This is a genomic window from Methylobacterium sp. A54F, assembly GCF_053346035.1.
In genome coordinates, this window is sequence record NZ_JBKFBF010000013.1 from 55336 (window position 1) to 111413 (window position 56078).

The following is a 56078-nucleotide window of genomic DNA, read 5'->3' on the forward strand; positions in this document are numbered from 1 at the left end:
TCGGTCCTCCGAGCCCCGGGAGGCTCGGCATCTTTCCGCCGCTGAGGCCCGGCGGCATGGGCGGCAGCTTGCCGCCGAACTGCTTCTCCAGCGCCGCGATCTGCTCGGGGCTGGGCTCGGGCATGCCCGGGGGCAGGCCCGGCATGCCGCCGCCCATACCCCCGCCCATGCCCCCGCCGCCGAGCCCGAACATCGAGCCCAGCGCCTGGCCGATGCCGCGCTTGCCGGAGCTCATCGCCTTCATCATGTCGGCCATGGTCCGGTGCATCTTGAGGAGCTTGTTGATCTCCGAGACGTCGACGCCGGAGCCCGCCGCGATGCGCTTCTTGCGGCTGTTCTTGAGGAGGTCGGGGTTTTTGCGCTCCTGCGGGGTCATCGAGGAGATGATCGCCCGCTGGCGCTTGAACATCCGCTCGTCGAGGTTGGCGCCCTCGACCTGCTTCTTGATCTGGCCCATGCCCGGCAGCATGCCCATGAGGCCGCCGATGCCGCCCATCTTCTCCATCTGGGCGAGCTGCATGGAGAGGTCCTCCAGGTCGAACTTGCCCTTGCGCATCTTCTCGGCGGCGCGCATCGCCTGCTCGGCGTCGATCGTCTCCGCCGCTTTCTCGACGAGGGAGACGATGTCGCCCATGCCGAGGATGCGGTTGGCCACGCGCGCCGGGTGGAACTCCTCCAGCGCGTCGACCTTCTCGCCGGTGCCCGCGAGCTTGATCGGCTTGCCGGTGACGGCGCGCATCGACAGCGCCGCGCCGCCGCGGGAATCGCCGTCCATGCGGGTCAGCACGATGCCGGTGACGCCGAGGCGCTGGTCGAAGGCGCGGGCGGTGTTGACCGCGTCCTGACCGGTCAGCGCGTCGGCGACGAGGAGCACCTCGTGAGGCCGCGTCGCCGCCTTCACCTCGGCGGCCTCGGCCATCAGGGCCTCGTCGAGGGTGGTGCGGCCGGCGGTGTCGAGCATCACCACGTCGAAGCCGCCGAGGCGGGCGGCGTCCATGGCGCGCCGGGCGATCTGCACCGCCGACTGGCCTGCGACGATCGGCAGGCTCTCGACCTCGACCTGGCGGGCGAGCACGGCGAGCTGCTCCATGGCGGCCGGGCGGCGCGTGTCGAGGGAGGCGAGGAGCACCCGGCGCCTGTCGCGCTGGCTGAGGCGGCGGGCGATCTTCGCGGTGGTGGTGGTCTTGCCCGAGCCCTGCAGGCCGACCATCAGGATGGCGATGGGGGCGGGGGCGTTGAGGTCGATCACCTCCGCCTCGGCGCCCAGCATCGCCACGAGCTCGTCGTTGACGATCTTAACGACCATCTGGCCGGGGGTGATCGACTTGAGGACGGTGGCGCCCACCGCCTTCTCGCGCACCCGGTCGACGAAGCCGCGCACCACCTCGAGGGCCACGTCGGCCTCGAGCAGCGCCCGGCGCACCTCCCGCATCGCGGCGGTGACGTCGGCCTCCGTCAGGGCGCCCCGGCGGGTCAGCCCCGAGAGGATGCCGGAGAGGCGGTCGGACAGTCCTTCGAACATGGTCAGGCGCTTCCGCTCGCGGGGCTCACTGGTGGAGGCCGGCGCGCTCGACCCGGCGGGCCTGCAGCGCGTTCTCGAAGGTCTGCACGGCGCGGGCGAACTTGTCCCGGCACTCGGGATTGCAGAAGCCCACCACCGCGCCGCCGTAGAGCGTCAGCGCGTCGGCCGAGATCGGCTTGCCCGACCACGGGCAGAGGTCGTTCACCGCATCCTCGATGCGCAGCGGCGGGCGGTCGTGCTGGCGGTCGGTGCTCATCGGCGTCGGGTCTCTTGGCTCAGTCCGGCGCTGCCCCCAACGCCAAGCACGCCCGAGGGCGCGAACGCGCTGTCGGGCGTTGGCCTCCGGCCCCTCGGACCGGTCGGCTTGCTGAGGCGGCGTCGGGGCGCCGGACTGGAGGGTCGCGCTTAAGGGGATGTCCCCGGATTGTCAAATTCCCGTCCCGGCACGAAGGGACCCGTTAAGATTTACCGTTCCTTAAGCATGTTCGGGCTGGATGCCGGGGATCGCAAGGACACCCGTCGATGTCGGACCCCGCCCGTCAGTACCTCTCCCAGGAGCCGGCCAGCCACGCGGCCGGACGTCCGGTGCCGGGGCCGCTCCGCGACTGGCTCGCGGCCATGAAGGCCCACCAGACCGTGCCGCCGTCCGCGCCCGCCCGCGCCGAGGCCCCGCGCCCGGAGCCCGCCCGGCCCGAGCCGGCCCGCGTCGAGCCCGCCCGCGCCGCGCCGCAGAACTGGGCGCCGCGGGTCGTCCCGACGCCCGAGCCGATCCTGCCCGAGGCGGAGGACATCTCGGAACTGATGGCCGAGAACCTGATGCTCAAGGCCAAGCTCCGCATCGAGACGGAGCGCTACGCCGAGTTGCAGGCGATCCTGGCCCAGGAGATCCGCGACCTGCGCCGGCACGTCCAGGACGAGATGGAAGCGCTGCACGAGGTCCGCGAGGAGCGCGACGCCCTGCGCGGCGAGCGCGCGGCCCTGCGCGAGGAGCGCGAGCTCTGGCAGGCGCGCGCCGAGGCGCTCGCCCAGCCGCTGTTCCAGAAGCGCTGAGGCGGCTCAGGCGCCCCGCAGGCCCGCGGCGATCCGGTCGAGGGCCGGAAGCTTGCGGATCGGGCCGATCGCCGCGAGCGTCGGCTCGCCCGCGAGCACTCCGGCGCCCGCGGCGCGCACATCCGCCACCGTCACCGCGTCGACCTTGGCGATCACCTCCTCGGCCGGGATCACCCGGCCCCAGGCGAGGATCTGGCGCGCGTTGCGCTCGATGCGCCCGCCCGGCGTCTCCAGCGCGGAGAGCAGCGACACCTTGAGCTGCGCCTTGGCGCGGGCGATCTCGGCGGCCTCGATGTCCCGGGTCGCCTTGGCGGTCGCGGCCAGCGTCACCTCGACGAGGTCGCCGAGGTCGGACCCCGAGGTGCCGGCGCCGATGCCGAACAGGCCGCAATCCGAGAACGGCCAGTGGAAGGCCTGGATCTCGTAGGCGAGGCCGCGGGTCTCGCGCACCTCCTGCCAGAGCCGGGAGGTCAGCCCGCCGCCGAGCACCTGCGCGAAGATGTGCAGCGCGTAGTAATTATCGTCCCGGAAGGAGAGGCCCGGCAGGCCGAGGACGAGGTTCGCCTGCTCGAGCTTGCGCGGCATGCGGCGCTCGCCGCCCCGGTAGACGCCCGGCACCGTCTCGGGCGCCTGCGCGGCGGCCAGTTCGCCGAACTGCCGCTCCGCTGCGGCGACGATCTCCTCGTGCGCGACGGCGCCGGCGGCGGCCAGGACCATCCGGTCCGGCGTGTACTCGCGGGCGAGGTAGGCGCGGATCGCGTCCCCGTCGAAGCTGCGGATCGTCTCCGGGCGCCCGAGGATCGGGCGGCCGATCGGCTGGTCCGGGAAGGCCGCCTCCGTGAACGCGTCGTAGACGACGTCGTCCGGGGTGTCCTCGACCGCCGCGTACTCCTGCAGGATCACGCCCTTCTCGCGGGCGAGCTCCGTGGGGTCGAACACCGAGGCCGTCAGGATGTCGCCGATCACGTCGAGGGCGATGCCGGCATCCTCGCCGAGCACGCGGGCGGTGTAGCTCGTGCCCTCGGCGCTCGTCGCGGCGTTGATCTCGCCGCCGACGTTCTCGATGTCCTCCGCGATGGCGCGGGCCGATCGGGTCCGCGTGCCCTTGAAGGCCATGTGCTCGATGAGGTGGCTGAGACCGTTCTCGTCGGCGCGCTCGTGGCGCGAGCCGGCCCCGACCCAGACGCCGAGCGTCGCGGTGGCCACGCCCGGCATCGCCTCGGTGGCGACCGTGACCCCGTTCGGCAGCCGGGTGATGCGCAGCGAGGGCGAGGCGCCGTGCGTCGTGAAGTGCTGGTTCATGGCTCTCATGCCTCGCGGGCGGCGCGGGCGCGGGCGCGGATGAAGCCCTCGACGGCGGCCTGGTCGTTGGCGAGCCGGGTGATGCGCTCGGGCCGGTCCATCAGGTCGGCTAGGTGCGACGGCAGGGCGGGCCGGATTCCGCCGCCGGTCGCCCGCTCCACGGCATCCGGGAACTTCGCCGCGTGGGCGGTGGCGAGCGCCACCACGGGCGTCGCCGGGTCCTTCTCGATGAGGCGCCGGCCGGCGCGCACGCCGATGGCACTGTGGGGGTCGAGCACGACGCCCGTGGCCGCGTGCGTGAAGGCGATCTCCTCCATCACGTCGTGCTCGGGTACGGCGGTCGCATCGAACTCCGAGCGGATCGCGGCGAGCACGGACGGGTCGAGGCTGAAACCGCCGGACTGCCGGAGGCCGGCCATCAGGCGGCTCACCGCCGAGGCGTCCCGCCCCAGCGCCTCGAACAGCAGGCGCTCGAAGTTCGAGGAGATCTGGATGTCCATCGAGGGCGAGGTGGTGGGCTCGACGCCGCGCAGCTCGTAGGCCCCGTGCTCCAGGGTGCGGGCCAGGATGTCGTTGGCGTTGGTGCCGATCATCAGCCGCTCGATCGGCAGGCCCATGCGCTTGGCGACCCAGCCGGCCAGGATGTCGCCGAAATTGCCCGTCGGCACCGCGAAGGAGACGGGCCGATGCGGGGCGCCGAGGGCGACCGCGCTCGTGAAGTAGTAGACCGCCTGCGCGGCGACCCGGGCCCAGTTGATGGAGTTGACGCCCGACAGCCGCACCGCGTCGGCGAAGTCGGCGTGCTGGAACAGGGCCTTCACGATGGTCTGGCAATCGTCGAAGGTGCCGTCGATCGCCAGCGCGTGGACGTTCTCGCCGCCGACCGTGGTCATCTGCCGGCGCTGCACCTCGGAGACCCGCCCGTGCGGGTAGAGGATGAAGACGTCCACCTGGTCGAGGCCCCGGAAGGCGTCGACGGCGGCGCTGCCGGTGTCGCCCGAGGTGGCGCCCACGATGGTGGCCCGGGTGCCCCGCGCCTGCAGCACGTGGTCCATCAGCCGCCCGAGGAGCTGCATCGCCACGTCCTTGAAGGCGAGCGTCGGGCCGTGGAAGAGCTCGAGGAGGAACAGGTTGTCGTCGAGCTGGGTCAGCGGGCAGACCGCCGGATGCCGGAAGGTCGCGTAGGCCGCCTCGATCATGCGGTCGAGATCGGCATCGGCGATCTCGCCGTCGACGAGGGGCCGCAGCACGCGCTTGGCCGCGTCCGCGTAGCGCTGGCCCGCGAGGCCCGCGATGGCCTCCGTTCCGATCCGGGGCCAGCTCTCGGGCACGTAGAGGCCGCCGTCGCGGGCGAGGCCCGCCAGGAGGGCGTCGGAAAACGAGAGCGGCGCGGCGGTGCCACGGGTCGAGACGTGCAGCAAGGGGGCCTCCGGGGAAGGCGCTCCCTCTACACGAAGCACGCGCGCCTGTCGAAGCGGGGCGGGATCAGAGGCTCGTCCCCGGTTGCTTGGCCAGGCGGCAGCCGTTGATCCGCCAGGCCCCGTCCGTCTGCCGCTCCAGGGTGTAGGTCGCCGTCCAGTCGACGCCGTACTCGTCCTGGATGCGAACCTCCTGGGAGAGGCCCGTCTCGCCCGAGTCCTGCGCCGCCCCGAAATCGAAGCGCCGGTGCCGGTAGACCGGGCGGTAGTTCGTCCGGACCATGCCGAGGAAGACGTCGGGCGTCGGGAACAGGCCCTGGATCGAGGGCGCCGCGAGGGCGTAGGCCGCCGCCGCATCGTCCCGGCCGAGGGCCTCCACCTGCCGGGTGATGGCGGCGCGGGCCTCCGCCCGCACGGCCTCGTCCGCCGCGCCGGCGGGCCAGGGCATCAGGGCGAGGACGAGGGCGGACAGGACGGGGAGGGTGCGCATCGGGGACGCTCCGTATCGGTCCCGATGAGTGTGGGGCGCCGGAGCGCCGCGGCAAGCCGGCTCAGCGAACCCCGGCCTCCCCGGAATCGGATCGCGGTGCCTCGGGCGCCGCCGGGGCCGGCTCGTGCAGGCGCCGCCAGGCGAAGACCGAGAAGACCCCGACGAGGCAGGCCGCGATGCCGAACCAGGTGAAGGCGTACTGCAGGTGGTTGTTCGGCAGATCGACCCTGAGCTGCCCACCGCGCGGCCAGGACTTCCGGCCGGGCTCCGCATCCGCCTCGATCAGGTAGGGGGCGACCGTGCCGAGGCCGCGGGCCGCCGCGATGCCGGCCACGTCGCGGTTGAACCACTCGCCCCGCACCGCGTCGGGCGCGGGCACGAACATCGCCCGTGCCTCGCTCGCCCGCAGCAGGCCCGTCACCGCGGTCGGTCCCTCGACCAGCCCGTCCGCCCGGTCCTGCGGCCGCTTCAGCTCGGTCGGCGTGAAGCCGCGGTTGACGAGGACGAGGCCGCCGTCGTCGCGCTGGAAGGGCGTGACGACGTAGTAGCCCTGCAGCGCCCGCCCCGGCGTCTCGCCGGCCGCGAGGCCGTGCACCAGGGTCTCGCGATCGTTGAGGAAGCGGCCCGACACCCGGACGTGCCGGAACTCGTCGCGGGCCGGATCCCAGGCCTCCGCCGCGGGCGGCGCCACGGGCTCCGCGCGCGAGCGCTCGACGATCCGGGCGATCAGCGCCTCCTTCTCGGTCTTGCGCGCCACCTGCCAGACGCCCAGGCCGAGCAGGATGCCGAGGGCGATCAGGGCGGCGAGCCCCGGGGCGAGGAGATCGCGCCAGGCGCCCCGGCGGGTCGTCGCGGCGCTCACGGCCGGAAGCGCCCTTCCTCGGCCTTGTTGGCGAACTGCAGCGCGACCAGCATCCCCTTGAGGGGGCGGACGAGGGCGAGGCTCAGGCCCACCGATACGCTGACCGCGACGAGGGCGTGGACCCAGATCGGCGGCTCGTAGGTGATCTCGAGCCAGAGCGCGAGGCCGACCACCACGATGCCGACGATCGACATCACGAAGAAGGCCGGGCCGTCGGCCGAGTCGAAGCTCGAATAGTCGAGGCCGCAGGCCTCGCAGGAGGGACGCAGGGTGAGGTAGCCCCGGAACAGGTGGCCCTCGCCGCAGCGGGGGCAGCGGCCGCGCAGGCCGGTGGGGATGGGGGCGGGCAGGTCGCGGGTGCGGGCCAAATGTCGACTCCTCGGGGAAGCACCCCCCGGTGCCGCTGATATGGGGCGGGGCAGGCCCCCGCGCACGAAAAAGGGCGGCTCGCGCCGCCCTCCTTCAGCATGGCTCGCCTGCGTGGCGCGCCGGTCCGCGGCTCAGTGCGCGCCGTGCCCGGCGCCCGAGCCCCAGACGTAGATCGCGGCGAACAGGAACAGCCAGACCACGTCCACGAAGTGCCAGTACCAGGCGGCGAACTCGAAGCCGAGGTGCTGCTTCGGGGTGAACTGCCCGAGGTAGGCCCGGTAGAGGCAGACCGCGAGGAAGATCGTGCCGATGATGACGTGCGCGCCGTGGAAGCCCGTCGCCATGAAGAAGGTCGACGAGTAGATGCTGCCCGAGAAGCCGAAATGGGCGTGGCCGTACTCGTAGGCCTGGCAGGCCGTGAACAGCACGCCGAGGATGATGGTCAGCCACAGGCCGTACTTCAGGCCCTTCCGGTCGCCGTGCAGGAGGGCGTGGTGGGCCCAGGTGACGGTGGTGCCCGAGGTGAGCAGGATCAGGGTGTTGAGGAGCGGCAGGTGCCAGGGGTCGAAGGCCTCGATGCCCTTGGGCGGCCAGACGCCCCCGGTGAACTCCACGCGGCTCGCCTGGATCGGATCGGCCGTGTAGAGGGCGGCCTCGAAGTAGGCCCAGAACCACGCGACGAAGAACATCACCTCGGAGGCGATGAACATCATCATGCCGTAGCGGTGGTGGAGCTGCACCACGCGGGTGTGGTCGCCGGTGTTGGCCTCGTGGACGACGTCCTTCCACCAGGAGAACATCGTGTAGAGCACGCCGAGGGTGCCGGCGCCGAACACGTAAGGGCCGACCGCCAGCGTGCCGATCTGGAGGCTCTTCATCCAGAACACGGCGCCGAAGGCCATCAGGAAGCCCGAGGTCGCGCCGATCAGCGGCCAGGGGCTCGGGCTGAGGATGTGATAGTCGTGATTCTTGGCGTGTGCCTCGGCCATCTGAACGTCTCTCCTCGACCCCCGGCCGGTGCCGGCACCGGCCCGGGCCCTGACCCCTTGTTGCGAGGGCAGGCGCGCCCGCCCTCAAGCTTGTCCGATCCCTTAATGTGCGCGAGCCCCCGTTGTCACGCGCACGCGATCAGAAATTCGACTTCTTACCCGCTTCGCCCGTCGTCGCCAGCGCGGCGGTGGCGGGCTGGCCGTTCTTCGAGGCGAAGTAGGTGTAGGACAGCGTCATCTCGCTGAGATGGCTGGTGTTGGAATCGGTCCGCACGGCGGGGTCGATGTAGAACACCACCGGGAAGTCCAGGGTTTCCCCGGGCTGCAGGGTCTGCTCCTTGAAGCAGAAGCACTCGACCTTCACGAAGTACCCGCCCATCAGCCCGGGCTGCACGTTGAAGGTGGCGATGCCCGTCGAGGGTACGGTGCCGGTGTTCTTCACACGGAAGAACACGGTCTGCGTCTCGCCGAGGCGGGCCTCCACCTGGCCGGACTCGGCGCGGAACTTCCAGGGCAGGCTCGACGACACGTTGGTGTCGAAGTGGACCACCATGCTGTCGCCGTTGGCCGCCACCGCGGCCCCCGGGGCCGGGCCCTGCCGAGGCGTGCCGTCGTAGCCCGTCGCCTTGCAGAAGGCGTCGTAGAGGGGCACCGACGCGAAGGCGAGGCCGGTCATGCCGGCGACGAGGGCCGCGCAGGCAAGCGCGGTGCGGTTCGCGCGGGAGGTGGGACCCGGCATGCTCACAGCGGCCTGTTGAGGACCTGGGGGCCGAGCTTCGCGATGGTCAGCACGAAGAACAGCAGCACCATGGCCCCGAGGGCGAGGGCGATCGCGATGGATCGCTTGCGGCGGCGGCGCTCCTCCTCGGGAGTGAGCGCACGGTACTCGAGCTTGGGTTCGGTCATCGGCGTCAGGCGATCACCGGCCGGAACAGGCCGAAGCTCTGCTCGGCGAGGAGCGCGGCGAAGAGCAGCAGGAGGTAGAGGATCGAGAAGCCGAACATGCCCATGGCGGCGCGCTTCTCGGCATCCCCGGCGCGGTTGCGGAAGACCTGGACGCTGAAGGCCAGCATGCCGAGGCCGCCGAGCACGCCGACCACCGCGTAGAGCAGGCCGCCGAAGCCGAGCGCCACGGGCACGAGGCCGAGCGGCGCGAGGAGCAGGGTGTAGTAGACGATCTGGCGGCGGGTCGAATCCGGCCCAGCGACGTTGGGCATCATCGGGATGCCGGCCTTGGCGTACTCGCCGGCCTTCACGAGGGCCAGCGCCCAGAAGTGGGGCGGCGTCCAGATGAAGATGATCGCGAACAGCACGAGGGACTCGACGCCGACCGAGCCCGAGACGACGGCCTGGCCGATCACCGGGGGCAGGGCGCCCGCCGCGCCGCCGATCACGATGTTCTGGGCGGTCGCCCGCTTCAGCCACATCGAGTAGATCACGGCGTAGAACACGATCGTGAAGGCGAGGAGACCGGCCGCGAGGCAGTTCGCCGCGAGCCCAAGGATCAGCACCGAGCCGACCGACAGGACGAGGCCGAAGGCCAGGGCCTCGCCGGGCTGGATGCGCCCGTCCGGGATCGGCCGCTTGGCGGTACGGGTCATCACCGCGTCGATGTCGGCGTCCCACCACATGTTGAGGCAGCCCGAGGCGCCGGCCCCGATGGCGATCATCAGGAGGGAGATGCAGCCGATCGCCGGGTTCACGTGCCCGTGCGAGACCACCATGCCGACGAGCGCCGTGAAGATCACGAGCACCATCACCCGCGGCTTGAGCAGCGCGAAGTAGTCCGGCACGTCGCCGCCGACGATCGCGGCGCCCTCACCGGGGGCAGGCAGGCTGTTCGACAGGCTCGTCATCGACACCACAACCGTTTCTGGGGACCGGCTGCCGCCGGCCGTCGCCGGGCGCACCGGCGAATCGGAATAGTTCCAGGTACCCGGGCGCGGAGAGGCTCGGGAGGGGGCTCGTCGCTCGTGCTCGCCCCTTGCAGGGCCCCCGCCGGCGGCGGGAGCCGTGGAAAGGGCGAGGACCGCCGGGGCGGTCCTCGCGAGGCGTCTTCAGTGGTGGCCCGGCTCGTCGACGATGCGGGGCAGCGTCTCGAACTGGTGGAAGGGCGGCGGGGAGGACAGGGTCCACTCGAGCGTGGTGGCACCCTCGCCCCAGGGGTTGTCCGCGGCCCGCTCCTTCGAGCGGAAGGCCAGCACGACGCCGATGATGAAGACGAACATGCCGAGGCCGAAGATGTGGCCGCCGTAGGTGGCCACCTTGTGCCAGCCCGCGAAGGCCTCCGGGTAGTCGGCGTAGCGGCGCGGCATGCCGGCGAGACCCAGGAAGTGCATCGGGAAGAACAGGACGTTCGCACCGATGAAGGCCAGCCAGAAGTGCAGCTTGCCGGCCCACTCGGGGATGACGTGGCCGGTCATCTTCGGGAACCAGTAGTAGACGCCCGCGAAGATGATGAACACGGCGCCGAGCGAGAGCACGTAGTGGAAGTGCGCCACGACGTAGTAGGTGTCGTGCAGGTACTTATCGACCGCCGAGTTCGCGAGCACGACGCCGGTGACGCCGCCGACCGTGAACAGGAAGATGAAGCCCACGGCCCAGTGCATCGCGGCGGTGAAGCGGATCGAGCCGCCCCACATGGTCGCGATCCAGGAGAAGATCTTCACGCCGGTGGGGACCGCGATCACCATCGTGGCGAAGACGAAGTAGGACTGCGTCTGCAGCGAGAGGCCGACCGTGTACATGTGGTGGGCCCACACCACGAAGCCGACGACGCCGATCGCGACCATCGCGTAGGCCATCGCGAGGTAGCCGAAGACCGGCTTCTTCGAGAAGGTGGCGATGATGTGCGAGACGATGCCGAAGGCCGGCAGGATCATGATGTACACTTCGGGGTGGCCGAAGAACCAGAACAGGTGCTGGTAGAGGATCGGGTCGCCGCCGCCGGCCGGGTCGAAGAAGGTGGTGCCGAAGTTGCGGTCGGTGAGCAGCATCGTGATCGCGCCGGCGAGCACCGGGAGCGACAGGAGCAGCAGGAAGGCGGTGACGAGCTCGGCCCAGGCGAAGAGCGGCATCTTGTGCAGCGTCATGCCCGGGGCGCGCATGTTGAGGATCGTGGTGATGAAGTTGATGGCGCCGAGGATCGAGCCCGCGCCCGAGAGGTGCAGCGCGAAGATCGCGAAGTCGACGGCGGGGCCCGGATGGCCGGCGGTCGAGAGCGGCGGGTAGACGGTCCAGCCCGTGCCCGCGCCCGAGGCGCCCGGCGCTCCCTCGACGAAGAGCGAGCAGAGCAGGCTGCAGAAGCCCGCCACGGTGAGCCAGAACGAGATGTTGTTCATGCGCGGGAACGCCATGTCGGGCGCGCCGATCATGAGGGGCACGAACCAGTTGCCGAAGCCGCCGATCAGCGCCGGCATCACCATGAAGAACACCATGATGAGGCCGTGGCCGGTGACGAACACGTTGTAGGTCGCCGGGTTCGAGAAGTACTGCAGGCCGGGCTCCTCCATCTCCATCCGGATGCCGAAGGAGAGGAACGCACCGATCATGCCCGCGCAGAAGGCGAACAGCAGGTAGAGGGTGCCGATGTCCTTGTGGTTCGTGGAGAGGAACCAGCGGGCGAAGAAGCTCGGCTTGTGATCGTCGTGGGCGTCATGCCCCGCATGCGCTGCGGCAGTGGCCATGGTCGAGAACCCTGATGATGTGTCTGTCTGATCTCGCGGTCGGTCCGAACCGGGGACGGCGGTGCCGGCCCCGGTCTCAGGGCCCTCAGCGGGCGGCGTTGTCGGCGAACTTGGCGCCGTCGTCGATGCGGGCGTACTTCGTCTTGGCCTCGGTCAGCCACTGCGCGTAGGCCTGCTCGCTGACGACGCGGACGGTGATGGGCATGTAGGCGTGGCGCTGGCCGCAGAGCTCGGAGCACTGGCCGTGATAGGTGCCCTCGCGGTCGGCCTTGAACCAGAACTGGTTGAGGCGGCCCGGAACGGCGTCGATCTTGAAGCCGAAGGCCGGCATCGCCCAGGAGTGCAGCACGTCGGCGGCGGTCACCTGGATCTTCACGATCTTGTTCACCGGCACGACCATGTCGTTGTCGGTGCCGAGAAGCTTCGGCTGCTTGTCCTCGTCGAGGTTCGCGTCGAACGCGAAGCCGCCGCCGGCCTCCGTCTGCGGGTACTCGTAGGACCAGTACCAGGCGTGGCCGATGACCTTGACGATCATGTCGGCCTTGGGGTCCGAGAGCTGCGTGCGCAGGAGGCGGAAGGACGGGATCGCGACGGCGACGAGGATCAGGACGGGGATGATCGTCCAGGCCACCTCGATGGCGGTGTTGTGCGTGGTGCGCGACGGCGTCGGGTTCGCCTTCTCGCTGAAGCGGAAGATGCAGTAGAGGATCAGGCCGAGCACGAACAGCGAGATGCCGAGCGAGAGCCAGTGCAGGCCGTGCTCGAACAGGTGGATGTCGCGGCCGTTCTCGGTGACCTGGACCTGCCGGTCCATCTGCCACGGCGCCGGCTGACCGATGCCCGCGGCGAGGGCCGAGGAGGACGAGACCAGGAAGGCGCCGAGCGCGGCAAGCCCCCATGTCGAGCGATGTTGCGTCTGCGCCGTCGGCATGTGCCTCTCTTGGCTCCCCTTGAAGACTGTCGCCGGTCGGCCCACGCTCTTGTTCTTCGGAAACGGCTGCGGGCGGTCGGCGCGGGACGTGACAAATTGTTCGGGCAGGCCCGGGGTGAGCGCGCGCCCACCCTGGTCCGATCGCGGTGTCAGACCACAAGGACGTGCAAGGTGCAACCGCACAAGCGTCGCATCGGGCGGATTCTCCACGCCGCGCGGGAACATTCCCGGGCCTGCGCGTCACCCCGCCGCGGCAGCACGGCGCCTGGCTTTTCGACCCGCCGGGGTGCAACCCCGGGCCGTCCCGGCCGCGGGCGAAACTTGGCAAGGATGACAGGATGAGCGCCACGATCGATGACGAGGGCAGGGACGTCCCGCGGGTCGCCGCCGCCCTGCGGGTCGAGACCCAGGTCATCGCCTACGCGGATCCCGACCCGCGCGCCGGGGACCGGGCACTCGCCGTCGAGACGCCCGTGAACGTCGTCTACGGCAGCGTGCCCTACGCGGTGATGATGACGACACCCGCCGACCTCGAGGATTTCGCCTACGGGTTCAGCCTCACGGAAGGCATCGTGGAATCCGCTGCGGAGATCCGCTCCGCCCGGGTCGAGGCGGGGGAGGGCGGCCTGCGCCTCGTCGTGGACCTCGCGCCGGGGCGCCTGCGGGAGCACCTCGCCCGCAAGCGCGCGATCAGCGGACGCACGGGCTGCGGCGTCTGCGGCATCGACGACCTCTCCGCCCTGCCGACGGCCGAGATGCGCGCGGCCCCGGCCACCCGCGTCACGATGGCCGCGATCTCCCGGGCGCTCGGCGCCCTCGGCGAGGCCCAGCGGCTCAACCACGAGACCCGAGCCGTCCACGCGGCCGCCTGGGCGCGCCTCGACGGCAGCCTCGTCGCGGTGCGCGAGGATGTCGGCCGCCACAACGCCCTCGACAAGCTGATCGGCGCGTCGATGCGGGCCGGGATCGACCCGGCCGCCGGCTTCGTGGTGATCACGAGCCGCTGCTCGTTCGAGATGATCGAGAAGGCGGCCCGCCTCGGCGCGGCCGTGGTCGTCGCGATCTCAGCGCCGACCTCCCTGGCCCTGGAGCGGGCGCGGCTCCACGACATGACGCTCTGCGCCATTGCCCGCTCGGACACGCTCACGGTGTTCAGCGCACCCGAGCGGCTGATCCTGGAAGGAATCTAGGCGCGGGGCGGACGGGCTCCCGGGCCGCGCCGAGGTCCGTGCTACTGGCCGCCGTCCTTGTCGCTGCCGCCCGGGACGATCGTGGCGCCGCCGATGACGCGCACCGGCCGCTTGCCCTCGGCGGGCGGATCCTTCCATTCGGCGGCCGGCTTGCCCTCGGGCTTGGCCTCCGCTGCCTTGGTCTCGGCCGGCTTGGTCTCGGCCGGCTTGTCGGCGGGCATCGCCGCCTTGGGCTTGTCGGCGTTCGGCACCGCCGGCTCAGCCTTGGGAGGGGCTACCGCCGCGACCGCGGCCGCCGGCTTCGCCTCGGCGCCAGCCGGGTCCGGCTTGTTCGCTTCGGATTTGGGGGCCTCGACCTTGGGGGCCTCGATCTTGGCTGCCTCGACGGGCTTCGGCCGGGGCGCCTCCGGGGCGAGGCGGGGCGCGGCCTTCGCGTCGGCCGGGCGTCCGGCCGGGGCGCGGGTGGCGCGCCGGGGCTCCGCGCCCTCGGGCTGGCCCTTCGCGTCGGGGTTCAGTCCCTGCGGGTTCAAACCGTCCGGACGCGCGGCGGGGAGGTCGCCGCGAGTGGCGACCTGGGGCCGGGGTGCCCTCGGCGGGCCGCCCGCGTATGGGTCCGCGCCCGAGCGCTCCGCCCGCGGCAGGGCGCGGCCTTCCGGGTAGGGGATGTCGGCCGGCGGAAGCAGGCGCTCGGCCTCCCGCGGGTAGCGGCGCGGGCCGGCCTCGTCCTCGGTCCAGCCGAAGCCCGGGGCGGGGCGGGCGAGGCGCACCGGCGGCGGGCCGTCGAGCCGCTGGCGGCCGAGGATGGCGCCGTCCTCCGCATCGACGAACAGGCGCACCCGGTTGCCGCCCGGGCCCACCGCCTCGACCACGTAGGCCCGGCCGTCGAAGCGCGGCCGTCCGATCTCGCTGAAGCCGCGCTCGCTCAGGCGCCAGGCGACAGCCCGGGGCGAGAGGATCTCCGCGTCGTAGAATTCCTGGGCGTGCGCCGGTCCGACGAGGACCGCGAGCAGGGCGCCGGCCGCGCAGGCGGCGCGCCGGGCGGAGCGCATCGTGCGTATCGCGAAGAGCGGGCGGGTCATCGGGGAACGCAGGGCTGCGCCGCGGCTCGCATCCATCTGGCCAGGTCTCTCTCGGCGCGTGGGCCCGGTGGCGGAACCGGTTCCGGGTCCTGCAGCGCGTTGGGGTGCACGGGCCCGAGGAAGTCCTCGGGAACGTGCCGAAGGCCCCGCCGGCGGGCGGGTCCTTCGGCGATCCGGCGAGGTCGTTGCCCGCATGCCGCTTGTGCTCGGCAACGCCCTGTTAACCGTTCGATTTGGGCGAGAATGCGGGCCGATCGCGGCGGGAAGCGGCCCGCACGGCGGGCTTGGCCGGGGGCCTGCGACGCTATGAACGCGCGGCGCGGCAGCGCCCCGCGCGGGAAACGCGCGGATGCCTGCGCACGGCCCCTTGCTGGAATCCTTGAAATCTGGCAGCTTTCGTGGGTAGGACAGTAAGACTGTCCCATTTCGGCGGGCGCCAGGGCGCCCAGGGTTCGGGCCAGAGGATTTCGACACGTGACGATCGTGACGTCGAAACGAGATCCGAAGCCGGTCGCCATCGCGGCGATCCGGGCCCACGCCGGCTGACGCAAGCGGCCGGTGTCGAGCCCGCGGGTTGCGGGCGCGTCCTCGGGAAGAGGATCCGGCCGAGACCCGACGCAGGAAGTTCGAGGGCGGCCCGGCATCTGTTGATGTCCGGGCACGAAACATGCTCGCATGCGGGCTGGTCGGATTGACGAAGGGGTGTTTGAGCGTGGCCGCATCTGAGAATCCGAAGACCGTCTCGGCCCAGATCCCGGCGACCCGCGACGCGGGTGGCCCGCTCGTCGTGCGCGATCCCGCGCTGCCCGCGGCGCAGGGCGCCTACGACCCGGCCCACGAGCGCGACGCCTGCGGCGTCGGCTTCATCGCCGACATGCACGACCGGCGCACCCACGCGATCGTCGAGCAGGGCCTCCTGATCCTCAAGAACCTCGACCACCGGGGCGCGGTCGGCGCCGACCCGAAGATGGGCGACGGCTGCGGCATCCTCACGCAGATCCCCCATGCCTTCTTCGCGGAGGAGTGCTCGCGCCTGGGCTTCGAGCTGCCGCCGGCCGGCCAGTACGCCATCGGCCAGCTCTTCCTGCCGAGGGACCCGGAGGCGCGCGCGACGATCGAGGAGATCGTCGAGAAGGCGCTGGCCGAGGAAGGCCTGCCGCTGCTCGGCTGGCGCGACGTGCCGGTCGATCCCGAGGATCTCGGCAAGGCGGTGCGCGAGAGCGAGCCCCACCACCGTCAGGTCTTCATCGGCCGCCCCGGCAATGTGTCCGACGAGGACGCCTTCGAGCGGCGCGTCTACGTCGCCCGCAAGGTGATCTCCGGCAAGGTCTACGGTGCCGGCGACAAGCGCCTGATGGAGTTCTACCCGGTCTCGGTGTCGAGCCGCACCATCGTCTACAAGGGCATGGTGCTGGTGACCCAGCTCGGCGACTACTTCCTCGACCTGAAGGACGAGCGCTTCGTCTCGGCCATCGCGCTCGTGCACCAGCGCTTCGCCACCAACACCTTCCCGACCTGGCGCCTGTCCCATCCCTACCGGATGGTCGCCCACAACGGCGAGATCAACACCCTGCGCGGCAACGTCAACTGGATGGCGGCCCGCCAGGCGAGCGTCGATTCGGAATTGTTCGGCAACGACATCTCGAAGATCTGGCCGATCTCCTACGAGGGCCAGTCCGACACCGCCTGCTTCGACAACGCCCTCGAGTTCCTGGTGATGGGCGGCTACCCGCTCGCCCACGCCATGATGATGCTCATCCCCGAGGCCTGGGCCGGCAACCCGCTGATGAGCGAGGAGCGGCGCGCTTTCTACGAGTACCATGCCGCCCTGATGGAGCCGTGGGACGGCCCGGCCGCCGTGGCCTTCACGGACGGCCGCCAGATCGGCGCTACCCTCGACCGGAACGGCCTGCGGCCCGCCCGCTACATCGTCACCGAGGACGGGCTCGTGGTGCTCGCCTCCGAGATGGGCACCCTGCCCATCGCGGACGAGCGCATCGTCCAGTCCTGGCGCCTGCAGCCGGGCCGCATGCTGCTCATCGACCTGCAGAAGGGCCGCATCGTCTCGGACGAGGAGATCAAGGGCGAGCTCGCCGCCGCGCATCCCTACGCGGACTGGCTGAAGAACACCCAGATCGTGCTGGAGGACCTTAAGCCCGTCACCGCGCGCGAGACGCGCTCGGACGTGAGCCTGCTCGACCGGCAGCAGGCCTTCGGCTACAGCCAGGAGGACCTGAAGCTCCTGATGCAGCCCATGGCCGTGACCGGCCAGGAGGCGGTGGGCTCCATGGGCACCGACACGCCGCTCTCGGCGCTCTCGGACCGGCCGAAGTCGCTCTACACCTACTTCAAGCAGAACTTCGCGCAGGTCACGAACCCGCCGATCGACCCGATCCGCGAGGAGGCCGTGATGAGCCTCGTCTCGTTCATCGGGCCGCGGCCGAACCTCCTCGACATGGAGGGCGCCTCCCGCCGCAAGCGGCTCGAGGTGCGCCAGCCGATCCTGACGAACGGCGACCTCGAGAAGATCCGCTCGATCGGCCACTTCGAGGACCGCTTCGACACCAAGACCCTCGACATGACCTACCCGGCCGAGACCGGTGCGGCCGCCATGGAGGGGGCGCTCGACCGGCTCTGCGACCGGGCCGAGGTGGCGGTGCGCGGCGGCTACAACATCATCATCCTGTCCGACCGCGCGGTCGGGCCGGACCGGATCCCGATCCCGGCGCTCCTCGCCACCGCGGCCGTGCACAACTACCTGATCCGCAAGGGCCTGCGCACCTCGGTCGGCCTCGTCGTGGAGTCGGGCGAGCCGCGCGAGGTGCACCACTTCGCGTGCCTGGCGGGCTACGGCGCGGAGGCGATCAACCCCTACCTCGCCTTCGAGACGCTGATCGCCATGAAGGACGAGTTCCCGCCGGACCTCGTCGACGACGAGATCGTCTACCGCTACATCAAGTCGATCGATAAGGGCCTGCTGAAGGTGATGTCCAAGATGGGCATCTCGACCTACCAGTCCTATTGCGGCGCCCAGATCTTCGACGCGGTCGGCCTGAACTCCTCGTTCGTGGCGCGCGACTTCTTCGGCACGGCCACCACCATCGAGGGCATCGGCATGGCCGAGGTCGCCGAGGAGACCGTGCGCCGCCACGCCGACGCGTTCGGGGACGCCCCGATCTACCGCAACGCCCTCGACGTCGGCGGCGAGTACGCCTACCGGCTCCGCGGCGAGGTCCACACCTGGACGCCCGACACGGTGGCGACGCTCCAGCACGCGGTCCGCCTCGGCCTGCCCGAGCGCTACCGCGCCTATGCGCGCCTCGTGAACGAGCAGGAGAACCACCTCAAGACCCTGCGCGGCCTGTTCCGCATCAAGGGCGCGGCCGAGATCGGCCGCGCGCCCGTCGACATCGAGGCGGTGGAGCCGGCGGCCGCGATCGTGAAGCGGTTCGCCACCGGCGCCATGTCCTACGGCTCCATCTCCAAGGAGGCGCACGAGACGCTCGCCATCGCGCTGAACTCCTTCGGCGGCCGCTCGAACTCGGGCGAGGGCGGCGAGGAGGTCGAGCGCTTCAAGCCCCTGCCGGACGGGCGCTCGCGCCGCTCCTCCATCAAGCAGGTGGCCTCGGGCCGCTTCGGCGTTACGACGGAGTACCTCGTCAACGCCGACATGATGCAGATCAAGGTGGCGCAAGGGGCCAAGCCCGGCGAGGGCGGCCAGCTGCCCGGCCACAAGGTCGACGCCAAGATCGCCAAGGTCCGCTACGCCACGCCGGGCGTCGGCCTGATCTCGCCGCCGCCCCACCACGACATCTACTCGATCGAGGACCTGGCCCAGCTGATCTTCGACCTGAAGAACGTGAACCCCGAGGCCGACGTCTCGGTGAAGCTCGTCTCCGAGGTCGGCGTCGGCACGGTGGCGGCCGGTGTCGCCAAGGCGCGGGCGGACCACATCACCATCTCGGGCTTCGACGGGGGCACGGGCGCGGCGCCGCTCACCTCCCTCAAGCACGCCGGCGGTCCCTGGGAGACGGGGCTTGCCGAGACGCAGCAGACGCTCGTGCTCAACCACCTGCGCGGCCGCGTGGCGCTGCAGGCCGACGGCGGCATCCGCACCGGCCGCGACGTGATGATCGCCGCGCTGCTCGGCGCCGACCAGTTCGGCTTCTCCACCGCGCCGCTCATCGCGGCCGGCTGCATCATGATGCGCAAGTGCCACCTCAACACCTGCCCGGTGGGCGTCGCCACCCAGGATCCGGTGCTGCGCAAGCGCTTCAAGGGCACGCCCGAGCACGTGGTGAACTACTTCTTCTACGTGGCCGAGGAAGTGCGCGAGCTGATGGCCGCGATGGGCTTCACGACGCTCGACGACCTCGTCGGCCGCTCCGACCTCCTCGACAAGGTCGAGGCCATCAACCACTGGAAGGCCCGCGGCCTCGACTTCTCGAAGCTGTTCCACCGCCCGGACGTCGGCCCCGAGGTGGCGATCCGCCACGTCGAGAGCCAGCACCACCCGATCGAGCAGGTGCTCGACCGGCGCCTGATCGCGGGCGCGCAGGGCGCCCTCGAGACCGGCGAGGCGGTGACGCTGACGGACGTGATCCGAAACTCCGACCGCGCGGCCGGCGCGATGCTCTCCGGGGCGGTGGCCAAGGCGCACGGCCACGAGGGCCTGCCGGACGACACCATCCGGGTGCAGCTCTCCGGCACCGCCGGCCAGAGCTTCGGGGCCTGGGTGGCGGCCGGCGTCACGCTGGAGCTCACCGGCCACGCCAACGACTACGTCGGCAAGGGCCTGTCGGGCGGCAAGCTGATCATCCGGCCGAGCGAGGCGCTGAAGGCCCCGGGCGACCGCACGATCATGGCCGGCAACACCGTGCTGTACGGGGCGATCGCGGGCGAGTGCTACATCCGCGGCGCGGCGGGCGAGCGCTTCGCCGTGCGCAACTCCGGCGCCATCGCGGTGGTCGAGGGCATGGGCGACCACGGCTGCGAGTACATGACCGGCGGCGTCGTGGTGTCGATCGGCGAGACCGGGCGCAACTTCGCGGCCGGCATGTCGGGCGGCATCGCCTACGTGCTCGACGAGGACGGCTCGTTCTCGGCGCGCTGCAACCTCTCGATGGTCGACCTCGAGCCCGTCGAGGAGGAGGACGACCTGATGCGCCGCTTCCACCAGGACGGCGACCTGGAAACCAAGGGCCGCGTCGACATCCTAGCCGACATGTCGGGCCACGACGAGGAGCGGCTGAGCCAGCTCATCACCAACCACCTCAAGTACACGGGCAGCCCGCGCGCCAAGGCGATCCTCGACGACTGGGCCACCTACCGGACCAAGTTCGTCAAGGTGATGCCGGTGGAGTACCGCCGGGCGCTCCGGGAGATGGAGATGGCGCGGATGCCGGTGGCGGCGGAGTAGGGATGCGTGTCTTCGGAGACATCGCGTCGGGCAACTGCCTGAAGGTCAAGCTGGTCGCCGATCACCTCGGCATTCCCTACGTCTGGGAGCCGGTGGACATCCTGAAGGGCGAGAGCCGCACGCCCGCGTTCCTGGCCCGCTTCCCGGCGGGCCAGGTGCCCGGCGTGGTGCTGGACGACGGCCGCTGCCTCGCCCAGTCGAACGCGATCCTCCGCTACCTCGCGCGGAACTCGCACCTCCTCCGCACGGATGACTTCCTGCAGGCCAAGACCGACGAGTGGCTGTTCTGGGAGCAGTACAGCCACGAGCCGGCCATCGCGGTCTGCCGGTTCGAGATGCACTATCGCGGCAAGCCCGCCGCGGCGCGGGACCCCGACCGGGTCCGGCGGGGCGAGGCGGCCCTCGACCTGATGGAGCGGCACCTCGCGGGCACGGACTGGTTCGTGGACGACCGCATCAGCATCGCGGACATCGCGCTCCTGGCCTACACCCGCGTCGCGGACGAAGGCGGCTTCGACTTGGGGAGCCGGCCGCGGATCCGCGCCTGGATCGATCGCTGCGAGGCCGCCCTGGCCGAACGGCACAGGGCGGCGGACGACGGCGGGCGCCCGGCCGCGGCGCGGGCCGCCGGGTGACGGATGCCGACCGCTGCGGCAGAGGGTTGCGGATGACCGGGCCTCGCCCGGGACGCCGGGGGCCGAGGACGAACGGATGAGCGCGGCGGGCCGGATCGGTCCGCCGCCCGATTGAAGACAGACGCGCGAAAGACGATCCCATGGGCAAGATCACGGGCTTCCTCGAATTCGACCGGCAGGACCAGAAGTACCAGCTCGCGGCCGACCGCGTGCGGCACTTCCGCGAGTTCACGCTGCCGCTCGACGAGCACGACCTGACGAAGCAGGCGGCGCGCTGCATGGATTGCGGCATCCCGTTCTGCCACGGGCCCACCGGCTGCCCGGTCCACAACCAGATCCCGGACTGGAACGACCTCGTGTTCCAGTCGGACTGGGAGGAGGCGTCCCGCAACCTCCACTCCACGAACAACTTCCCGGAGTTTACCGGCCGCATCTGCCCGGCCCCCTGCGAGGAGGCCTGTACCCTCAACCTCGAGAACCAGCCCGTCGCCATCAAGACGATCGAGCAGGCCATCGCGGACCGCGCCTGGAACATGGGCTGGGTGAAGCCCGAGCCCTCGGCGACCCGCACCGGCAAGCGCGTCGCGGTGGTGGGTTCCGGCCCGGCCGGCATGGCGGCCGCCCAGCAGCTCGCCCGGGTGGGCCACGACGTCCACGTCTTCGAGCGCGAGCCGAAGGCCGGCGGCCTGCTCCGCTACGGCATCCCGGACTTCAAGATGGAGAAGCGCCACATCGACCGGCGCGTGAAGCAGATGGAGGCCGAGGGCGTCGTCTTCCACTACAACCAGAACATCGGCGTGACGAAGCCCGTCGACGAGCTGACCGCCGAGTTCGACGCCGTGCTGTTCGCCGGCGGCGCCGAGGACCCGCGCAACCCGCAGCTCCCGGGGCAGGACATGGAGGGCGTGCATTACGCCATGCCCTACCTCGTCCAGTCGAACCGCCGGGTCGGCAACGAGCCGATGCGCGGCAACGGCGAGATGCCGATCCTCGCCGCGGGCAAGAACGTCGTGGTGATCGGCGGCGGCGACACGGCCTCCGACTGCGTCGGCACCGCCTTCCGGCAGGGCGCCCTCTCGGTGACGCAGCTCGACATCCGCCCGCGGCCACCCGAGCGCGAGGACAAGCTGACGGTGTGGCCCTACTGGCCGACCAAGATGCGCACCTCGTCGAGCCAGGCCGAGGGCGCCGAGCGCGAGTTCCAGGCCGCGACGCTCCGCCTCGAAGGCAAGAAGGGCCGCCTCACCGGCGTGGTCTGCGCCCGCGTGGACGCCAAGCGCCAGCCGATCGAGGGCAGCGAGTTCGTGCTGCCGGCCGACCTCGTCTTCATGGCGATCGGCTTCGCGGGCTCGGTCCAGAAGGGTCTCGTGGAGCAGTCCGGCGTGACGGTGGACAAGCGCGGCAACGTCACGGCGAACGAGGACGACTACCGGACCTCGAACGAGAAGATCTACGCGGCCGGCGACATGCGTCGCGGGCAGTCGCTCGTGGTCTGGGCGATCCGCGAGGGCCGTCAGGCCGCCCGATCCATCGACCTCGCACTGACGGGGAGCACGGTCCTGCCGCTGTGACGGCAGGACGGCTACGCGGACCGGCCGGCCGGGCCGGCCGCGACCCTATCCGCGAGCCGCTGCCTCAGGACGGGGGCCAGCGGAAGTCGTCGGCCCGGCCGGGCTGGGGCATCGGGGCGGCGCCGCGCTGCAGAGCCCGCTCGACGTTGCCGGAGGGGTCGCCGTCCCGCGGGCGCCCGCTCGTGAGCACGCCCCCGGGCGAAATCTCGGCGCGCCCGAGCGGCACGACCGGACCGGCGGCGGGCTTCACGGGAAGCGCCGGGATGCCCGCCGGCTCGGGCAGGCTCGGCAGCATCGCGGTGATCTGACGGTCGATCGCCGCGTTGTCGTCGAGCTTCGGGGCGGATCCGTCGAGGGTGTTGCCCGACGCGCCGGGCGCCGCCGAGACCGCGGCCGCGGGCTGCTCGGCCGCGGGGGCGGCGCTGCCCATCAGGCGCTTCAGCTCGACATCGGCGAAGTGGGCGAGCTTGCGGGCGCCCGCATGGGTGAAGTGCACCCCGTCCGCGGCGCGCAGCTTCGCGGCCTGCCCCTCGAGGTCCGGCCCGGTCGCGGCGTAGCGGTTGCGGTCGTCGACGAAGCCCGGCCAGATGTCGACGTAGGTGCCGCCGGCCCGGGTCACGCGCTCCCGGACGATTTCGTTGATGGCCGCGAGGTCCGTGGTGAGCGCTTCGCTGCGCATCGGCGGCAGCCCGACCCAGATGAGCGGGATCTTGCGGTCGGCGAACACCTTGACGAGTGCATCGACGCGGTCGCGGTAGATCTCCCGCCAGCGGTCGCTCAGAGGGTCGAAGCTCTGGTCGCCCTCGCGGATCGGCTGGCGGTCGTTGGCGCCGAGCATCACCAGGGCATAGGTGACCTTCGGGTTCTGCTTCAGGTAATCCTCGGCCGCCTTCGGCCAGTCCACCACGTCCTTGCGCACGAGCCCGCTGTCGCCGCGGGCGCGGTCCTGCACGGCCACGTCGGCATTGTCCTCGAAGACGTCGTCGAGGCCCTTGCTGAGATGGTCGGCCAGCGAGTCGCCGAATACGGCGATCTGCGTGTTCGGCTCGGCCTTCGGCACCGCGGGCTTGGCCGGGGCCGCGACGGCGGGCGCCCGCGGGCGCGGCTTCGTGGGCCGGCGGCCGTCGGCCGTGCTGCGGGGCGGGCGCGGGGCGCGGTAGGTGGGGTCCGGCTGCGGCTGCGCCTGCTGCGGGCGGTCCTCCCAGGGCCAGTAGAACTGGCGTGGGGCCTCCTGGGGCGGCGGCGCGTAGCGGCGCGGTGCCCGCGCGCCGCTGTCGTCCCGGTAGTAGGAATCCCGCGCGCGGCGCCGGGGCGGGGCCGCGTAGGGGTCGTTGCGAGGCGGATCGTAGGTGTCGCCCCACTGCGCGCGGGCCGGCTCCGCGGCGAGGAGCGGCAGGGCAAGCCAGGCCCCCCCGAGGAGGAGGAGCGCCGCGCGCATCCGGGCAACCGTGGGCTTGAGCATCATCGACCGTCGCATGTCCCCTCCGAGCATATCGGAGCGGGGCGACGCCGAATAGCCGGAGCGCCGGGTCCGCGCCGCCGGCCGGACGCTCAGTGCAGGCGCTTGCGGCTGGCGCTCTGCTGCTGGCGCGCGAGCCGGCGCGCGAAGGCCACGAGGAGGGCCTTCGTCATGGCCTCGAACTCGGGGTCCTCCAGGCGCGTCACCGACCTGTGCAGGGCGATGCACTGGTCCGCGGCGAGCTCCAGCAGGGTCGCCGCGGCATCCGGCGTCGGGATCGCGAAGGCCTGGCCGCCGAGGTGGCTGTCGGTCACGTCGAGGGCGACGCCGCGGCCCTCGATGGGCTCCCCCGACGCGTCGCAGCGGAAGCACCCGCGGGACAGCACCCAGCGGATGCGCCGGTGGGGCGAGACGACCCGGTACTCCGCCACGTAGGAGCCGCCGGCGCGGGCGGCCTGCCAGATGATGTCCGAGATCAGCGCGCGATCCTCGGGATGGATCGCCGCGGCGATCTCGCTGAAGGGTACGCCGGCCCGGGAGCGGTCGGGGTCGATGTTGAACAGGAGCGCGACGACGGGGTCCGCTGACGCCCGATCACTGGCGATGTCCCAGGCCCAGGCCCCTACGCCCCGGGAGGCTGCGAGGGCGGCTTCGAGCGCCAGATCGGGGATGGAGTCCGGGGTCGGTTTCCGGCGGGTCATCGGCAAGGATCCGAAGCGGCCTGCAATCTATGTTAAGTAGGCATACCACAATCATAAGTAGCGCACGGCCACAATGCCCGACAGACGCAGCCCGGAACGGCGTTGGGATCATGGTGCGACCGGCTCGCGGTGAGGCGGGACGTCTCGCAGCCCCGGAGACGGGTGATGCCATCCGTCCAAGCGGCCTCGTCTCCACGCTCCCGATCGGCGATCCAGGCTTCCACCCCGCCTCCCCCGAGGCGGATGCAGCGGCTGCCGAGGCCGCGGCTCAGCGGCCGGCCTCGACGCGGGCGAGCAGCGCGGGCGTCGCGTAGCCGTCCGCCGCGAGGCCCGCGCGGAGCTGGAAGCGGCGCACCGCCTCCCGCAGCTTCGGGCCCGCCCGGCCGTCGGCCTCCCCGTCGTAGAGCCCCGCCGCGGCGAGGCCGCGCTGCAGGGCCTTCAGGCCGGCCGTGTCGAGGCGGGTCTCCGGCCCGGGCCAGGGCGCGGCGAGAGAGGGCCCCCCGGCCAGCCGGTCGGCGAGGTGGCCGACCGCCAGCGCGTAGGAATCCGACGTGTTGTAGGCGCGCACGACCTCGAAGTTGTCGGTGATCAGGAAGGGCGGGCCGCCGAGCCCGCCGGGCAGGAACAGGCTCGCGGCGCCCGCGGTGGGCAGGGGGCCGCCGTCGAGGCGCCGCACGCCACGCCGGGCGAACTCGGAAAGGTCGGCGCGGTACCCCGCGAGGTCGTAGCCCTCCGGCAGCGTCACGGCGTAGCCCCAGGACACGGCGGGGTTCCAGCCGAGATCCTTCAGGTAGCTGGCGATGGACGCAAGGGCGTCGGCGTCCGAACCCCAGATGTCCCGATGGCCGTCGCCGTCGAAGTCGACGGCGTGCCGGAGGAAGGTCGAGGGCAGGAACTGGACCTGCCCCATGGCGCCGGCCCAGGACCCCTTCATCCGCTCGGGCGCGACGTCGCCCCGCTCCAGGATGGTCAGGGCGGCGAGCAGTTCCTCGCGGAACAGGTCGCCCCGGTGCCGGGCCTGGGCCAGCGTCGCGAGGGAGCGGATCACCGGCAGGCTGCCGCCGCTCGCTCCGAAATCGGACTCGACGCCCCAGAAGGCCAGGATCACGGAACGCGGCACGCCGTAGCGGGCCTCGATGCGGCCGAGGGTGCCGGCGAGCGCCGCGGCCCGGGCCTGGCCCCGGGCGATGCGGCCGGGTGAGACGGCGCCGACGAGGTAGTCCCAGACGGGCCGGGCGAACTCGCCCTGGCGCCGGGTTCGGGCAAGGACCTCCGGATCCGGGCCGCCGATGCCCCGGAAGGCCGCCGCGAAGGTGGCGTCCGACACGCCCCGCGCCCGCGCATCGGGCCGGAGCGCCGCCACGAAGGCGGTGAAATCCTCGGCGCGCTGGGCGGGCTTCTCCGCGGCGGGTGTCCGGGACGGGCCCGGCGCCCCGGCCGCAGGGAGTGCCAGAACCATGGCAACGATCGTGGCCACGCTCAGGACGGCGACGGACGGGGCGCGCATCGGGGTCAGCGGTGGTTGCGCCTGGCGAGCGCGTCCTCCCAGTGGAGCGCCTGCCGCACGATCCCCTCGAGGTCGTCGTACTTCGGGGACCAGCCGAGCCGGTCTCGGATGCGGTCGGCCTGCGCGACGATCCGGGCCGGGTCGCCGGCGCGGCGCGGCGAGAGGCGCACCTCGAAGTCGCGGCCCGAGACGCGCTTCACCACGTCGACGACCTCCAGCACCGAATAGCCGCGCCCGTAGCCGCAATTCAGGGTGAGGCTCTCGCCGCCGGAGCGCAGGTGGTCCAGGGCGACGCGGTGCGCCTCGGCAAGGTCCGAGACCTGGATGTAGTCGCGCAGGCAGGACCCGTCCGGCGTCGGGTAGTCGGTGCCGTAGACGTCGAGGTGGCTGCGCTGCCCCAGCGCGGCCTGGGTCGCCACCTTGATCAGGTGGGTGGCGTTCGGGGTCGACTGGCCGGAGCGGCCGCGGGGATCGGCGCCCGCCACGTTGAAGTAGCGCAGGACCACGTAGGTGAAGCCGTGCGCCCTGGCGGCGTCCTCGATCATCCACTCGCTCATCAGCTTCGAGCGGCCGTAGGGGTTGATCGGCGCGAGCGCGAGGTCCTCGGGCACCGGCACCGTCTCGGGCTCGCCGTAGACGGCGGCCGTGGAGGAGAAGATGACGTGGCGCACGCCCGTGCGCGCCGCGGTCTCGATCAGCGCGCGCGTCTTCACCGTGTTGGCGAGGTAGTAGCCGAGGGGGTCGGCGACCGAGTCCGGCACCACGATCTTGGCGGCGAAGTGCGCCAGCGCGTCGATGCGGTGCTGCAGGATGGTCTCGGTGACGAGGCCCTGGTCCGCGACGTCGCCCACCACGAGCTTCACCTCGGGGGGCAGCGCCCAGTCGAACCCGGTCGAGAGGTCGTCGAGGACGACGATCTCCTCGTGCCCGGCATCCTGCAGGGCGAGGACCATGTGGCTTCCGATGTAGCCCGCACCGCCCGTGACCAGAACCGCCATCGTCGTTCGCCCTGCCTCGATCCCCGGAAAGACTTAGTACCCGCCTCCGACCTCACGATGATAGGGCAAAGCGCTCGCGCGGGCGCCGCGCGGGCCTTGCGGCGCGCGCAGCCGTGCTATCTTTCTGGCCCGGACCCCCCAGCGTCCACGCTCCTCCACTCCCCCTGCATTGGGATCCTCCGCGATGAAACCGATCCGCAAGGCCGTCCTCCCCGTCGCCGGCTTGGGTACCCGCTTCCTGCCCGCCACCAAGGCGGTCCCGAAGGAGATGCTGACGGTGGTCGACCGTCCGGTGGTCCAGCACGTGGTGGACGAGGCGAAGGCCGCCGGCATCGAGCACTTCATCTTCGTGACGGGCCGCGGCAAGGCGGTGATCGAGGACCACTTCGACATCGCGTTCGAGCTCGACCACACCCTGCAGGAGCGCGGCAAGACTGCCGCCTACGAGGAGCTGAAGCGCGACCTCCCGCAGGCGGGCCAGACGAGCTTCACCCGGCAGCAGGCCCCCCTCGGCCTCGGCCACGCGGTGTGGTGCGCCCGCGAGATCGTCGGCGACGAGCCGTTCGCGGTGCTGCTGCCCGACATGCTGAGCCGCGGCTGCATGGACCAGATGCTGGCCGCCTACGCGCGCCACGGCGGAAACGTGATCGCCGTCGAGGAGGTGAAGCCCGAGGAGACCCACCAGTACGGGATCGTCAGCGTCGGCGATACCTTCGGCCAGACCTTCGAGATCACCGGCATGGTCGAGAAGCCGAAGCAGGGCACCGCTCCCTCGAACTACATCATCTCGGGCCGCTACATCCTGCAGCCGGAGATCTTCGAGATCCTGGAGAAGGGCGAGAAGGGCGCCGGCGGCGAGATCCAGCTCACCGACGCGATGATCCGGCTCGCCGAGCAGCAGAGCTTCTTCGGCATGCGCTACGAGGGCCGCACCTACGACACCGGCTCGAAGCTCGGCTTCCTCACCGCCAACCTCGCCTACGCGCTGGAGCGCGAGGACCTTGCCGGGCCGCTCCGGGCCGAGATCGCCCGGCTGCTGGATAACCACTGAATGGCAAGCGCTCCGCTCAATCGCGCATAAGTTGCACACCCACGATCTGGTTGCGCACCACGCGCCTGAGCCATGCGCCGGAAGCGGGCGCGAAGCCGCGAAGGCCCTTGCGTTTTGTGCGACGCACTTTACTTTGTGCATTGCGGGAACGCGATGGCGTCGCGGTCCCGCAGCCCTTCTTGGGCGTTTCCTCCCTAGACTTCGGGCCGCTCCTTCGGGAGTGGCCTTTTTTCTTGGGCGCTCGCCCCGGAACTGCCGATGCGGCTACTCGGCCGCTATGCGCCGCGGCGAGAGGTCGGCCGCGGCCGCCACGGCGACGATCACCGCCCGCAGGGCGGCGGCAAGCTCCTCGAAGCCGTCCGTCATCGCGAGGCTCGCCTCGTTCATGTAGAGGGCGCGGTTGATCTCGATCTGCAGGGCGTGGCGCCCGAGGTTCGGCTCGCCGTAATGCTCGGTGATGAAGCCGCCCGCGTAGGGCTTGTTGCGCACAACCCGGAAGCCGCGGGCACGCAACGCGTCCTCGAACAGGTCGATCAGGGCCGGCGCGCAGGCGGTGCCGAAGCGGTCGCCCAGCACGAAGTCGGCCTTCGCATCGCTGTCCCGGCCGAGGCTCGAGGACGGCATCGAGTGGCAGTCGATCAGCATGGCGTGACCGAACTGCCGGGCGGTGCGCTGGATCAGCCCGCGCAGCGCCCGGTGATAGGGCTTGTAGAGGCCCTCGATGCGGCCCACCGCATCCTCCACGGCGAGGCGGCGCCCGTAGATCTCCTGCCCGTCCGCTACCACCCGCGGCACCGTGCCGAGGCCGCCCGCGACGCGCATCGAGCGGGTGTTGGCGAAGGGCGGCAGGCGTCCGTCGAACATGCGGGGGTCGAGCTCGTAGGGCTCGCGGTTCACGTCGAGGTAGGCGCGGGGGAAGTTCGCCCGCAGGAGCGGCGCGCCCAGGTCGACCACCGGGGCGAACAGCCGGTCCACGTGGGCGTCCTCGGAGCGGCGCAGCGAGAGCGCGTCGAGGCGGGAGGCGGCCAGGAAGACCGGCGGGTAGACGGCCCCGGAATGGCCTGCGTTGAACACGAAGGGGAGGGTGTGCGCCGCCGGCTCGTCGACCGCGAAGGCCGGCGCGAAGCCGAAGGCGTCGGCATGGTCCGGAGTCGGCGCTGTCATCGGGAGGCGTGCGCCCCTTAGGTCTCGCGAGCGGATACGGCGTGGCCCCACATTGGTGCGCGCGGACGCGCCTGTCCACTGTGCGGGGGCCACCGCGCGTGGGCCTGAGGGCGCAGCGTCGCATCCCCGCATCGGTGCCGCCCCGCACGGCGCGTGCCGGCCAAATCCTAACGCCTTGTTTACCAACCGCTCCCTTTATGGAATGAACACAGCGACTCGAAGGGCTCGGAAGCGTCCGATGAAGATCCTCCTCGCGGAAGACGACAACGACATGCGCCGGTTCCTGGCCAAGGCGCTCCAGAACGCGGGCTACGACGTCCTGTCCTTCGACAACGGGCTGTCCGCCTACAACCGGCTGCGCGAGGAGCCGTTCGAGCTTCTGCTGACCGACATCGTGATGCCCGAGATGGACGGCATCGAGCTGGCCCGCCGGGCGACCGAGCTCGACCCCGACATCAAGGTGATGTTCATCACGGGCTTCGCGGCGGTGGCCCTCAACCCGGACTCGAAGGCCCCGAAGGACGCGAAGGTCCTCTCGAAGCCCTTCCACCTGCGCGACCTCGTGAACGAGGTGGAGAAGCTGCTCGCGGCCTGAGGCGCCCGCGCGGGGCCGGCCCTGTGCAAGGGGGGGGCTGCCTGCCTATATGAGGACCGTCATTCACGGGACGCGTCCGCCATCCATGCAGCCGGTCACGATCTACACCACGGCCTGGTGCCCGTACTGCTCCGCGGCCAAGAGCCTGCTCAAGCAGAAGGGCGCGGCCTTCACCGAGATCGACGTCGAGCGCACGCAGGGCGCGCGGGCCGCGATGGTCCAGCGGGCCGGCGGCCGCACCAGCGTCCCCCAGATCTTCGTGGGCGATACCCACGTGGGCGGCTGCGACGACCTCTACGCCCTCGACCGATCGGGCGGGCTCGACCCGCTCCTCGCCACGGCCGCCAAGGCGGCGGTGGGCAAGGCGACGGCGGGCAATGCCGATGCCTGAGCCCGTCTTCGTCGCCGCCTGTGTCCAGATGCGATCGGGCCGCGAAGTCCTCGCCAACCGGGACGCGGCGGTCGCGGGCGTGCGCGAGGCGGCCGCCCGCGGCGCTCACTACGTGCAGACGCCGGAGATGACCTCCCTCGTCGAGCGCGAGCGCGCCGCCCTGTTCGACAAGGTCCGCACCGAGGCCGAGGACCCGACCCTCGCTGGGCTGCGCGAGGCCGCGCGGGACGCGGGCGTCTGGGTGCAGATCGGCTCCCTCGCAATCCTCAACGGCGAGAAGATCGCGAACCGCGCCTTCCTGATCGACGCCGAGGGCGAGATCGCCGCCTCCTACGACAAGGTGCACCTCTACGACGTCGACCTTCCGAACGGCGAGCGCTGGCGGGAATCGGCGACCTACGCGGGCGGCGCCTGCGCGGTCGTGGCCGACACCCCCTGGACCCCGATCGGCGTCGGCATCTGCTACGACGTCCGCTTTCCGGCGCTGTTCCGGGCGCTCGCCGAGGCCGGCGCCGGCATCCTCACGGCGCCCGCCTGCTTCACGAAGCAGACCGGGGAGGCGCACTGGCACATCCTGCACCGGGCCCGCGCCATCGAGACCGGCTCGTTCATGATCTCGGCCGCGCAGGGGGGCCGCCACGAGGACGGCCGCGACACCTACGGCCATTCGCTCATCGTCGATCCCTGGGGGAGGGTCCTCGCGGATGCGGGCGGGGCGGAGCCCGGCGTGATACTCGCCGAGATCGACACCGCGCGGATCGCCGAGGCGCGCGCTCGGATCCCCACCCTCGAGCACGCCCGGCCCTTCACCGTCGAGCGGGCGCGCCGCCCGAACTGACACGCACGCCGCGAGATCATGATCCGCTACACCCTCGCCTGCGAGGACGGCCACCGTTTCGAGAGCTGGTTTCCGTCGAGCGACTCCTACGACGCGCAGGCGGCCGGCGGGCTCGTGAGCTGCCCCGTCTGCGGGTCGTCCCGGGTCGCCAAGGAGATGATGGCGCCCCGCGTCAGCCGGAGCGAGCGCGCCGAGGCCGTCCCCGTCCCGGCCGAGGCCGCACCCGTGCCGGGGACGAGCGAGCCGGAGCGGCGCCTGCGCGCCCTCCTGCGGGCCGTGCGCGAGCAGGTGACGAGCACCGCCGAGCATGTCGGCCCGCGCTTCCCCGAGGAGGCGCGCAAGATCCACTACGGCGAGACCGAGGAGCGTGCGATCTACGGCGAGGCGAGCCCCGGCGAGGCCCGCGCCCTGATCGAGGAGGGCATCGCCGTGGCGCCGCTGCCGGTGATGCCGGACGACCGGAACTGAGGGACGGCCGGCTCAGCGCCGCAGGGCGGCGGTCCCGGCTACTGACGCGAGGGCGAAGGCGATCACGGCGTTCCAGCCCGCCAGCGAGATCCCGGCGAGGCGCCAGGCCGCCGTCGAGCAATCCACCACCCGCGTGGTCTTGAGCGTGTCCAGGAAGGCGCCGACGTCGCTGGGGTTGGCGCCGCTGCCGCCGCCGCAATCACTCGGCCCCGGCCAGAAGCCCCATTCGGCCCCCGCGTGGTAGGCGCCGAGGCCCGCGCCGTAGAGGAGGCCCGCCGCCGCGAGGCCGAGGAGGAGCCGCGCGAGGCGCTCCGGCGCGATCACGGCGAGCGCCGCCAGGGGGAGGGCCGCGTAGTAGGGGATGCGCTCGGTCAGGCAGAGCTTGCAGGGCACGTAGCCGAGGCCGTGCTCGAAGAACAGCGCGCCGCCGACCGTGAGGGCCGAGCCGGCGAGGACCAGGAGGGCGGCCTGCCTGCGGGTCATCTAGAGGATCACCTTGAACACCACGAAGCCGAGGATGATCACCGCCACCGAGATCGCCGCCACGGCGTTCAGGTGCCGGTCGAGCACGCCGCGGATCTGCACCCCGTAGCGGCCGAGCAGCGCCGCGAGCAGGAAGAAGCGCGCCCCGCGCGTCACCACCGAGAGCACCGTGAACCAGAACAGGCTGTAATGGGCGAAGCCGGAGGTGATGGTGACGAGCTTGTAGGGGATCGGGGTCAGCCCCTTCAACAGGATCACCCAGTGGCCGTAGGCCGCGTAGGAGGCCTGGAAGGTCTCGGCCGACCGCTCGAGGCCGTAGAGGCGGAACACCCACTGCCCGATGGAATCGAACAGCAGGGCGCCGATGGCGTAGCCGACGAGCCCTCCCGCCACCGAGCAGACCGTCGCCACGAGGGCGTAGAACCAGACCCGGTCCGGCCGGCTCACCGACATCGGCACCAGCATCGCGTCCGGCGGCACCGGGAAGAACGAGCTTTCCGCGAAGGCCACCGCCCCGAGGGCGTAGGGCGCCGAAGGCTTCCCGGCGAGCGCCAGGATCCACTCGTAGAGGCGGCGGATCATCGAGGACCATCAGAGGCGTTGAGCGAGGCGCCCTTTGAGCACGGCCGAACGGCCGTGGCCAGCCTGGAGGGTCGGGCCCGGGGCGGACGGAGAAAGTCCTTGGCCGGCCCGGCCCTCCCGTGCGAAGAGGCGCCGGTCGCGGGTATGGCGGAATTGGTAGACGCGGGCGACTCAAAATCGCCAGCCGCAAGGCGTGGGGGTTCGATTCCCTCTACCCGCACCACCCCGCCCGGCTGGCATTCCGTTCAGGCGGCCCGCACCTCGGCCAGGAACTGCGCGACCTCGCGCGAGAGCAGGTTGGACTGGCGAGACAGGTCCGCGGTTGAGGCGAGCACCGCCGTCGCCGCGGCGCCGGTCTCCTCGGCCGCCCCGGCCACGCCCGCGATGTTGCCCGTCACGTGCCCCGTCCCGGCCGCGGCCTCGGCGACGTTGCGCACGATCTCCTGGGTGGCGGCGGCCTGCTGATCGACCGCGGTTGCGATGGCGGTGGTCAGGCTGCTGATCTCGCCGATGCGGGTCCCGATGCCGCCGATGGCCGCGGCGGCCTGCGTGCTCGACGCCTGCACCTGCTCGATCTGCGCGGTGATGTCGCCGGTGGCCCGCGCCGTCTGGCTCGCCAGCGCCTTCACCTCCGCGGCGACAACCGCGAAGCCGCGCCCCGCCTCGCCGGCCCTGGCCGCCTCGATGGTGGCGTTCAGCGCCAGCAGGTTCGTCTGCTCGGCGATGCCGGTGATCATCGCGACCACGTTGCCGATGCGGGCGGCCGCCTCGGTGAGGTCGCGCACGAGGCCCGCGCTGCGGCCCGCCTCGTCGACCGCCAGGCGCGCGAGGGCGGCCGAGCCGTCGACCTGCCGCCCGATCTCGCGCACCGACGCGCCGAGCTCCTCGGCGGCGGCCGAGACGGTGCCGACGTTGACGGAGGCCTCCTCGGCCGCCGCCGCCACGGTGGCGGATTGCGCCGCCGTCTGGGAGGCGAGGCCGGCCATGCCCGCGGCAGTGCGCTGCAGGGCGCCCGCCGCCGTCCCGACCTCATCGACGACGCCCCCCACGGCCCGCTCGAAGGCGTCCGCCATGGTGCGCAGGGCGGCCTTGCGCTGGGCCTCGGCGCCGGCGCGGGCCAGCGCCGTCTCCTCCTCCAGGGCCCGCGCCCGGATGGCGCTGTCGCGGAACACCGCCACGGCGCCCGCCATGGCGCCGATCTCGTCGCGGCGCGCCGTGAACGGCACCGGCGCACCGGTGTCGCCCTCGGCGAGGCGGCCCATGGCCGCCGTCATGGCGGCGACCGGGCGGGCGACGCTGCGGGCGATCAGAACCGCGAAGGCGATGCCGACGAGGAGGGCCAGCGCCGCGGCGGCCAGGGTGACGCTGCGGGCAAGCCCCGCCTCGCCGGTCGCCCGCGCCTCGGTCTCGCGCATCAGCTCCACGGTGCCCTGCCGCAGGGTCCCGATGCGGGCGACGAGGTCCGCGTCACGCTCGGCCTGCAGCGCGCGGGTGCGCTCGCGGGCCGCGATCGCGGCGTTCATGCCGAGGGTCGCCTCCAGGTAGGCGGCGAGGCCGCGGCGCAGCTCGGCCACGCGCGGATCGGCCCCGGTGCTGCGCGCCTCCGCGAGGCGAGCGGCCTGCTGCGCGCCCTCGCCGAGCAGGCGCCGGGCCTCCTCGAACTCGGCCGACGCCCCGGTGTACTGGAAGCCGCGCATGGAGATGCGGGCGCGCAGGAACCGGTCCTGCAGGAGGATCAGCGGCGTCCCGGCCTCGGAGGAGCCGTAGGCCGCGATCAGGTCCGTGAGCGTCGCGGCAAGCGCCGTGCCCACCGGCGTGAGGACGCGCCGCGCCGCCGCCACCTCGTCCTGCCGGGCCTCGATGCTCTCGGGCCCCGAGACCATCGGGTCGTAGCGCTCGGTCAGCTCCGCGTGGATGCGCGCCCACGCCTCCTTCCTGGCCGGGATCGTCGAGGCCACGGACTGCTCACGGACGACGTCCTTCAGGTGCGCGTAGCTCCGCTTCAGGGCCGCTCGCGCCTCCGGCGTGTCGAGGGTCGAGAGGCTCCGGACGGCGGCCTGGACCTCGGCGTGCGACAGCTCGATGCCGGTCGCGCTCAGGGAGTTGCTCGCCTGCCGAGAGAAGCTCGCAAGATCTGTTTCCAGCGAGCTCAGCGTTCGTACGGTGGACCCGGCGATCATCACCAGCAGAAGCAGGACGAGGCCGAAGCCTAGGCTGAGCTTCGTCGCGACGCGCAGGTTCGAAAACGCTGACTGGACCTTCACGGCCTCGGCTCCTCTTGTCGCGAGCGGTTTGCTGCGATGCATCAAGTCGGGGCGGAAGATCGGACCGAATGGTAAAATATAAGTGATTTTGCATTCAGAAGATGAGGGGCGGAGCCGAATGCGCGCGGCCTCAGGCGGCGCGCAGGCGCTCGAGGGTGGCGCGCGGGCGGATGTCCATGGCGTTGCCGCGCCAGACCACCGCGCTGCGCAGCCAGGCCGCCGTCCACAGGGCCGGGATCATCACGTCCCGGGCGACGAGGGCGGCGAGGAACCGGGGGGAGGCGTGCCAGCCTGAGCGGATCGCCAGGGCGAACTCGGCGCCGTAGCCGGCCGCGAGCAGCGCCGCGAGGCCGGCGGCGGCCTCCGGCGTGCCGATGAGCGCCGCCGCGACGGCGAGGGGCAGGAGCGTCCCGGAGCCGATCTCGGGGGCGAAGAACAGCGGGAAGGTGACGCGGCGCAGCCGTGCCCAGCGCAGCTGGCGTCCCCAGACCTCGGCGAGGCGGCGCCGGCCGAGCGGCTGCTCGAAGGGCGCGGCGACGAGGTGGACCCGCCGCCCGGCGGCCCGCACCAGCTTCGTGGCCGCCGCATCCTCCGCGGTCTCCGCCGCGAGCGCCCGGATGCCGCCGTGCGCCTCCAGGAACGGCTTGTGCCAGAGCATGCTCTTGCCCTGCGCGAAGCCGAGGCCGAGCGCCTCGCCGGCATATTGCCAGCGGGCCTGGAGGGTGTTGAGGAACGCGCACTCGACCTCCGCCCAGAATCCGGAGGGACGGGCCCCGGCCGGCGTCGAGCAGACGAGGCCGGTGCGCGGGCCCCAGGCCGCCTGGAGGCGCTGCAGGTAGTCCGGGGGCATCAGCACGTTCGAGTCGGCGAGCACCACCCATTCGTGCCGGGCGGCCTCCCAGGGGCGCACGCAGTTGTTGAGCTTCGGGTTGTCGCTGACGGCCTCGTCGCCGATCAGGATGCGGGCGGGCACGGCCGGATGGGCGGCGACGAGCCGGCGCAGGAGCGGCAGGGCCGGATCGGCGGGGTCCGCCACGCCGAACAGGATCTCGTAGGACGGATAGGCGAGGCAAAAGCCCTGGGTCAGGGTCTCCTCGCTGAAGGTCTCGAGGCCGCAGACGGGACGGACGAGGGAGACGGGCGCGCCGTCCGGGAAGCTCGAGGCCCCGGGCCGGCGCCCGATGCGGAACGCCGCGACCGCGAGGCTCGCGAGGTTCGCGAGGACCACGAAGCCGGCGAGCGCGAGGCCGAGGAGGGTGGCGCTGTCGAGGGGGCCGGGCATCCGCGTTCCTCCGCCCGCGACGTCCTGGCGCGCCGGAGCGGCCCGGCCTAACAGCCGGGGCATTTCAGCCGTATGACAGCCTGGATGCTGCCCCCGATCGTCTTCCATCCGGCCTATCAGGCGACCCTGCCGGACGGCCACCGCTTCCCGATGCGCAAGTACGGGCTGCTGGCCGAGCGCCTGGCCGCCCTCGGGCTGGCACCCGGCGGCTTCGTGCGGCCCGAACCTGCGGATGCGGGCCTCCTCGAAGGCGCGCACGATCCGGCCTACGTGGCGATGGTGCTCGCCCACGCGGTGCCCCGGGCGATCGAGCGCGCGATCGGCCTGCCCGTGGAGGAGAGCGTGGTGCGCCGCTCCTGCGCGTCGGTGGGTGGCACCCTCGCGGCGGCGCGCCTCGCCCTCGACCTCGGGCTCGCCGGCAGCACCGCCGGCGGCAGCCACCACGCGAGGCGGGCGCAGGGGGCGGGCTTCTGCATCTTCAACGACGTGGCGGTGGCGGCCCTCGCGCTCAGGCGCTCCGGCGAGATCGCCCGCGCCCTCGTCGTCGACCTCGACGTCCACCAGGGCGACGGCACCGCCGACTGCCTCGCGGGCGAGCCGGACCTGTTCACCCTCTCGATCCACGCGGAGAGGAACTACCCGTCCGAGAAGATCCCGGGGGACCTCGACATCGGCCTGCCGGACGGGCTCGGGGACGCGGAGTACCTCGCGGTGATCGAGGGCCGGGTGCCGCCGCTCCTCGACGCGTTCGCGCCGGACCTCGTCTTCTACAATGCCGGCGTCGACCCCCACCGGGACGACCGCCTTGGGCGGCTCGCCCTCTCGGATGCCGGGCTGCTCGCCCGCGACCGCGCCGTGATCCGTCACGCGCGGGCGCGCCGCATCCCCCTCGTGGCGGTGATCGGCGGCGGCTACGCGAACGACGCCGAGGCGGTCGCGCACCGGCACGCCCTGGTCTTCCAGGCGATGGCGGCCGAGGCGGCGGGCGCGTGAGGGCCGGACGGCCCCGATCGACCTGAGCTCAGCCCTCCGGCAGGGCCCGCGCCCGCGCCTCCAGGGCGCCGAACAGCTCGTCGAGCTCCGCCCCTTCCAGGCTGTGGTAGCCGAGGCTGCGGCTCATCATCAGGCCGAGGATCGAGAACAGCAGGGCGGAGCCGGCGCCGGGCCGCCCCCCGCACCCTTCGAGGGCGGCGCGCTGCTCGGCCAGGAAATCCCGGAAGGCACTGAGCGCGGCCGGGTTCTCGGCGGTGGCGAGCAGGAGGGAATCGGGGAAGCCGCACTCCTCGGCATAGACCTCCCGCGCGTGCGCGACCGCCGCGACGGGCAGGTTGGCGGGCCCCGGCGGCAGCGCGGCGGCCCGGGCCGCGATGCCCTCGCGAAGGCGCCGCACCTTGCGGGCGGCGAGCGCCGTCACCAGGGCGTCCTTGGAGGCGTAGTGGTGCAGCACGCCGCCCTTGCTGAGGCCCGCCTCCGCCGCCACGGCGTCGATCGTCAGCGTCCGGCTGCCCGAGCGCCGGAGCAGGCTCTCGGCTGCGTCGAGGATGATCTCCGCGCGATCCTCGCGGCGGGTGCGCGGTAATGACATCGGGGCCTCGCCTGGAAACCGTCTGGACGGTCGGTAAGATAGCGGATAGGAGTGCGCCGCGATAGGGGCGAATCAGGAGCGGGCGGATGCAGGTCCACGCGAGTTCCTCCGTGCCATTCCGGGCGGGATCCTGGGCATGGGTGGCGGCTGGCGCGACCTGCGCCCTGCTGGTGACGGGCCTCGCGCCCGCGGCGGCCGACGAGTGGCCCCTCGCCGCGCAGACGCTGGTGCGCACGGTGACGGCCCGCGCCGAGCGCGTGGCGGTCGATGTCATCTTCACCGGGGACATCCAGGCGCAGGCGCAGACCAGCGTCTCCTTCCGCACGAACGGCAAGATCGCGGAGCGCCGCGTCGAGGTGGGCGACCATGTCGGGGCCGACCAGGTGCTGGCGCGCCTCGACCCGCAGGAGCAACGGGCGAACCTCGACAACGCGCGGGCCGCCCTGACCTCCGCCGAGGCCCTGCTGACCCAGGCCAAGCTCGGCTTCGAGCGCCAGAAGGCCCTGATGGCGAGCGGCTACACGACCCGGCCCTCCTATGACAACGCAGAGCAGCAACTGCGCACCACGCAGGCGGCGGTCGATTCCGCGAAGGCGGCGCTGGGCACCGCGCAGGAGCAGTTCTCCTACACCGAGCTGAGATCCGGGGTGGACGGGATCGTGCTGAGCCGCACGCTGGAGACCGGGCAGGTGGTGCAGGCCGGCCAGTCGGTCCTCGTCGTCGCCCAGGACGGGCCGCGCGACGCGGTGTTCAACGTCTACGAGGCCCTGCTCGCCACCCCGCCGGACTCGAAGCGGGTGCGCGTCGTCCTGCAATCCGACCCCTCCGTGGCGACCGAGGGGGGCGTGCGCGAGATCGCGCCGAGCGTCGATCCCGCCTCCGGCACCGTCCGGGTCAAGGTCGGGCTCGACGCGACGCCTACCGCCATGGGGCTCGGCGCGGTGGTGATCGGGCGGGGCGAATTCCGCCCGAACGAGGCCGTGGTGCTGCCCTGGTCCGCCCTCTACCGCTGGCGCAGCCAGCCGGCCGTCTGGATCCGCGATCCGCGGGCCGGCACGGTGGCGCCGCGCCCCGTCACCATCGCGCGCTACGGATCGGACACGATCGTGCTCGCCTCGGGCGTGGCGCCCGGCGAGGAGGTCGTGACCGCCGGCATCCAGTTCCTCCGGCCGGGCCAGCAGGTGACCCTCGCGGACGCCGCACCCCGGGCGGCCGCCATCGGGGATGCCGGGCGCCAGGAGGCGACGCCGTGACCGGCCCGATGCGCCTTCCCGGCGCCGCCCTCCTTCCCCTCTTTGCACTCCTGCCCCTCCTGTCCCTCGGGGCCTGCAAGCCCGCCGAGGAGGCGAAGGCGCCCGCGCCGGTGCGGCCGGTGCTCTACACCCTGGCGCGGCCCGTCGATGCGGTGACCTTCGGGCCCTTCGCGGGCACCGTCGAGCCCCGCTACCAGTCGCAGCTCGGCTTCCAGATCGGCGGCCGCATGGTCGCCCGCGACGTCACGGTGGGCGATCTCGTGCGCAAGGGCCAGCGCCTCGCCGCCCTCGACCCGATCGTGCCGCGCTTCGCGCAGGTCCGCGCGGAGGCCGACGTGGCGGACGCGCGGGCGCAGACCGAGAACGCGGTGGCGACCGAGGCGCGCACGCGTCGCCTGATGGAGGGCGGCAACGTCACGCAGGCCCAGCTCGACGGCGCGGTGGCGAACCGCGACACCGCGCAGGCCCGCCTCGCCCAGGCCCAGGCGAGCCTCCAGAAGGCCCGCGACCAGATGGGCTACACCGAGCTGAAGGCCGACTTCGACGGCGTCGTCACCGAGCGCCGCGCGGAGGTGGGGCAGGACCTCACCCCGGGCCAGGCGGTGGTGACGGTGGCTCGGCCCGAGGTCCGGGAGGCGGTCGTCGACATCCCCGAGGACCTCGCCGGCGCCATGCCGAAGGACGGCCGCTTCACGGTCTCCCTGCAGAGCGCCCCGGAGGTGACGGCGACCGGGACGGTGCGCGAGGTGGCGCCCTTCGCCGATGCCACGACCCGCACGCGCCGCATCCGCCTGACGCTCGCCGATCCGCCCTCCGCCTTCCGCCTCGGCGCTACCATCACGGTGGCGCTGGCGCGGGCCGTGCCGCCGCGCTTCGTCCTGCCCGCCACCGCGATCCTCGCGGGGGAGGGGGGCGACGCGGTCTGGATCGTCAACGCCGCGGGCGACGCCGTGGCGCGCCGCGCCGTCACCCTCGCCGAGCACGGGCAGGCCCGCGCCGTGGTGAGCGCGGGCCTCGCGGCCAGCGACCGGGTGGTGGTGGCGGGCGTCCACTCCCTCTCCGAGGGCCAGGCCGTGCGCCTCGCCGACGAGCCGCTCTGACACCCCTTTCGGGATCGCAGCCGTGTCGAACTTCAACCTCTCGGAATGGGCCCTCGGGCACCGCTCCTTCGTGTGGTTCCTGATGGCCGTCTGCCTGATCGCGGGCGCCATCGCCTACCGGGGCCTCGGCCGCGAGGAGGATCCGCCCTTCGCCATCAAGACCATGGTGGTGCAGGCGAGCTGGCCCGGCGCCACCATCAAGGACACCCTGGAGCAGGTCACGGACCGGATCGAGAAGGAGCTGCAGCAGGTCTCGACGCTGGACTACGTGCGCAGCTACACCACGCCCGGCCAGGCCACGGTGTTCGTGCAGCTGCGCGACACCACGAAGCCCGCCGAGATCCAGCCCTCGTTCTACCAGGTGCGCAAGCGCCTCTGGGACATCCAGAACACCTTCCCGCAGGGGATGCAGGGCCCGTTCTTCAACGACGAGTTCGGCGACGTCTACGGCAACGTCTACGGCTTCACGGCCGACGGGCTCACCCACCGCCAGCTGCGCGACTACGTGGAGGGCGTGCGCACCGAGATCCTCAAGGTGCCCAACATCGGCAAGACGCTGCTGCTCGGCACCCAGAAGGAGACGATCTACCTCGACTTCTCGACCCGGAAGCTCGCGGGCTACGGCATCGACCTGCAGGCGCTGATCCGGGCGCTCCAGGCCCAGAACGCCGTCTCGGCCTCCGGCGTGGTCCAGGCCGGGCCCGAGCGGGTCTCGGTGCGGGTGAGCGGCCAGTTCACCTCCGAGGAGAGCCTGCGCGACATCAACCTGCGCTTCAACGACCGCTTCTTCCGCCTCTCGGACGTGGCGGAGATCAGCCGCGGCTACGAGGACCCGCCCTCGGCCCTGTTCCGGGTGGACGGACAGCCGGCGATCGGCCTCGCCATCGCGATGCGGCCGAACGCCAACCTGCTGCGCTTCGGCGAGGACCTCAAGGCGCGCATGCGCATGATCGAGGCGAAGCTCCCGATCGGCGTCGGCATCCACCTCGTCTCCGACCAGCCGCGGATCGTCGAGGAGGCGGTGGGCGGCTTCACCCAGGCCCTCGTCGAGGCCGTGGTGATCGTGCTGGCGGTGAGCTTCATCAGCCTCGGGCTGCGCGCCGGCCTCGTGGTCTCGATCTCGATCCCCCTCGTCCTCGCCATCGTGTTCGTGATCATGCAGGTGATGGGGGTGACGCTGCAGCGCATCTCGCTCGGCGCGCTCATCATCGCGCTCGGCCTCCTCGTCGACGACGCGATGATCACCGTCGAGATGATGGTCGCGCGCCTCGAGCTCGGCGAGAACCTGAAGAAGGCGGCCACCTACGCCTACACCTCCACGGCCTTCCCGATGCTCACCGGCACCCTCGTCACGGTGGCGGGCTTCCTGCCGATCGGCTTCAACGGCTCGTCGGCCGGCGAGTACACCTACTCGCTCTTCGTGGTGATCGCCGCCTCGCTCCTCGTCTCCTGGGTGGTGGCGGTGCTGTTCGCGCCGCTCGTCGGCGTCGCGCTGCTGCCGAAGACGATGAAGCGGGAGGGCCACGAGCCGGGCCGCCTCGGGCGCGCGTTCCTCGCCGCCATCGTCGCCGCCATGCGCTACCGCTGGGTCACGATCCTCGCCTGCATCGGGCTGATGGCCGCCGCGATGGTCGGCATGACGCGGGTGCAGCAGCAGTTCTTCCCGGCGTCCGACCGCCACGAGATCCTCGTGGACATGACGCTGCCCCAGAACGCCACCATCGCCGAGACCCGGGCCCAGATGGACCGGTTCGAGGCCCGGCTGAAGGACGAGCCCGACATCGAGCGCTGGTCGTCCTACGTCGGCCAGGGCGCGGTGCGCTTCTACCTGCCCCTCGACCAGCAGCTCGCCAACGCCTTCTTCGGCCAGATCGTGATCGTGACGAAGTCCCTTGAGGCGCGCGACCGGCTGTTCCCCAAGCTCGAGGCCATCGGCAAGCGCGACTTCGTGGGCACCGACGTGTTCGTGAACCCGCTCTCGCTCGGCCCGCCGGTCGGCCGCCCGGTCCAGTACCGGCTGAGCGGGCCGGACCTCCAGACCGTGCGCGAGCACGCCCTGAAGCTCGCCGACATCGTGGCCTCCAACCCGCACGTCGCGGTGCCGACCTTCGACTGGAACGAGCCCGGCAAGGTGCTGCGCGTCGAGATCCAGCAGGACAAGGCGCGCCAGCTCGGCGTGACGAGCCAGGACATCGCCGGCATCCTCAACGGCGTCGTCGGCGGCACCTCGATCACGCAGGTGCGCGACGCGATCTACCTCGTGAACGTGGTGGGCCGCGCCCGGGAGGTGGAGCGGCGCTCCCTCGACACGCTGCAGAGCCTGCAGGTGACGCTTGCCAACGGCGCCGTCGTGCCGATCCTCGCCTTCGCGCGCATCGACTACGACCTGGAGCAGCCGATCGTCTGGCGCCGGGACCGGGTGGCGACGCTGACGATCCGCGCAGCCATCACCGACGCGACCCAGCCGCCCACCGTCGTGGCCGATCTGAAGCCGCGGATCGACGCCTTCGCGGCCGCCCTGCCGGAGGGCTACACCCTGGCCACCGGCGGCGCCGTCGAGGAGGCCGCCAAGGGCCAGGGGCCGATCGCCGCCGTGGTCCCGGTGATGCTCCTCACCATGGCAGTGTTCCTGATGATCCAGCTCCAGAGCGTGCAGAAGCTGATCCTGGTCTTCGCGGTGGCGCCCCTCGGCCTCATCGGCGTGGTGCCGGCGCTCCTCATCCCCGGCAAGCCGATGGGCTTCGTGGCGATCCTCGGCATTCTGGCGCTGATCGGCATCATCATCCGCAACGCGGTGATCCTGGTCAGCCAGATCGAGGAGAGCGAGGCCGAGGGCTACGGCCCGTGGGACGCAGTGGTAGAAGCGACGCGCCACCGCATGCGGCCGATCCTGCTCACGGCCGCCGCCGCGAGCCTCGGGATGATCCCGATCGCCCGCGAGGTGTTCTGGGGCCCGATGGCCTACGCGATGATCGGCGGCATCATCGCCGCCACCTTCCTGACCCTGTTCTTCCTGCCGGCCCTCTACGTGACCTGGTACCGGATCAAGGCGCCGCCGCGGCGCGCGCCCGGGCCGGCTTGACGGCCGCCGCGGGCAGCGCGACCCGCTCGGGCGGGATCGCGACGGGCTTCGAGAACCCGCGCAGGCCGCCCATCATCTTCGAGAGGAGGCGCACCACCGTCTCGACCTCGTCGCGGGACAGGGCCGCGAGGAAGTTCCGCTCCCGCTCCAGGGCGACCTGGGTGATCCGGTCGTGCAGGTCCTGCCCGGCGGGCGACAGGGCGATCAACCGGCGGCGTGCGTCGCGCTCGTCGCCGCGCACGATCACGAGGCCGCGCTTCTCCATCCAGGCGAGGCTCCGGCTGACGACGCCCTTGTCGAGGTGGGCGGCGCTGCAGATCGCGTGGGCGGTCACCCACGGCTCGGAGGCGAGGCGGTACATGATCCGCCAGTCGGTGATGCCGACCCCGAAGTTGCGACGGTAGAACGTCGACGCATTGCGCGTCAGACTGTTCGACAGGGTAGTAAGCAGAGCCGGGACGTAGAGATCGGGATCGATCACGTCGCTCGCCTCGCTGCCCGGATCCTCGCCGCGCATTGCCTTGATCGGACGACCCATCTGAGAAGCCCTCGAATCCCCGGCGCCATTGTGCAGAATTTACGCAAACGCGCCGTCAGGTTTGTCCAACAGGAAAACACCTTAGGACACATTTCGTTCAGGGTGGAGACGTTTGTGCGCGAAAACTGACGGAAATGTCACGGTGTGGTTGCGTTGCACAGGCTGGGGCCCAGCGCATTGAGCACTGGGCGATAGGCGGAGAGGTGGAGCCCGTCGCGCAGGGCCCCGGGCTTCGCGAAGCCGCCGGTGCCGTCGCGCAGGTCCGCGAAGGGGTCCGCGAAGGTGCAGCCCAGCCGGGCGCAGAGCGCCTTCAGCCGGTCCGAATACGCATCGACCGCCTCGGCATCGAGGCGGTCGCCGAGGGCCCGGCCGACCGGGGGCACCGCCGTGACGACGACCCGATCCGTCACGCCCTGCAGCCGGGTGACGATCCGGGACGCCGCCGCCTCGAACTCCGCGGCCACCGCCGGGTCCCGGGGCCGGCTCTTCCGCAGGAGGTTGTTGCTGCCGATGGTGAGCGTCGCGGCCCGCGGCCGGCGCGGGAAGCGCAGGGTGTCGAGGAGGTCCGCGTAGACGGCGGCGCTGGCGCCGCTCACCCCGCCGTTCACAAGTTCGAGCCCGCAGGCGCGCTGGGCGGGCGCCTGCAGCTCAGCCTGCGAATCGCCGGCCAGGAACACGTACGCCTCCGGCGCCTCGTCGAGGTGGACCTGCACGGCGACGAGGCGGTTCTGGGCGTAGGCGCGCGCGCTGAGCGACGGCGCCCCCCGCAGCGCCCAGCCGGCCGCGACGCCCGCGCCGAGAAGCAGGGCGGCGCCGAGAAGCAGGGCGGCGCCGAGGCCGAGGAGAAAGCGACGCGTCATGATGGGCTCATGGCATGATGGGCTCACGGACCGAGGACGAGGGTTCGACGCCTCTCGCGCGGCGCTGCTACGCTCGGCTTGGCCGGCCGGTTTCAGGGCAGCGAACTATTTGTCGAGGCCGCTGCGGTCGAGCGTGGCGCCCGGGCGGGCGTCGGTGCTGGCGTAGTAGGGCTTGATGTCGAGGAGCGGCGTGCCGTCGAGGCAGTCGAGGCCGCGTACGCTGAGCCGCGCCCCGTCCCGCCCCAGGAGCTCGACCACCGACAGGGCGACCGGGTTCGGGCGGGCGGGCGACCGGAGCGAGAAGGTCCCGCGGGGGCCGTCCGCGTGGCGCGGCCGCTGCACCACGAGGTCGCGTACCGCCCGGTCCATCCAGTAGAGCAGGATCAGGTGGCTCGCCCCCTCGACGTTGCGCAGGGCCGGCGCGAAGGCGGGATCGACCTCCACCGTGCAGACCGCGTCCGTGGCGAGGCCGTTCTTCGGGCAGTCCGCCCGGCGCGTCCAGGGCGTGCGCAGACGGCCGACGAAGTACAGGCCCGCATCGTAGCCCTCGGGGAGCACGACCGTCTCCTCGCCCGCCCTGCGGCCGAACTCCGCCTCGCTCCCGTCCATCGCGCGCTCCCTGCGACCCTGCCCGCGGGCTTTCGGCCATGCGCGGCCGGCGGGCAAGCCCCCGCCCGCGCTCGGCGATGGCGACACGCTCGCCCGCCGCCCGTATAGGGACGGAGAGGGTTCCGGGGGCGAGGAGGCTGGCTTGGTCGAGAACGAATTGCGGCCGATGGAGGCGGTGGGCGACCCCGAGACGGCGGTCGACCGGCTCACGGCGCTGCACGCCGAGGCGACCCGGGCGCTGCGCACCGCGCTCGCCCGCACCCTCGACGGGGGCCCGCCGCCGGACGCCGCCGAGCGGCTGAAGTTCCGCTACCCGGAGCTGCGCGTCACCTACCGGCCGACCGGCGCCGTGCCGCGGATCAGCCGGGCGACCGCGAAGCTGCAGGTCGCCGGCACCTACGCCACCACGGTGACCCAGCCCGACCACTTCCGCCACTACCTGCTCTCGCAGCTCCAGGCGCTCGCGGCCGACTACCCGATCAGCCTGGAGGTCGGCCTCAGCGCGCTGGAGATCCCCTACCCCTACGTTCTGGAGCCCGGCGCCGGGATGGGGGCCGGCAACCTCGATGCGGCCGACCTCGCCACCTGGTTCCCGGTGCCGCTCCTCTCGGTGGTCGGCGACGAGATCGCCGACGGCCTGTGGCAGCAGCGACCGGAGGAGCCGCGACCGCTCGCCCTGTTCGACGCGGTGCGCATCGACTACTCGCTGCGCCGCATCGTGCACTACACGGGCTGCGACTGGCGCGACGTGCAGCCCTGGATCCTGCTGACGAACTACCACCGCTACGTGGACCAGTTCGTGCGCCACGGGCTGGAGCGGCTGGCGAGCGGCGCGGAGGGGTTCGAGAGCCTGATCCTGCCCGGCGGCGTGACGGTGACGCGGGCCGAGGCTGCGACCGCCGACCCCGCCGCCCTCATCGCGGCCTCGCCCTGGCACCGCTTCCAGATGCCGGCCTACCACCTCGTCTCGCGCCGGCCGGACGGCGCGCCGCAGGGCACCACCCTCGTCAACATCGGCGTCGGCCCCTCGAACGCCAAGACGATCACCGACCACCTCGCAGTGCTGCGCCCGCATTGCTGGCTGATGGTCGGCCATTGCGGGGGGCTGCGGCAGTCGCAGAGCATGGGCGACTACGTGCTGGCCCACGGCTACCTGCGCCGCGACCGCATCCTCGACGAGCTGGTGCCGCCCGACGTGCCGGTGCCGGCGCTGGCCGAGGTCCAGCTCGCCCTGCAGGCGGCCGCCGCCCAGGTGACCGGCGAGGAGGCGGAGGCCCTCAAGCGGCGGCTGCGCACCGGTACCGTGGTGACCTACGACGACCGCAACTGGGAGCTGCGCTTCAGCCAGGAGCGCCGGCGAATCAACCTCAGCCGCGCCATCGGCGTCGACATGGAGAGCGGCACGATCGCGGCGCAGGGCTACCGCCTGCGGGTCCCCTACGGCACGCTGCTCTGCGTCTCCGACAAGCCGCTGCACGGCGAGATCAAGCTGCCGGGCGCCGCCAACGCCTTCTACGCGCGGGCCGTCTCCGAGCACCTGCTGATCGGCCTCGCGGCCCTCGACGCCCTGCGGGCCGACCGCTCGGGGCTGCACTCGCGCAAGCTCCGGAGCTTCGACGAGCCGCCGTTCCGGTAGGGCTTAGCGCTCGCGCCGCCACAGCCCCGCGCGCTCCGAGCGCGCCTGCTCCTCGGCGGCGAGGAGGTCCGCGGGCGCGCTGTCGCTGGCGCGGGCGCCGCCCGCGGCGAGGATCAGGCTCGCGAGGTCCTCGCCGTCGAGCTGGCAGCGCTGCCCGCCATCCTCGGCCGCCGCGCCGCAAGTCACCTCCCGGCGGCGCAGGTAGCGGGCGAGCTGGCGCGCCAGCGCGCCGCCCTCGCCCTCGACGCCGGCGAGGCGCACCACCTTGCCCCGGAAGGCGAGGGTGCCTGTGTCGATCACCTCGGGCACGCCGCGGCCGGCCGCCTCCGGCGCCGGGCTGACGGGGCGGGCGGGGGCGGGCTCCGCGCGGGCGGCGGAGGGCCTCTTGGCGCGGCCCTTGGCCATCTGGGCGCCCGCCCGCTGCACGAACTCGCGGAAGATCGCGGCCGGGATGTCGCCGCCGCTCACCCGGTTCATGGGGCTGTTGTCGTCGTTGCCGACCCAGATCCCGACGATCAGGTCGGTGGTCATGCCGACGAACCAGGCGTCGCGGTAATCCTGGCTGGTGCCGGTCTTGCCGCCCGCCGCCGTGCCGGGGATCCGCGCCGCCTTGCCGGTGCCGCCCTCGACCACCGCCTGCAGCGAGTCGAGCATCATGCCCCGCGCCTCGGGGGGCAGGCCCGCGGCCGGCTTCGGCTCGGGGTGGAGGTAGAGCGGCTGCGGGCCGCTGCCGCGGATCGCGTGGATGCCGTAGGTCTCAAGGGGCGTGCGGTCGGCGAGCACCCCCGCGTAGGCGCGGGTCATCTCGAGGAGCGTCACCTCCGCGGCGCCGAGCGCGAGGCTCGGCACGTTCGGCAGCTCCGACTGGACGCCGAGGCGGCGCGCCGTGTCGATCACCGCCGGGATGCCGACCTCGTCGGCGAGCTGGGCCGCCACCGTGTTGATCGACAGGGCGAAGGCCTGGCGCAGCGGCACCGCGCCGCGGAAGCGGTTGTTGGCGTTCTGCGGCTCCCAGTCGCCGATCTGCACCGGGCGGTCCACCAGCACCGAGTCCGGCGTGTAGCCGTTCTGGTAGGCGGTCAGGTAGACGAACAGCTTGAACAGCGAGCCGGCCTGGCGCTTGGCCTGGGTCGCCCGGTTGAACTGGCTGTCCTCGTAGTCGCGCCCGCCCACCATGGCCAGGATGGCGCCGTCCTTCGAGAGCGCCACGAGGGCCGCCTGGGACGCCTTCTTCTTCGCCCCCTCGGCGTCGAGGCGGCGGGCGACGATGCCCTCGGCGAGGCTCTGCAGGTCGAGGTTGAGGGTGGTGCGGAGCGTGAGGTCGCCCGTGCCCTCGCTGAGGCGGCGCGCGTCGCCCGCCACCATGTCGAGGAAGTAGTTGGCGCCCGGCGGCGTCTCGGGGGGCGTGCGCAGCGTGATGGTCTCGGCCCGCGCCTTGTCGGCCGCGGCGGCCGTGATCGCGCCCGTCTCCACCATGGTCTGGAGCACCACGTCGGCGCGCTCCTTGGCGCCGCCGAAGTTGCGGGTCGGCGCGAGTTGCGAGGGCGCGCGCACGAGGCCCGCAAGCATGGCGGCCTCGGGCAGCGTCACCGCCTTGGCGGGCTTGCCGAAGTAGCGCCGGGCGGCGGCGTCGACGCCGTAGGCGCCGGCCCCGAAATAGGCGGTGTTGAGGTAGCCGAGCAGGATCTCGTCCTTCGACATCTCGCTCTCGACGCGCAGGGCCAGGAACGCCTCCTGGATCTTGCGGCGCAGGGTCTTTTCCTGGGTCAGCGAGGTCAGGCGCACGTATTGCTGGGTGATGGTCGAGCCGCCCTCGCGGACGCCGCCGCCGGTGGCGTTGCGCCAGGCCGCCCGGAGGAGGCCCCGCAGGTCGACGCCCCAGTGCTCGCGGAAGCGCCGGTCCTCGATGGCGATGATGGCCTGCGCGAGCTGCGGGGGCAGGTCGCCGGCCTTGAGCGGCTCTCCCCGGAACGCCCCGCGGGTGGCGAAGACGCGCCCGTCATCGGCCTCCACCGTGACGGCCCGCTGGCCCGGATCGACCGCCGCGCCGCCGAGCGGCGGCAGCGTCAGGAAGGCCGAGAGCACGAGGATCGCGAGGCCGGCGAGCGGCAGGGCGACGAGCACAAGCGCCCCGGCGAGCCAGGGACGCCGGCGCCACCAGGCGCCGCCGGGGGCAGGCGTGGACGCGGCCGGCCGCGCCTCGGTCGCGGGCGGCGCCTCGCGCCGCCGCCGCAGGCGCTCGCCGAGGCCGCGCAGAAGCGGCGCCGCACGGCCCGCGCCGGCGCGCCCCCGGCGGCCGGCACCCCGGATCGCGCCGGCCGCCAGGATGCCGAGCTGGCGCCCGAGCGTCCGTGCCGCCGCGGCCGCCTCCCGGGCGGCCGCGCGGGTGTCGGGGGCACCGTCGTCGCCGCGCGGATGGTCGGGGTCCGTGGGGGCCATCGCGCTCCAGGGTCGGCAGAGATGAGCCGGCGGATTCGGGCGGCCCTTGTAGACCGGATGCGCGACGGGGCGCTACGCGCTCAGGCCCGCGGCGCCGGCAGCGGCCGGCCCGCCGCCTCGTGGCGTCCCCGGAGCTGGAAAGCGAGCACGATGAGCATCACGCCGAACACGAAGGCGTAGGTGCCGAGCCACCAGGTCAGCACCAGGGCGGACAGGCCCGGGTTGAGGAGCAGCAGGATGCCGAACAGCACCGAGGCGGCGCCGCCGAGGCCGAGCCACCAGCGGCCGTAATGCAGGTGCAGCCGGAAGGCCGACGCGATCATCAGGCCGCCGCTGACGAGCGCCCAGAAGGCGACGAGGTAGATGAAGGCCCAGACCGCGGCCGCCGGCACCAGGATCGCCGCGACGCCGACCAGGATGTCCACGAGGCCTTCGAGGAGCAGGAACCCCCAGCGCTCGTGCCGTTGCGCCGCGCGCACGGCCGCGACGATGCCGAACACGCCGTCGACCAGCATGTAGCCCGCGAAGAACAGCACCAGCGAGAGCACGAAGGCCCCCGGCGCCACGAAGGCGATCGCGCCGAACAGGATCGAGAGGACGCCGCGCAGGGCCACCAACCACCAGTTGCGAGCTAGCACCGTGCTCATCGCGTCGAGCCGGGCGGCGCCGACGAGGGGGATGCCCGAGAGGCTCGGCCCGGAGGAACCGGAAGCCGAAGGGGACGTAGGATTCGGTGTGCTCGCCATGGTTCACCTCCGGGTTGCTCCGCGGCCGAACGCGGGACGGGGCCCCCCGTTCCGTCCGGGCGCACAGGGCCGCCGCCCGCGACTGTGCACGTGAGGCGTGCACCCGCCCAGCCTCACCCTTCGGCGGAGCCTCCGCGCCGTCTTCCTCGCTGCGGCGTGATCGCACCGGGTCGGCCCCAGCGGAACTTCGTGACGGCTCGGACCTTGTGTGACCGAGGCGGGTGTTCGAGGCTGAGACCGCGGCGACGCGGCGGGCGCCTCCACGGACGTGTACTTCCCATGTTCGACGATCAGAGGCAGGCCGCGCCCTCGGACGCGCGCCGCGCCGCGGCTGGACAGGCCGAGGCCGCCCGCGAGGACGCGCCCGGGACGACCGCCCCGGCTCCGCAGGCCCACAGAGACGTCCTCGACCTCAAGGCGGACCCCGCGGAGGGCCGCCGGAAATCCGACGATGCGGAGGGGGCCGAGGCCGGCGAGAGCCCGGAGGACGGCGCGGCGGAGTCGGACGAGAGCGATTCCCCGGAGGAGAAGCGCCCGAACGTCCTGCGGCGCCACCCGGTCTGGTTCGTCCTCGGCGGCCTCGCCCTGGTGATCGCGGCGGCGGCGGGCGTCACCTACTGGTGGTTCTACCTGCACCCCTACGAGACCACCGACGACGCCTTCGTGGATGCGCGCCAGTTCACGGTGGCGCCGAAGGTCTCGGGCTACGTGGTCGCCGTCCCGGTGACCGACAACGAGCACGTCGAGACCGGCGCGACCCTGTTCCAGATCGACCGGCGCGACTACGACGTCGCCCTCGAGCAGGCCCGTGCGCAGATCGCCTCGGCGGAGGCCTCGATCCAGAACGTCGTGGCGCAGATCGAGGCCCAGAAGGCGCAGATCGACGTCGCCAAGGCGCAGGTGACGCAGACGCAGGCGGCCCTCGACTTCGCCAAGGCGGATGCCGCCCGCTACAAGGACCTCGCCACCCGCGGGGCCGGGACGGTGCAGCAATCGCAGCAATCGACCTCGAACCTCGAGCAGCAGCAGGCGAGCCTGCAGCGGGCGCAGGCGAGCGTCATCGCCGCCCAGAAGCAGATCGGCTCCCTGGAGGCCCAGAAGGCCAGCGCCGAGGCGAGCCTCGCCACGGCCCGCGCGCAGGCCGCGCAGGCCCTGCTGAACCTCGGCTACACCACCGTCACGGCAGCCCAGCCCGGCCGCATCGTGCAGCTCTCGGGGGCCGTGGGGCAGTTCGCCCAGGCGGGCCAGAGCCTGGCGATGTTCGTGCCCGACGAGAAGTGGGTGACGGCGAACTACAAGGAGACCCAGATCACCGACATGCGCCCGGGGCAGGGCGCCGACGTCGAGATCGACGCCTATCCGGGCCGGAAGATCCACGGCCGGGTGGCCTCGGTGCAGCCGGGCTCCGGCACGGCCTTCAGCCTGCTGCCCGCCCAGAACGCCACGGGCAACTACGTGAAGGTGGTGCAGCGCGTGCCGGTGAAGATCGTCGTCGACGACTGGCCGGGCGACGTCTCGATCGGCCCCGGCATGTCGATCGTGCCCTCGGTCCGGGTGCGGTGAGCGCCGGGGCAGGGGCCAAGGGCGGCAGCAGCGGGGCGAAGTCCGGGACCGCGCCCGGCGGCCACAGCCCCTGGGCCATCGCCCTCGTGGTGTCGCTCGCGACCTTCATGGAGGTCCTCGACACGACGATCGCCAACGTGGCGCTGCGCTACATCTCGGGCGGCCTGGCGGTGGGGCCCGACGAGGCCTCCTGGGTGGTCACGAGCTACCTCGTCGCCAACGCGATCGTCCTCACGGCGTCGAGCTTCCTCGCCAAGCGCTTCGGCCGCAAGGCGTTCTTCATGTGGAGCATCGCGCTGTTCACCGTCTCCTCGGTGGCCTGCGGCTTCGCCTGGGACCTCTACTCGCTCCTCGTCTTCCGCGTGCTGCAGGGGCTCGGCGGCGGGGGCATGGCGCCGCTCGCGCAATCGATCCTGGCCGATTCCTTCCCGCCCCAGAAGCGCGGCCAGGCCTTCGCGCTCTACGGCCTTGCGGTGGTGGTGGCGCCCGTCATCGGGCCGACGCTCGGCGGCTGGCTCTCCGACAACGTCTCCTGGCACTGGTGCTTCCTGATCAACGGGCCGATCGGGCTCGTCTCCCTCGGGCTGATGTCCCTGCTCCTGGAGGATCCGCCGAAGGCGGTCGCCGAGCGCAAGCGCCTGATCCGGGAGGGCGTGCCCTTCGACATCGTGGGCTTCCTCCTCGTGGCGACGTTCCTCGGGTCGCTGGAGGTCGTCCTCGACGAGGGTCAGCGGAAGGACTGGTTCGGCTCCAACCTGATCGTCGTCTTCGCGACGCTGAGCGTCGTCGCCTTCGTGCTGATGATCCCCTGGGAGCTGCGGCACCGGAACCCGGTCGTCGACCTGCGGCTCCTCGCCAAGCGCCAGTTCGGCTCCTGCTTCCTCGTGATGCTCGCCACCGGCGCGATCCTGATCTCGACGACGCAGTTCATCCCGCAGCTCGTACAGGACTATTACGGCTACAACGCCACGCTGGCCGGGCTCGTCCTCGCTCCGGGCGGCATCGTCACGGTGGTGATGATGCTCGTGATCGGGCAGGTCTCCGGCAAGGTGCAGCCGAAGTACCTCATCGCGTGCGGGGCAGCGATCGTCGCGCTCGCGATGTACGACCTCACCCGGCTCTACGGCGACACCACGTTCTGGTTCTTCGCCTGGTCGCGCATCTACATCGGCATCGGCCTGCCGATGATCTTCATCTCGATCACCGCCGCCTCCTACGAGGGCATCGAGCCCACGCAGACCGACCAGGCCTCGGCCCTCATCAACGTCGCCCGCAACGTCGGCGGCTCGATGGGCGTGTCGCTCGCCCAGAACGTGCTGGCCTACCGCCAGCAGTTCCACCAGAACCGCCTCGTCGAGCACGTCAACCCAGCCGATCCGGCCTACCAGGAGACGTTGCGGCGGGCGCAGGAGTACTTTTCCGTGCACGGGCTCGCGGGTGACGCGCAGGGACAGGCAACCGCCTGGATCGGCCAGCAGCTCGCCACGCAGGTGGCCTACTGGGCCTACATCGACGTGTTCTGGTGCCTCGCGCTGGTCTCGGCCTCGGCGGTGCCGCTCGCCATGATCCTGAAGTCGGTCAAGCGCGGCGGGGACGCCCCCGCCGGGCACTGAGGCTCACTCGCCGGCCGCCTCCGGCGCCTCGGTGAGGATCGCCTCGGTGACCTGCACCCGCTCGGTCTCGCCGCGGGCGAGTTCCGCCCGGACGGGCTCGCCCTCCCGCGGCATGCCCTCGGCACCCGCGAGGGCGGCAACGCCCTGGTACTGGCTCAGGCGGCGGTCGATCATGTCGTCCAGGCGCTCGTGCAGCTCGGCCACCGTCAGGCTCCGCCGGCCCTTGCCGCTCTTCTGCGTGAACAGGCTGCGGTTCGCGCGGGCGGCGCTGCGGAAGGCCTTCTGGGCGACCTCGGCGGGCTTCTCGCTGGAGAGTTCCAGGAAGCGTCCGGCGCTGCCCGTGCCGAGGAAGTGGGCGATGTAGAGCTCGGTGGTCTTCAGCGCCCGCCCGACCTTCGCCTCGATGCGCGCACGGTCGCGCTTGATCAGCTCGGCCGCCATCAGCGCGGCGACGTAAGGATCGCGGCGCAGGCTCAGGACGCGCCCGCGCATCCCCGCCTCCACCGAGATCGCGCCGCCGCGGCCGGTGACTGCCGCGGCCTCCTCCGCGAGCCCGTGGCGGGCGCCGTAGTCGCGGATCATCTCCAGCCAGGTGCCGGTGACGAACTGGAACAGGCCCTCGGCGGAGGAATGGGCCGACTTCACGGCGGTCTCGAAGCTCGATTCCTTGTCGGCGAGCGCCATCATGTAGGCCGGGTCGACCCCGGCCTCCGCGGAGGCCCGCAGGATGGGGTCGACGATCCGGCGCGGAACGCTGCGGGAGCCGAACCGGATCGCCTCGTCCTCGGCGTCGCGGGCGGGCTGCGGCAGGGCGGCGAGGTCGCTCGCGATCAGCTCGGTCGTGGCCGGCTGCTGCTCGATCAGCGGAACCCCGCGCCAATCCGCGGACTTGTCCACGGTGCTCGGGCCCGCGAGGTCCTGCGCGGCGGCCGCGCGCTCGTCGATACGGCCGTGGGCGAGCGCGGCCGGCGCGACGGCGCCCTGCGGCAGGGTGCCGAGGAGGCCGGCGGCGATCAGCGTCGCCGCAAGGGCATGTCGGGTGGCCGTCGTCCGGCGCGTCCTGCGCTCGGCCCGCGGCGGCCGGGCCGCGGTGTTGTCCTGGTCCAAGGTCTCGCTGGGCACGAGACAGCTCACGTCGTCGGCGCAACGCGCCGGCTCCGGGATAACCCCCATTCGTCTTCCTTTTTCGTGCCGCGTCCTTCTCGGGGGCGGCTTCGATCAAGTCGGCGGCTTTCTGGCCGGGTGCTTTGGCCAGAATGGGACGACCGGATGATCCAAGCGTGGCACGCTTAACGAAGCGTTAAGCCTCTGTTTTAACGGGATTTTAACAAATCGTTCGGCTGCCGTTCAGCGCCGCGCGGCCATGAATTCGTCACGAGCGGGGTTGGAACGGAACCGGGGTGAGCCAGTTACATTGGTCCACGCGGGCCCGGCACGGTTTCCCCCTTTTTCCCACTCGCCCGTGTATCCACTGCAAGGAAGTTCCCCGCTCATGAGCATGCAGACCGGTCGCCGTGTCGGCGTTGCGTTCGTCGGCATGGGTGGCGCCGTCGCCACCACAGCCATCGCCGGAATCGAGATGATCAAGTCCGGGTCGAACCGACTCGACGGTCTGCCCCTCGCGGGCGTCCCCGTGGCGGGGATGGCCGACTACAAGGACCTCGTGTTCGGGGGCTGGGACCTCAACGGCGACGACCTCGCCTCCGCGGCGACCGGCCACGGCGTGCTCACCCGGGAGGACATCGAGAACGGCGCCCAGGTGCTCAAGGGCATCACCCCCTGGCCGGCGGTCGGCAGCGCCAAGTTCTGCAAGAACATCGACGGGCAGAACCGCATCGTCGCCAAGGACCACCGCGAGGCGGTCTCGGTAATCGCCAACGACCTCCGCCGCTTCCAGCGCGAGAGCAACCTCGACGAGGTGGTGGTCGTGAACCTCGCCTCCACCGAGCGCTGGCCGGACCTCAGCGACCCGGTGCTCAACTCGGCCCAGGCCTTCGAGAAGGGACTGGATACGAGCGACGAGTCGATCTCGCCCGCGATGCTCTACGCCTACGCGGCGATCAAGAGCGGCGTGCCCTACGCGAACTTCACGCCCTCCGTCGCCGCCGACGTGCCGGCGCTCCTGGAGCTCGCCCGGGAGCTGAACGTGCCGGTGGCCGGCAAGGACGGCAAGACCGGGCAGACCATGATGAAGACGGTGCTGGCCCCGGCCTTCAAGGCCCGCGCGCTCCACGTCGACGGCTGGTTCTCCACGAACATCCTCGGCAACCGCGACGGCCTGGCGCTCAACGATCCGAACTCCCTGCAGTCGAAGCTCAACACCAAGGGCACGGTGCTCGATTCGATCCTCGGCTACCCGGTCGAGGACCACCTCGTGCACATCCACTATTACCGCCCGCGCGGCGACGACAAGGAAGCCTGGGACAACATCGACGTCACCGGCTTCATGGGCCAGCGCATGCAGATCAAGGTGAACTTCCTCTGCAAGGACTCGATCCTCGCCGCCCCCCTCGTCATCGAGATCGCCCGCGTCCTCGACCTCGCCAAGAAGCGCGGCGACGGCGGCGTGCAGGAGCAGCTCTCGACCTTCTTCAAGGCGCCGATGGTCAAGAACGGCCACGGCCCCGAGCACGCCTTCGGCAAGCAGGAGAAGATGCTCCTCGACTGGCTCGGCGCGCAGCACTGAGCGGTCTCCCGGAAGCCACGCACCCATCACCCCGTCCCACTCCCGCACGGGAGGGGACCGGGTGGGGAACCT

General features: G+C 72.1%; 48 protein-coding genes and 1 tRNA gene (1 of these 49 running past the window's edge). 19 read left to right on the forward strand and 30 right to left on the reverse strand.

The genetic code is table 11. The features are described 5' to 3' along the window. Positions 1 to 1522, reverse strand: the 5' portion of a protein-coding gene (ffh, locus tag ACLBXP_RS20040) for a signal recognition particle protein (protein WP_447669552.1). It extends 56 nt beyond the left edge of the window; the window shows 1522 of its 1578 coding nt (coding positions 1-1522); its start codon is at positions 1520 to 1522; its stop codon lies beyond the left edge, outside the window. Between the two features lie 25 nt (positions 1523 to 1547). Beyond that, positions 1548 to 1778, reverse strand: coding sequence for a glutathione S-transferase (locus ACLBXP_RS20045; RefSeq protein WP_447669553.1), 231 nt, complete (start codon positions 1776 to 1778; stop codon positions 1548 to 1550). Positions 1779 to 2044: 266 nt separating this feature from the next. On the opposite strand from ACLBXP_RS20045, the gene ACLBXP_RS20050 reads away from it, so the two are divergent. Then, positions 2045 to 2572, forward strand: coding sequence for a hypothetical protein (locus ACLBXP_RS20050; RefSeq protein ID WP_447669554.1), 528 nt, complete (start codon positions 2045 to 2047; stop codon positions 2570 to 2572). 6 nt (positions 2573 to 2578) lie between these two features. On the opposite strand, the gene ACLBXP_RS20055 is transcribed toward ACLBXP_RS20050, so the two are convergent. The 11 genes from ACLBXP_RS20055 to coxB form a co-directional block, all read right to left on the reverse strand. Then, positions 2579 to 3874 (reverse strand): M16 family metallopeptidase, encoded by a 1296-nt coding sequence (locus ACLBXP_RS20055; protein ID WP_447669555.1) that lies wholly within the window; start codon positions 3872 to 3874, stop codon positions 2579 to 2581. 5 nt (positions 3875 to 3879) lie between these two features. Next, on the reverse strand, positions 3880 to 5295 hold the full coding sequence (gene thrC, locus ACLBXP_RS20060) for a threonine synthase (RefSeq protein ID WP_447669556.1): 1416 nt from the start codon (positions 5293 to 5295) through the stop codon (positions 3880 to 3882). Positions 5296 to 5359: 64 nt separating this feature from the next. Then, positions 5360 to 5782, reverse strand: a complete 423-nt coding sequence (locus tag ACLBXP_RS20065; protein WP_447669557.1) for a DUF4864 domain-containing protein — start codon at positions 5780 to 5782, stop codon at positions 5360 to 5362. A gap of 61 nt (positions 5783 to 5843) precedes the next feature. After that, positions 5844 to 6644: an SURF1 family protein gene (locus ACLBXP_RS20070; protein ID WP_447669558.1), complete on the reverse strand. Its 801-nt coding sequence runs from the start codon at positions 6642 to 6644 to the stop codon at positions 5844 to 5846. Continuing rightward, complete coding sequence (locus ACLBXP_RS20075; protein ID WP_447669559.1) at positions 6641 to 7012, reverse strand: DUF983 domain-containing protein; 372 nt, start codon at positions 7010 to 7012, stop codon at positions 6641 to 6643. The genes ACLBXP_RS20070 and ACLBXP_RS20075 overlap by 4 nt, the downstream gene beginning before the upstream one ends. Before the next feature lie 132 nt (positions 7013 to 7144). Then, positions 7145 to 8002 (reverse strand): cytochrome c oxidase subunit 3, encoded by an 858-nt coding sequence (locus tag ACLBXP_RS20080; protein ID WP_447669560.1) that lies wholly within the window; start codon positions 8000 to 8002, stop codon positions 7145 to 7147. A gap of 139 nt (positions 8003 to 8141) precedes the next feature. Next, on the reverse strand, positions 8142 to 8741 hold the full coding sequence (locus ACLBXP_RS20085; RefSeq protein ID WP_447669561.1) for a cytochrome c oxidase assembly protein: 600 nt from the start codon (positions 8739 to 8741) through the stop codon (positions 8142 to 8144). Positions 8742 to 8743: 2 nt separating this feature from the next. Next, positions 8744 to 8908: a hypothetical protein gene (locus ACLBXP_RS20090; RefSeq protein ID WP_447669562.1), complete on the reverse strand. Its 165-nt coding sequence runs from the start codon at positions 8906 to 8908 to the stop codon at positions 8744 to 8746. A gap of 5 nt (positions 8909 to 8913) precedes the next feature. Continuing rightward, entirely contained in the window at positions 8914 to 9858 is a 945-nt protein-coding gene (locus ACLBXP_RS20095; RefSeq protein ID WP_447669563.1) for a heme o synthase, read from the reverse strand. A 201-nt stretch (positions 9859 to 10059) separates the two neighbouring features. Further along, positions 10060 to 11688 carry a cytochrome c oxidase subunit I gene (ctaD, locus tag ACLBXP_RS20100; RefSeq protein WP_447669564.1) on the reverse strand — a complete coding sequence of 543 codons (1629 nt, stop codon included), beginning with the start codon at positions 11686 to 11688 and terminating at the stop codon, positions 10060 to 10062. Positions 11689 to 11773: 85 nt separating this feature from the next. Continuing rightward, positions 11774 to 12619, reverse strand: coding sequence for a cytochrome c oxidase subunit II (gene coxB, locus ACLBXP_RS20105; RefSeq protein ID WP_447669565.1), 846 nt, complete (start codon positions 12617 to 12619; stop codon positions 11774 to 11776). Positions 12620 to 12957: 338 nt separating this feature from the next. Between coxB and fdhD the strand changes: the two genes are divergently transcribed. Then, positions 12958 to 13809 (forward strand): formate dehydrogenase accessory sulfurtransferase FdhD, encoded by an 852-nt coding sequence (fdhD, locus tag ACLBXP_RS20110; RefSeq protein ID WP_447669566.1) that lies wholly within the window; start codon positions 12958 to 12960, stop codon positions 13807 to 13809. Between the two features lie 41 nt (positions 13810 to 13850). Here fdhD and ACLBXP_RS20115 read toward each other — a convergent pair whose 3' ends face one another. After that, positions 13851 to 14858: a hypothetical protein gene (locus ACLBXP_RS20115; RefSeq protein WP_447669567.1), complete on the reverse strand. Its 1008-nt coding sequence runs from the start codon at positions 14856 to 14858 to the stop codon at positions 13851 to 13853. 697 nt (positions 14859 to 15555) lie between these two features. Here ACLBXP_RS20115 and gltB point away from each other — a divergent pair. The 3 genes from gltB to ACLBXP_RS20130 all read left to right on the forward strand — a co-directional run bounded on the left by gltB (position 15556) and on the right by ACLBXP_RS20130 (position 22513). Further along, positions 15556 to 20307 (forward strand): glutamate synthase large subunit, encoded by a 4752-nt coding sequence (gene gltB, locus ACLBXP_RS20120; RefSeq protein ID WP_447669568.1) that lies wholly within the window; start codon positions 15556 to 15558, stop codon positions 20305 to 20307. 2 nt (positions 20308 to 20309) lie between these two features. Then, positions 20310 to 20942: a glutathione S-transferase family protein gene (locus tag ACLBXP_RS20125; RefSeq protein WP_447669569.1), complete on the forward strand. Its 633-nt coding sequence runs from the start codon at positions 20310 to 20312 to the stop codon at positions 20940 to 20942. A 140-nt stretch (positions 20943 to 21082) separates the two neighbouring features. Beyond that, a complete protein-coding gene (locus ACLBXP_RS20130) occupies positions 21083 to 22513 on the forward strand; it encodes a glutamate synthase subunit beta (RefSeq protein WP_447669570.1) in 1431 nt (476 codons plus the stop codon). A 64-nt stretch (positions 22514 to 22577) separates the two neighbouring features. Here the strand turns inward: ACLBXP_RS20130 and ACLBXP_RS20135 are convergent, their stop codons facing one another. The 4 genes from ACLBXP_RS20135 to galE all read right to left on the reverse strand — a co-directional run bounded on the left by ACLBXP_RS20135 (position 22578) and on the right by galE (position 27178). Beyond that, a complete protein-coding gene (locus ACLBXP_RS20135) occupies positions 22578 to 23990 on the reverse strand; it encodes an SGNH/GDSL hydrolase family protein (RefSeq protein ID WP_447669571.1) in 1413 nt (470 codons plus the stop codon). Between the two features lie 74 nt (positions 23991 to 24064). Beyond that, positions 24065 to 24673 (reverse strand): PAS domain-containing protein, encoded by a 609-nt coding sequence (locus ACLBXP_RS20140; protein WP_447669572.1) that lies wholly within the window; start codon positions 24671 to 24673, stop codon positions 24065 to 24067. A gap of 268 nt (positions 24674 to 24941) precedes the next feature. After that, positions 24942 to 26180: a lytic murein transglycosylase gene (locus tag ACLBXP_RS20145; protein ID WP_447669573.1), complete on the reverse strand. Its 1239-nt coding sequence runs from the start codon at positions 26178 to 26180 to the stop codon at positions 24942 to 24944. 5 nt (positions 26181 to 26185) lie between these two features. Next, positions 26186 to 27178, reverse strand: a complete 993-nt coding sequence (gene galE, locus ACLBXP_RS20150; RefSeq protein WP_447669574.1) for a UDP-glucose 4-epimerase GalE — start codon at positions 27176 to 27178, stop codon at positions 26186 to 26188. Between the two features lie 184 nt (positions 27179 to 27362). On the opposite strand from galE, the gene ACLBXP_RS20155 reads away from it, so the two are divergent. Beyond that, a complete protein-coding gene (locus ACLBXP_RS20155) occupies positions 27363 to 28229 on the forward strand; it encodes a UTP--glucose-1-phosphate uridylyltransferase (RefSeq protein WP_447669575.1) in 867 nt (288 codons plus the stop codon). Between the two features lie 264 nt (positions 28230 to 28493). On the opposite strand, the gene ACLBXP_RS20160 is transcribed toward ACLBXP_RS20155, so the two are convergent. Then, positions 28494 to 29393, reverse strand: coding sequence for an N-formylglutamate amidohydrolase (locus ACLBXP_RS20160; RefSeq protein WP_447669577.1), 900 nt, complete (start codon positions 29391 to 29393; stop codon positions 28494 to 28496). 238 nt (positions 29394 to 29631) lie between these two features. Between ACLBXP_RS20160 and cpdR the strand changes: the two genes are divergently transcribed. The 4 genes from cpdR to ACLBXP_RS20180 all read left to right on the forward strand — a co-directional run bounded on the left by cpdR (position 29632) and on the right by ACLBXP_RS20180 (position 31685). Continuing rightward, positions 29632 to 29988, forward strand: coding sequence for a cell cycle two-component system response regulator CpdR (cpdR, locus tag ACLBXP_RS20165; protein WP_003603128.1), 357 nt, complete (start codon positions 29632 to 29634; stop codon positions 29986 to 29988). An 85-nt stretch (positions 29989 to 30073) separates the two neighbouring features. Continuing rightward, positions 30074 to 30379, forward strand: coding sequence for a glutaredoxin 3 (gene grxC, locus ACLBXP_RS20170; RefSeq protein WP_447669578.1), 306 nt, complete (start codon positions 30074 to 30076; stop codon positions 30377 to 30379). Continuing rightward, positions 30372 to 31217 (forward strand): carbon-nitrogen hydrolase family protein, encoded by an 846-nt coding sequence (locus tag ACLBXP_RS20175; protein ID WP_447669579.1) that lies wholly within the window; start codon positions 30372 to 30374, stop codon positions 31215 to 31217. Before grxC ends, ACLBXP_RS20175 begins: the two co-directional genes overlap by 8 nt. Positions 31218 to 31235: 18 nt before the next feature. Continuing rightward, positions 31236 to 31685, forward strand: a complete 450-nt coding sequence (locus ACLBXP_RS20180) for a DUF1178 family protein (RefSeq protein ID WP_447669580.1) — start codon at positions 31236 to 31238, stop codon at positions 31683 to 31685. A 12-nt stretch (positions 31686 to 31697) separates the two neighbouring features. On the opposite strand, the gene ACLBXP_RS20185 is transcribed toward ACLBXP_RS20180, so the two are convergent. Both ACLBXP_RS20185 and ACLBXP_RS20190 read right to left on the reverse strand, forming a co-directional pair. Further along, the gene (locus ACLBXP_RS20185; protein ID WP_447669581.1) at positions 31698 to 32168 is read right to left on the reverse strand and encodes a disulfide bond formation protein B; all 471 of its coding nucleotides are present in this window, start codon (positions 32166 to 32168) and stop codon (positions 31698 to 31700) included. Further along, on the reverse strand, positions 32169 to 32750 hold the full coding sequence (locus ACLBXP_RS20190) for a YqaA family protein (protein ID WP_447669582.1): 582 nt from the start codon (positions 32748 to 32750) through the stop codon (positions 32169 to 32171). Positions 32751 to 32888: 138 nt separating this feature from the next. Here ACLBXP_RS20190 and ACLBXP_RS20195 point away from each other — a divergent pair. Further along, positions 32889 to 32973 (forward strand) — tRNA-Leu (locus ACLBXP_RS20195). A 22-nt stretch (positions 32974 to 32995) separates the two neighbouring features. On the opposite strand, the gene ACLBXP_RS20200 is transcribed toward ACLBXP_RS20195, so the two are convergent. Next, complete coding sequence (locus tag ACLBXP_RS20200; RefSeq protein ID WP_447669583.1) at positions 32996 to 35014, reverse strand: methyl-accepting chemotaxis protein; 2019 nt, start codon at positions 35012 to 35014, stop codon at positions 32996 to 32998. A gap of 130 nt (positions 35015 to 35144) precedes the next feature. After that, positions 35145 to 36296: a ceramide glucosyltransferase gene (locus ACLBXP_RS20205; protein ID WP_447669584.1), complete on the reverse strand. Its 1152-nt coding sequence runs from the start codon at positions 36294 to 36296 to the stop codon at positions 35145 to 35147. Between the two features lie 84 nt (positions 36297 to 36380). Between ACLBXP_RS20205 and ACLBXP_RS20210 the strand changes: the two genes are divergently transcribed. Then, entirely contained in the window at positions 36381 to 37289 is a 909-nt protein-coding gene (locus ACLBXP_RS20210) for a histone deacetylase family protein (RefSeq protein WP_447669585.1), read from the forward strand. 28 nt (positions 37290 to 37317) lie between these two features. Here the strand turns inward: ACLBXP_RS20210 and ACLBXP_RS20215 are convergent, their stop codons facing one another. Continuing rightward, positions 37318 to 37881 carry a TetR/AcrR family transcriptional regulator gene (locus tag ACLBXP_RS20215; RefSeq protein ID WP_447669586.1) on the reverse strand — a complete coding sequence of 188 codons (564 nt, stop codon included), beginning with the start codon at positions 37879 to 37881 and terminating at the stop codon, positions 37318 to 37320. 86 nt (positions 37882 to 37967) lie between these two features. Between ACLBXP_RS20215 and ACLBXP_RS20220 the strand changes: the two genes are divergently transcribed. Genes ACLBXP_RS20220 through ACLBXP_RS20230 form a run of 3 tightly spaced genes read left to right on the forward strand, consistent with a single transcriptional unit; the run spans position 37968 to position 43316 of the window. Next, positions 37968 to 39134 (forward strand): efflux RND transporter periplasmic adaptor subunit, encoded by a 1167-nt coding sequence (locus ACLBXP_RS20220; RefSeq protein ID WP_447669587.1) that lies wholly within the window; start codon positions 37968 to 37970, stop codon positions 39132 to 39134. An 8-nt stretch (positions 39135 to 39142) separates the two neighbouring features. Then, complete coding sequence (locus ACLBXP_RS20225) at positions 39143 to 40234, forward strand: efflux RND transporter periplasmic adaptor subunit (protein WP_447669643.1); 1092 nt, start codon at positions 39143 to 39145, stop codon at positions 40232 to 40234. 22 nt (positions 40235 to 40256) lie between these two features. Further along, entirely contained in the window at positions 40257 to 43316 is a 3060-nt protein-coding gene (locus tag ACLBXP_RS20230) for an efflux RND transporter permease subunit (protein WP_447669588.1), read from the forward strand. Here the strand turns inward: ACLBXP_RS20230 and ACLBXP_RS20235 are convergent. The 3 genes from ACLBXP_RS20235 to tsaA all read right to left on the reverse strand — a co-directional run bounded on the left by ACLBXP_RS20235 (position 43279) and on the right by tsaA (position 45323). Beyond that, the gene (locus ACLBXP_RS20235; protein WP_447669589.1) at positions 43279 to 43854 is read right to left on the reverse strand and encodes a MarR family winged helix-turn-helix transcriptional regulator; all 576 of its coding nucleotides are present in this window, start codon (positions 43852 to 43854) and stop codon (positions 43279 to 43281) included. The two genes, ACLBXP_RS20230 and ACLBXP_RS20235, sit on opposite strands and share 38 nt — an antisense overlap. 137 nt (positions 43855 to 43991) lie before the next feature. Next, positions 43992 to 44714, reverse strand: a complete 723-nt coding sequence (locus ACLBXP_RS20240) for an SGNH/GDSL hydrolase family protein (protein WP_447669590.1) — start codon at positions 44712 to 44714, stop codon at positions 43992 to 43994. A gap of 105 nt (positions 44715 to 44819) precedes the next feature. After that, positions 44820 to 45323, reverse strand: a complete 504-nt coding sequence (gene tsaA, locus ACLBXP_RS20245; RefSeq protein WP_447669591.1) for a tRNA (N6-threonylcarbamoyladenosine(37)-N6)-methyltransferase TrmO — start codon at positions 45321 to 45323, stop codon at positions 44820 to 44822. 142 nt (positions 45324 to 45465) lie between these two features. Between tsaA and ACLBXP_RS20250 the strand changes: the two genes are divergently transcribed. Next, a complete protein-coding gene (locus ACLBXP_RS20250; protein WP_447669592.1) occupies positions 45466 to 46959 on the forward strand; it encodes an AMP nucleosidase in 1494 nt (497 codons plus the stop codon). A 3-nt stretch (positions 46960 to 46962) separates the two neighbouring features. Here the strand turns inward: ACLBXP_RS20250 and ACLBXP_RS20255 are convergent, their stop codons facing one another. After that, complete coding sequence (locus tag ACLBXP_RS20255; RefSeq protein WP_447669593.1) at positions 46963 to 49398, reverse strand: PBP1A family penicillin-binding protein; 2436 nt, start codon at positions 49396 to 49398, stop codon at positions 46963 to 46965. Positions 49399 to 49478: 80 nt separating this feature from the next. Beyond that, positions 49479 to 50144 carry an HdeD family acid-resistance protein gene (locus tag ACLBXP_RS20260; protein ID WP_447669594.1) on the reverse strand — a complete coding sequence of 222 codons (666 nt, stop codon included), beginning with the start codon at positions 50142 to 50144 and terminating at the stop codon, positions 49479 to 49481. 279 nt (positions 50145 to 50423) lie between these two features. Here ACLBXP_RS20260 and ACLBXP_RS20265 point away from each other — a divergent pair, with 279 nt between their 5' ends. Both ACLBXP_RS20265 and ACLBXP_RS20270 read left to right on the forward strand, forming a co-directional pair. Further along, complete coding sequence (locus ACLBXP_RS20265; protein ID WP_447669595.1) at positions 50424 to 51707, forward strand: HlyD family secretion protein; 1284 nt, start codon at positions 50424 to 50426, stop codon at positions 51705 to 51707. After that, the gene (locus tag ACLBXP_RS20270; RefSeq protein ID WP_447669596.1) at positions 51704 to 53320 is read left to right on the forward strand and encodes a DHA2 family efflux MFS transporter permease subunit; all 1617 of its coding nucleotides are present in this window, start codon (positions 51704 to 51706) and stop codon (positions 53318 to 53320) included. Before ACLBXP_RS20265 ends, ACLBXP_RS20270 begins: the two co-directional genes overlap by 4 nt. Before the next feature lie 3 nt (positions 53321 to 53323). Here ACLBXP_RS20270 and ACLBXP_RS20275 read toward each other — a convergent pair whose 3' ends face one another. Next, the gene (locus ACLBXP_RS20275; RefSeq protein WP_447669597.1) at positions 53324 to 54493 is read right to left on the reverse strand and encodes a transglycosylase SLT domain-containing protein; all 1170 of its coding nucleotides are present in this window, start codon (positions 54491 to 54493) and stop codon (positions 53324 to 53326) included. 319 nt (positions 54494 to 54812) lie between these two features. Here ACLBXP_RS20275 and ACLBXP_RS20280 point away from each other — a divergent pair, with 319 nt between their 5' ends. Next, entirely contained in the window at positions 54813 to 56006 is a 1194-nt protein-coding gene (locus ACLBXP_RS20280; RefSeq protein ID WP_447669598.1) for an inositol-3-phosphate synthase, read from the forward strand. The last annotated feature ends 72 nt before the right edge of the window (positions 56007 to 56078 follow it).

Bases quoted from the DNA above. Each gene is read 5' to 3' on its own strand.
- ACLBXP_RS20045 (WP_447669553.1), bottom strand. From the start codon at position 1,778: ATGAGCACCGACCGCCAGCACGACCGCCCGCCGCTGCGCATCGAGGAT.
- ACLBXP_RS20050 (WP_447669554.1), top strand. From the start codon at position 2,045: ATGTCGGACCCCGCCCGTCAGTACCTCTCCCAGGAGCCGGCCAGCCAC.
- ACLBXP_RS20055 (WP_447669555.1), bottom strand. From the start codon at position 3,874: ATGAACCAGCACTTCACGACGCACGGCGCCTCGCCCTCGCTGCGCATC.
- ACLBXP_RS20065 (WP_447669557.1), bottom strand. From the start codon at position 5,782: ATGCGCACCCTCCCCGTCCTGTCCGCCCTCGTCCTCGCCCTGATGCCC.
- ACLBXP_RS20080 (WP_447669560.1), bottom strand. From the start codon at position 8,002: ATGGCCGAGGCACACGCCAAGAATCACGACTATCACATCCTCAGCCCG.
- ACLBXP_RS20085 (WP_447669561.1), bottom strand. From the start codon at position 8,741: ATGCCGGGTCCCACCTCCCGCGCGAACCGCACCGCGCTTGCCTGCGCG.
- ACLBXP_RS20090 (WP_447669562.1), bottom strand. From the start codon at position 8,908: ATGACCGAACCCAAGCTCGAGTACCGTGCGCTCACTCCCGAGGAGGAG.
- ACLBXP_RS20095 (WP_447669563.1), bottom strand. From the start codon at position 9,858: ATGACGAGCCTGTCGAACAGCCTGCCTGCCCCCGGTGAGGGCGCCGCG.
- ctaD (WP_447669564.1), bottom strand. From the start codon at position 11,688: ATGGCCACTGCCGCAGCGCATGCGGGGCATGACGCCCACGACGATCAC.
- coxB (WP_447669565.1), bottom strand. From the start codon at position 12,619: ATGCCGACGGCGCAGACGCAACATCGCTCGACATGGGGGCTTGCCGCG.
- fdhD (WP_447669566.1), top strand. From the start codon at position 12,958: ATGAGCGCCACGATCGATGACGAGGGCAGGGACGTCCCGCGGGTCGCC.
- ACLBXP_RS20115 (WP_447669567.1), bottom strand. From the start codon at position 14,858: ATGCGCTCCGCCCGGCGCGCCGCCTGCGCGGCCGGCGCCCTGCTCGCG.
- gltB (WP_447669568.1), top strand. From the start codon at position 15,556: ATGCTCGCATGCGGGCTGGTCGGATTGACGAAGGGGTGTTTGAGCGTG.
- ACLBXP_RS20125 (WP_447669569.1), top strand. From the start codon at position 20,310: ATGCGTGTCTTCGGAGACATCGCGTCGGGCAACTGCCTGAAGGTCAAG.
- ACLBXP_RS20130 (WP_447669570.1), top strand. From the start codon at position 21,083: ATGGGCAAGATCACGGGCTTCCTCGAATTCGACCGGCAGGACCAGAAG.
- ACLBXP_RS20135 (WP_447669571.1), bottom strand. From the start codon at position 23,990: ATGCGACGGTCGATGATGCTCAAGCCCACGGTTGCCCGGATGCGCGCG.
- ACLBXP_RS20140 (WP_447669572.1), bottom strand. From the start codon at position 24,673: ATGACCCGCCGGAAACCGACCCCGGACTCCATCCCCGATCTGGCGCTC.
- ACLBXP_RS20145 (WP_447669573.1), bottom strand. From the start codon at position 26,180: ATGCGCGCCCCGTCCGTCGCCGTCCTGAGCGTGGCCACGATCGTTGCC.
- galE (WP_447669574.1), bottom strand. From the start codon at position 27,178: ATGGCGGTTCTGGTCACGGGCGGTGCGGGCTACATCGGAAGCCACATG.
- ACLBXP_RS20155 (WP_447669575.1), top strand. From the start codon at position 27,363: ATGAAACCGATCCGCAAGGCCGTCCTCCCCGTCGCCGGCTTGGGTACC.
- ACLBXP_RS20160 (WP_447669577.1), bottom strand. From the start codon at position 29,393: ATGACAGCGCCGACTCCGGACCATGCCGACGCCTTCGGCTTCGCGCCG.
- cpdR (WP_003603128.1), top strand. From the start codon at position 29,632: ATGAAGATCCTCCTCGCGGAAGACGACAACGACATGCGCCGGTTCCTG.
- grxC (WP_447669578.1), top strand. From the start codon at position 30,074: ATGCAGCCGGTCACGATCTACACCACGGCCTGGTGCCCGTACTGCTCC.
- ACLBXP_RS20175 (WP_447669579.1), top strand. From the start codon at position 30,372: ATGCCTGAGCCCGTCTTCGTCGCCGCCTGTGTCCAGATGCGATCGGGC.
- ACLBXP_RS20180 (WP_447669580.1), top strand. From the start codon at position 31,236: ATGATCCGCTACACCCTCGCCTGCGAGGACGGCCACCGTTTCGAGAGC.
- ACLBXP_RS20185 (WP_447669581.1), bottom strand. From the start codon at position 32,168: ATGACCCGCAGGCAGGCCGCCCTCCTGGTCCTCGCCGGCTCGGCCCTC.
- ACLBXP_RS20190 (WP_447669582.1), bottom strand. From the start codon at position 32,750: ATGATCCGCCGCCTCTACGAGTGGATCCTGGCGCTCGCCGGGAAGCCT.
- ACLBXP_RS20205 (WP_447669584.1), bottom strand. From the start codon at position 36,296: ATGCCCGGCCCCCTCGACAGCGCCACCCTCCTCGGCCTCGCGCTCGCC.
- ACLBXP_RS20210 (WP_447669585.1), top strand. From the start codon at position 36,381: ATGCTGCCCCCGATCGTCTTCCATCCGGCCTATCAGGCGACCCTGCCG.
- ACLBXP_RS20215 (WP_447669586.1), bottom strand. From the start codon at position 37,881: ATGTCATTACCGCGCACCCGCCGCGAGGATCGCGCGGAGATCATCCTC.
- ACLBXP_RS20220 (WP_447669587.1), top strand. From the start codon at position 37,968: ATGCAGGTCCACGCGAGTTCCTCCGTGCCATTCCGGGCGGGATCCTGG.
- ACLBXP_RS20225 (WP_447669643.1), top strand. From the start codon at position 39,143: ATGCGCCTTCCCGGCGCCGCCCTCCTTCCCCTCTTTGCACTCCTGCCC.
- ACLBXP_RS20235 (WP_447669589.1), bottom strand. From the start codon at position 43,854: ATGGGTCGTCCGATCAAGGCAATGCGCGGCGAGGATCCGGGCAGCGAG.
- ACLBXP_RS20240 (WP_447669590.1), bottom strand. From the start codon at position 44,714: ATGACGCGTCGCTTTCTCCTCGGCCTCGGCGCCGCCCTGCTTCTCGGC.
- tsaA (WP_447669591.1), bottom strand. From the start codon at position 45,323: ATGGACGGGAGCGAGGCGGAGTTCGGCCGCAGGGCGGGCGAGGAGACG.
- ACLBXP_RS20255 (WP_447669593.1), bottom strand. From the start codon at position 49,398: ATGGCCCCCACGGACCCCGACCATCCGCGCGGCGACGACGGTGCCCCC.
- ACLBXP_RS20260 (WP_447669594.1), bottom strand. From the start codon at position 50,144: ATGGCGAGCACACCGAATCCTACGTCCCCTTCGGCTTCCGGTTCCTCC.
- ACLBXP_RS20265 (WP_447669595.1), top strand. From the start codon at position 50,424: ATGTTCGACGATCAGAGGCAGGCCGCGCCCTCGGACGCGCGCCGCGCC.
- ACLBXP_RS20275 (WP_447669597.1), bottom strand. From the start codon at position 54,493: ATGGGGGTTATCCCGGAGCCGGCGCGTTGCGCCGACGACGTGAGCTGT.
- ACLBXP_RS20280 (WP_447669598.1), top strand. From the start codon at position 54,813: ATGAGCATGCAGACCGGTCGCCGTGTCGGCGTTGCGTTCGTCGGCATG.